This is a genomic window from Salipiger sp., assembly GCF_048261495.1.
Classification (GTDB): Bacteria; Pseudomonadota; Alphaproteobacteria; order Rhodobacterales; family Rhodobacteraceae; genus Salipiger.
The window spans coordinates 218743-273961 of sequence record NZ_JBLXFX010000007.1 but is presented as its reverse complement, the minus strand read 5'-3'; the positions used below and the strand labels follow the sequence as shown (position 1 = coordinate 273961).

The following is a 55219-nucleotide window of genomic DNA, read 5'->3' as shown; positions in this document are numbered from 1 at the left end:
CGCCATGTCCTCCTGGCTGGACGCCTCCGACAGGCCATCGATGGTCGGATCGGCGCGGGCGGAGACCATAAGTGCGGTGGTTAGCGGGGCCACCAACACGCGCAGGCCGGGCAAGAGGTCCAGCCATTCGGGCCGGTTCGACAGATTCAGGCGGATCATGATCAGTATCCCGTGACGGTGTTGACGAGGACGGCGGTGCACATGCGGGCGGGGCTGGTGGCCTTGGCGGCCTGCCAGTCGAAGGTTGCCTGGATACCCTGGGGTCCGGGGATCTCGATCCGCGGGACCGGCAGGTAGACGGCATGGGCGGTGAAGGCGAAACTGGCACTGGCCCCGAGGCTGTAGGCGAACTCGAGCTCGCAGGGCGTGCCGTCGATGGCTTGTGTCACCAGCGCAGAGTCTGCGAAACGGACCTCGATCCGACCGGTCAGCGCCGCCATGCCCGGATCGGCGCCCTCGATCTTGCCGTCGTTGCGGATGGTCTCGATCCGGTCGAGGCCATTGGCATAGGTGATCTCGGCCGAGACGACGTTGCCCAAGCTGACGCCGTTGCGCTTCACCACCCCGTTGAAATGGCCGAAGCGCTGCAGGCCCAGCGCCGTCGGTGTTCCAGCCGCGGTGGCGGCTGCGATGGCTTCGCCTTGGGCTATAAGCCGGGCGGTCGCGGTCAGAAAGTCCGACCGGTTCATCTGCCAGCTGAGCTGGTCCATGACGCAACCCGCATATATCGCGAACCGCGGCACTTCGGGCATGGCTACTTCAATAGCCATGCTCGGCAGTGTCCAGTTCCCTGACTGGAAGGTGTGGGTCTTGGGCGTGGTCCCGGTCGTGGTCGGTGCGCCGAAGGCCGCCTTCAGCCAGAAGCCGAAGGCCTCCACATCGATCGGCACCACCACCTCACCATCGGCGGTGACGGCGTCCTTGATCGGGGCCAGGGGATCGCGGCCGTAGCCCAGAAGTTCGCTGTTCAGGAGCGGCTGTTCCGCGCCGAGCGTGGTGCGGGCGAAGGGCATCAGCCGATAGCCGCTGGCGGGCGGGGTGCCGTAGACGGTTTCGAACGCAAGCGCCATCTGCGCCCGCGCGCCGTGAGCGCGTGCCATGTGGGTCTCCTTGGATGTGGGGAATTAGGCGAGGGGACTGGTGGTGGAGTAATGCAGGACGACGGTGATCACCGCCGCCTTCAGGGCCGCCGCGCCCTCGACGGGCAGATCGACCGTGGCCGGGGCCTCCGGTTCGACCCAGTCGCAGAGGCCGCCGAGCGTCCGGTCAGCCTCCAGCACCGCAGCGATGGCCGCGATCAGCTCGTCGAAGGCGCTGGCCCGGCCGGTGCCCGCCTGGACGACGACCTCCAGCTCGGCCCGGTGTTGGTAGTGATAGCGCAGCGGTGACAGCGTCACTTCCGGCTCGCCCGGCTGACCGTCGCGCAGGATGATCAGGCCCGCTATCGGGATCCGCTCGGGCAGCACCTCGTCACGCAGGGTGAGGGCGGCAAGCGACTGCAGCCGCGCATGCAGCGCGGTGAGGACGGCTTCGCGTGTGGTGGGCATACTTTCTCACAAGTGTCCGCACCCTGTTGACGGGCGTGGGTGCATCGGGTAATTTCACAGGTGTTCGCACCTTGTGGAGATTCGCGATGGTTTCCGAAAATACGACCCGGGTTTCATTCCGCCTGAAGATCGATATTCACGATCTGATCCAGAAGCTGTCGGCCGATGCAGGCATCGATCCATCTGCGTTCATGCAGCGTGCCCTTGAGCGGGCGGTATATCCTCACCTTTCCGCGGAGCGGCAAAAAGAATTGGACGATACCGAAGCGCTCTATTCGGTCGCACAGCAGAAAGCTCGTGAGGTTTTCAATTCCGGCCGGTTCGATGAACACTTCACGCTGACGGTGTTCGGCGAGTTGATGGCCGATCCGGTCTCTCGAGCGCTTTATGAGGAGGTCATTGGTGCTCCCGCCTTGACCGATGGCGCGCCCAAGAAGACTCCGCTGAACATGTATCTCGGCTGGTACATCAAGAACGCCATCGACGCGGAACCGTTGCTGGACGATTCCGGGAAGCCACGTCGAGCGTTCGTCAAGGACCAGCCCATCAAGAGCTACACGCTCTTGAAGTTGGGGACCTCCACCTCGCCACGCATTGCGCGGAGTTGACCCATGGCCGACCACAAGAAAGTCCTCGCATCGATTGCCGTTGCCACCGATCCGGCAAAACTTCGGACCCTTCGAGAAAACGCACAGCGGCTGGGCGTCCCCGAGGTCGAAGAGGCGGCATTCAGGCGGTTGGTCGAAATCCTGCCCGAAGAGGCACCCGGCAGCATCGAGCATGACTTCTGGAAGACGATCCACGCCTTCGAAGAAATCCTGCGAGATGAACGCGGTAAGACAGTCAGGCTTTCGCGCACCCGACAGAAGATCGACCGGGTTGGTGTGATGCGGACATTGATCGATTTTGCAGTCAGCAAGGCACCAACGGACGGTTTCAACATGCTGATCGAGCGAGGATTGCCGGAGCTAACCGGAGAAGCGCTCGTTCTCAAGCACGCGAGCCACTTCGAACCTGCGGTGTTGGAAGCAGCGAGGTCCAGATTGGAAGGAGCCGGGGTTGATACATCGAGGCTGTGGACCCAAAGCTGAAGCCTTGGCCATCGACGGGACTTAGAGCCTTTCCCAACCCGCCACGATCCGCCCCGGCTCCTCGTCGATAGCCCGCTCCGCATCCCGCGCCAGATCCAGCCTCTTGCGAAGCTTGACCTGCGGCACGAGGAGGAAGATCGGTACGGTTGTCAGCCCGCGACCGGTCTTTGCTCGCGATGCAACGGCGCGGCCCTTGTTGTTAAGCCGCCCCTCCGCCACCAGCAGGCTCGGGCCCCGGCGCCGGTAAATGAACCGCAGCCGCAGTCCCGTGCGACGTTCCCATTCGCCGGGGGTGATGCGGCCGCCGCGGGTGGATTTGCCTGCGGCCTGGGTGGGGATGGCCAGCCAGAAGCCGTTGCGCGACCGGATCAGCGGTCCTGTATCATGCGCGCCGACGATCACCGGGGCGTTGGACCACACCAGCGCCGCGGCGTTCAGGCTTTCGCCGCCCTTGGGATAGGTCGCGAGGCGGATCGAGTTGCCGAGCCGGGTGCCGAGCCCCGCGCCGTTGATCTGGCCGCGCCAGGCGGATTTGAGGCCCGCGCCCGCCTCGCGCATGGCGGTGGTAATGGCCTTTTCACCCGCGGCGATTTCCGCCTGCATCAGGGCGGCGAGGTCGGGGCTGATTTCCAGCTTCAGCTTCATGCAGGCCTCAGGTCCAGCGTCCAGATCAGCCGTTCGCGGTCGCGCAGCGGCTCTCCCTGGATGACATGGCTGTCCGCGCCGATGACGATCACGTCGCCCGGCCGTGGGGCGGGCAAGTCGGCGACGCGCACGTCGACCACCGTCGTGTCGCTGACGAACCGACCCGCGCCGAAGTCGGTCACGCGATCCGGGGCGCGGAGGATGATGCGGATGGGGCGCTCTTCGGAGCTGGTGGCCGAGATCCAGAGGGCCGGGGCCGCCATAGTAGCATGGTTGAAGATGCGGCCCATGGCGGCGGCAAAGACGGACACGGCTGCGTCCGTCAGTTCGACGTGTGCAGACGGATCGCCAGCCGGGGCCGCTTGTTGACCGGAAGGATCGAGGCCTCGGTCATGACGTCGATCCAGCGGCCCTTTTCGTCCAGGTGCTGGCGGGCGTAGAGCGGCAGGCCGATGGTGTTGGCGGTTTCCAGGAGGTTCGCCGGGCCGCCATAGGTGGTGAATGTGTCCATCGTGCCCAAGGGGAAGGCGATGCCCTCGTTCGCAGGGACCAGCCGTTCGGTGGCCTTGGTGGAGAGGGTGACGGTACCGGAGTATTCCTCGAAGAGGATGCCGCCGAAGGGGAAGTTCCGCCGCACATCCTCGCGCAGCGGCTGGGCGCCGGTCGAGGCGTAGAACTTGTACGCCTCTTCCGTCTTCGGATGGGCGATCAGCTTGTCGAAGAATTCCCGGCTGACGAGGGCATGGACCGAGGTCATCGCCTCGCCCAAGAGGTTGTCCTCGATGGCGCGCAGCACCTCGCGGACCTTGCCCTGCACGTTCGTGCCCGCGGTGCCGAGGACGAAGTCGACCGAGATCTGCGCCAGGCCGAATTCGGTGAAGTAGTTGTAGAGGGTGGTCCCGGCGCCGTCCTTCACGATGCCGCGGAGTGCGTTCATCTCCATGTATTCCCGCGTCTGGGCATGCTTGCGGCGCATCAGGAGGAGCTTGCGGTTCATCACCTCGACGAGGGGGTCGGCTGCGTCGAAGGCGCCCAGCGCGGGGGCACCTTGGATATCGGCGGGCAGGACCACGTCGTCATGCGGAATCCACGGCAGGGCGAAGGATCGCATGGACCGGCCCTCGCGCGTGCCGACGGTGGCCGGGCCGCCGAGGGGAACGGAGGGCAGGAGGCTCAGGACGCCCTCGTACTGCTCGATGATGACCGAGCGCTGGCTGACCCCTTCGAAGCGGAAGAGGCCGACCTGGGCAAGTCGGGTGTAGAGGTTGGGCAGGATGTTGATGGCCTGCGTCATCTCGGCCAGCGAGTAACCGCCAGCGTCGAAGGGATTACGGACGATGGTCATGGTGGGGCTCCGGGGGAATGAGGGGGATCAGACGCCGTCGCGGGCGATGATGCCGACGGCGGCCAGCTGGGTGATCTTGGCGGCGATCTTGGCCGCGTCGTTGACGGTGGCCTCGTAGGCGAGGGCGGCGCACGAGACGATGGCGGGGCCGCGAGTGACCACGATGCCAACGGCGTCTGCCAGCGCGGCGTTCACTGGGTAGAGCAGCACGGCGACGGCCGTTTGCGAACCGTCGGCACCGGTCGCGGGCAAGAGGGTGTATTTGCCGCTGGCGGTGATGCGCCCCAGGACGGACCCTGCGGGATAGGACAGGCCCAGCTGCAGGGTGATCGCCTCGCGGGTGTAGTTCGGGTTGACCTCGTATTTGAGGACATCGCCCATGCTGGGCGGTTCCGTCAGGACGGGCATGGTTCAGTCTCCAGGATTATGGTGAGTGGGGGCGCCCGATCCGGGCGGTGCGCGTCAGCGCGAGGCGGCGGCCGACTTCTTCGCGGCCGCCACGATGGGGCTTTCCTTCGCGCCCGCCGCCGGGGCGGTGGCGATGATGCCCGCGGCATCGCTGCGGGCAGCGAGATCGGCCAGCACCTTGGCGCGCAGTGCTTCCGGCTTCACGCCCTTTGCCACGGCATCCGCGGCGTCGATCTGGATGCCAAGGCGCGCGGCCTGTGCGCAGACCTGAGCGACCTCGGCCGCCTCGGCCCGGATGGCTTCGGGCGACATCGCGGCCGCCGTCTGCGGCGGTGCGATTGCCGCGGGCGTGGCCAGTTCCGGCGGCGCGCTAGCGGCAGGCGCGGGCGCAGGCTGCGCATGGTCTTCGGGGGCGGTGGTCATCATCGGGCCCTTTCCTCTGGGGTTGGATTTGAGGCTGGTTGTGCCGCGGGGTGCGGCGGCGAAAGCGCGGAAGGCGGTGACCGGATCGGCCACCTCGTCGGCAAGACCGGCGAAGACGGCCGCCTCGCCGCGGAAGACGGCGGCCTCGGTGCCCAGCGCCCGTAGGGTGTCGAGGCGTCGGCCGCGCCCTTCGGCGACAGTTTCGGCGAAGAGCTGGCGCAGGTCTTCCAACTCGCCCGCGATCCGGTCGCGGACGGCCTCGGGAAGCGGCTGGTAAGGGTTCGCATCGACCTTGCGCGCGCCAGCGTGGATCAGTGTGACGGCGATGCCCTTCTGATCGAGCGCCCCGCTCATGTCGCTGTGCATCGCCACGACACCGATGCTGCCGACCGCGCCGGTGCGCGGCAGAATGATCCGGTCGGCCTGGGAGGCCAGCGCATAGGCGGCCGAAAGGGCGTGATCGGCGACGAAGGCATGGACCGGCTTCTGCGCCCGCGCGGCGCGGAGGCGATCCGCCAGATCGAATGCCCCCGCGACTTCGCCGCCGAAGCTGTCGATGTCGAGGGCAATGCCACGAATGGCGGGGTCGGCCAGCGCCGACTGAAGCTGCGCCGCGATCCCCTCGTAGGAGGTCAGACCGGAGGATTGCCCGATCCACGCCCCGCGATGGACCAGCGTGCCCGCGATCTCGATGACGGCGATCCCGTCCACGGCGGCGAAGGGCAGGCCACCGTTTCGCGCCTGGCGGTTGGTCAGGTCGTCGCCGAAGAGAGAGGCGCGGGCAGGGAGGTTGGCGGTGGCCTGATCCTCGGGATCCACAGCCATACCCTCGACCGCGATTTCCCTTCCGGTGATCCGTGGGCCAAGCCCGGTCAGGAAGGCCAGCGCCTTGGCGGGATCAACCATAAGAGGCGTGTTGAAGACGCGCTGGGCGATCTGGGTGTGGTGCATCATCCCTCCTCCGCGGGCCGGGGTTCCCGGTCCTCGCCGTCGTCATTCGCTCGCTGGTCTTCTTCGTCAGGTTCGGTTTCGCCGCCCTGATCCTCGCTGCTGACACCGGCCGCCTTCGCTGGTGATCCCGGCCGCCGGAAGTCGAGGCCCAGTGCGGCCTCGCGTTTGCGTTCGGCGGCGATTTCCCGGTCGACCTGCTCGGCGTCGTAGCCGCGCTCGGCGATGGCCTGCGTGCGGGATTTCAGGCCTGCTTCGATCTGCAGGATCTCGGCCGCGGCATCCTTGGCCGGGTCGATCCAGTCCCATTTCGTGGGGAGCCAGTCGCTGGCGAGGTACGCGCGCCGGTCGCTGGCATATCCCGGCAGGTCGATGGCGCCCGCCAGCACGGCCATGTCCATCCAGCGCGTCCAGACTGTGCGGCAGAGCTGATAGACCATGACCGAATGCTGGAAGGCCGAGATGCGGCGGCGGAAATCGACGAGCGCGATCCGGGTGTTGGAGAAGTTCCCCTTCGCTGTGTCACCGGTCAGATAGCCATAGGGTACGCCCAGCGCCGCGCCGATCTGCAACAGCGTGCGGTACTGGAAGGGTTCGTAGGTGCTGCCCGAGTCCGGGGTTGACGGTGTGGTGACGTCTTCGCCGGGGTCCAACCGCACCACCTGGCCCGGTTCGACCTCGAGATCGTCCTCGGCTGGATCAAGGGCCGTTTCTGGCGCAGGCGACGTGATGAACATGGCGAACATCGCCGCGGTCTTTTTTCGTTCGAGTTCCGCATCGTCGTAGAGGTCGAGGGTGAAGAGCTTCACCACTGCCGCCGCGAAACGCGACACGCCGCGCAATTGACCCGCCTCGACCGGGTCGAGGATGTGGATCACCTCGGACGCGGGCACGCGCACCGTTTCCCCGGCCAGCCCCGGATCGGTCATGTCGCCCGGGTGGCGGCGCAGGAAATGGTAGGCGACGCGCCGCCCGATGCCGTCGAACTCGATGCCCTGCCGGATCGATCCCGCACCGGGCAGGACGCGGGTCATGTCCTGGGGCAGCATCTCCGAGGGCAGCATCTGCAGCTGCATCGGCACCGTCAAACCATCTTCGGGACGCCGCGTGCGGATGCGCAGGAAGACCTCGCCTGCCAGAAACACCTCGCGTGCGGCGCGGCGCTGAAGGCCGAAGAAATCGGTCAGACCCTCGGCATCGGCCTCGTCCGTCCAAGCGAGCCAGAGCTTCTGCAATTCCTCCTTCTTTGCGGCATCGGCGATCTTCGACGAGGGCTTGATGCCGTCGCCGACGACATGGTTCGCGAAGGCGTCGACCGCGTTGGCCGCGTAGCCGTTGTTCCGGACCAGCCAGCGGGCGCGGGCGGTGATCGTCTCGCCCGAGGCGGCGATCAGCGTGTTCACATGCGCGCGGGTGGCGCGGAAGCCGCGCATGCGGCGGTGCGACTGCGCCGCGTCGAACCCGCCGATGATGCTGCCGAGACGTGCCCGGAAGGCGTCGAGCACCATCGTCACAGCCCCTTGCTGGCCACGGTGCCCCAGCGGCGGCGACGCGGCGTGGCAGAGGTGGTGGCGATCCGCCCCTCCAGATCCCGGATTGCCGCCGCCAGTTCGGCGTCCGACCCATAGGTCACGGTCTTGCCGTCGTAACTAACGCTACGCAGCCCGGCGAAGCGGGCTTCCTGCAGCGCGGTCAGCAGGGCCTGCATGCGTTCCAGGTCCATCAGTCCCTCATGAAGTTCGGGGTGTAGGCCCGCCGTTTCCGGCGCGGTGTGGTCAGGGTTCCGGCCTTGGGCTGGGCCGGGTCGGGTGGTGCGACGTCAGTCGGGACGGCTGCTGGCATGCGCGTTTCCACGCCCGCCTGCGCCTCGAGCCGCCGCCAGGTCGCCTCGTCCCACCGGTCGGCACCGAGGATCCAAGCCGCGGCGCGGGCGTAGACCCGGCAGTCCAGCGCCTCGTTCCGTTCGCGCATCTTCTGCCACTCCTGATGGGCATAGCCGCGCTTGTTGCGGATCGTGACCAGCTGTTCGGCCACCAGCTGCTTCAGCCATTCGGTGTCCGCCCAGCCGGGCAGGTGGATCGTGCCGGGAGCGTCGAGCACTCCGGTGGCGCGGTCCTCATCCGACGGGCGCTCGATCCGCAGGAACCGGTAGGTCTCTGCCTTGAAGGTCGCCGTTGCCACCGACCAGAGCCGCGCGCCGCGGCGCAGGCGTTTCCCGCCGATGGTGGCATCGACATAGGTCGGGCCAGACACGGGTGCCGCCCGGTTGAACCCTTCGAGGCCCTTAAGTGGCGCCACCTGTTCGAACCCGACCTTGCGCGACCAGCCATAGACCGCCGCGGCTTCGTAACCGGTGTCGATGCCCAGCCGCGCCACGGTCATAAAGGCACCGTTGGCATGCTGCCATGACCGCCCGAGCAGGGCGGTCAGCTTGTCCCAGGCTGCCGGATCGTCGGGGCCGCCCGGAATGACGATGTGATCAACAAGCCAGGACTCGAGGCCCCGGCCCCAGGCCCAGATATCGACTTCGATCCGGTCCCTCTGGACGTCTGCCCCGGCGGTCAGGAACAGCCCCGCCATCGGCACCGTACCCGGCTTCCAAGCCTCGCGCCGATCCGCCAGCCGCTGCCATTCCGGGGCGTCGCCCGACTCGACCCATGTCTCGCCCAGAAGCGTGTTGCGCGCGGCGCGCAGCGTCTCGTCCGACCCTTGGGCCGCCAGCCATTCCCGCGCAACGTCGGACCAGCTTTTCCAGCCCAAGGGCGAGTAGAGCGCCGAGAGGTGGAAGCCGATGGCTTTCGGATCCCTGGAAACAGCTGTTGCCCGCCATTCGCCGCGGGCCAGCATTTCGGTCTTGTGGTGCTCGGCGATGGCCCGTTCGCAGCCCTCACAGTGATAGGCGGCGGTTTCCGGCTTCCCCTTTGCCCAGCGCAGCCGGTCGAACTGCAGCCATTGCATCGTCCCGCAATGCGGGCAGGGCACGAAGTAACGCCTCTGGTCCGATGCCTCAAATTCCCGCTCGATCCGGGACAGCCCCCGGATCGTCGGGGTCGAGACCATGAACACCTTGCGCCGGTGCGAGAAGGTGGTCGTTCTCGCCTCGGCCAGTGTGACCGGATCGCCTTCTTCGTCGGCCGAGGACGGATAGGCATCGACCTCGTCCAGAAACACATAGCGCGCGGGCATCGACCGCAGGCCGGTGGCGGAATTGGCCCCGGTGAGCACCAGGATGCCGCCGGGAAACTCCTTCGACAGCATCGAGTTGCCCGCATCGCGCGACCGGGCCGGGTTCACCCGCTCGCGCAGCGCCGGGCTGTCCGCGATGAGGGGATCAAGACGGCCCCGCGAGGTACGCTTCGCCAGTTCCAGGCTTGGCAGCACCGCCAGCATCGGCCCCGGCGCGTGATGGATGACGAAGCCGATCCAGTTGTTGCCCGCTTCCGTGGCCCCGACCTGCGCCGCCTTCATGAAGGTGATGCGCTGCGCCGGATGGCCGGGCGACAGTGCATCCATGATCTCGCGCAGATAGGGCGCGCGGGCGGTGCGGTACCGCCCCGGCTCGGCCGCGCCCCGCGACGACAGCCAGCGATGCTGATCCGCCCATTCCGACACCGTCAGGTTCGGGTCGGGGCGTAGGCCCTGTCGCCAGACCCGGAGCAGGTCCTCGGCGCCGTCGAAGCCGAGGTCGAGACCCGCGGTCAGATCGTTGTCATCGTCCTCATCATGCAAGCGAGACCCTGAGGTCGGCGAGGGCGTCGAGCTGTTCGCGGACATGGGCTTCCAGCACCCTCTGCATGATCGCGGTCTCGATCGTCACCGATGCCCCGGATTGCCGTTCCACCTCCGCCATGATCTGCGCCGCCATCAGCGCGGCCACCCGTCCGGGCCAGGTGACCCAGACATCCCGTTCCTGCCGCGCCAGGCGAAACACCAGCGTTTCCGCCCGGGCACGGTCGACCACCGTGCCCTTCTTCTTCTGGACCGCGATCTGCTTGTCCTGCGCGGCATAGACTGCCAGCAGCGTGCGCGCCTTGATGTAGGACGAGGTCTCGCCCGCACTGCTGGCCAGCCCATCCCCACCCAAGGACCGGCGCTGCTGGTCCGGGTCTGTCATCTCCACCCGTCGCACATCCGAGGCCGCGGCATTGATCGACCCGTCGTCATAGACCACCAGCCGCCCGTTCTTCCGCGCCTTCTGCACCCCGCCGCGGGACAGGCCGGAATGGGCCGCATACTCGTGTTCACTCATGCCTTTCATGGCGTAGATAGTCCGATCAAGCTTATGATATCGCTTGGTATTTAGTTGAGTAGAGGGCGCGATAGAGCGAGTCTGATCGCGAGGAAACGATGCAACTCAGCGAAGGACGCCCCGCCATGACCACCCGCCGCGCCGCCGACAATTCCAAAGCCCTCGACGCCTTCATCGCCGCCAAGACCGAGATTGACACGATGCTGGAGCGCCTGAAGGCGTTCAGCGACGACCACTTCGAGACCCACCCCGACGAGATCAACTGGGGGCATGTCGGCACGCTGAAGCACTACACGGGCCTGCTGCGCCAGATCACCGACAGCGCCTTCAAGGAGGGTGAGCACGCCGCCTGACGCGCCCACACGGCGCGACGGCCGCCCCGTCCGGAGGACGGGGCTTGCCTCCGTAGAAGGCGCGCACAGTGCGCGCCCACAGCCACGGAGGCCCCGATGACCACCCCGTCCGACACACAATCCCTGATCCTGTCCCGCGCCGCGACCCGGCCCGGCAATCTCGCCCTGCCGCTGCCCGAAGGGCTGGTCGGCGCCGCCGCCAAGATGGTCGTCGGCAAGATGATCGCCCGAGGCTGGCTCGAGGAGGTCGAGGCCAACCTGCGCCGCAGCGAGCCGATGTGGCGCGAGACTGGCGACGGCCACGGCACCACGCTGATCGTTACCGAGGCCGGGCTGGAGGCCATCGGGATCGAGCCGGTGGTGGCCAGCGCTGTCGCCAGTGCGCGAAAGGCGAAGCCGAAACCGGTGCAGATGCCCGACGACACCGATGCCGCGAAGCCAGTCGCGATCCGCGCTGGCACCAAGCAGGCGCAGATCATCGCCATGCTCCAGCGCCCCGATGGCGCAACGGTCGCGGAGATGGTCGAGGCCACCGGATGGCTGGCGCATACCGTCCGCGGCTGCATCTCTGGCGCCCTGAAAAAGAAGCTGGGTCTGCCCATCGCCGCCGAGAAGGTCGAAGGCAGGGGGACGGTGTATAGGCTGCCCAGCTGAGCCTTCAATGAATGCCACACTGCGACGCCGCCCCACCCGGGTGGCGGTCCTTCGTTGCCATGACCGAAGTTTATTGTTGCCCGCCAAGCATTTCTTCTGAGCTACCCCCCGAAATTCGGACACTGACATAAGCTACGATTTGCAGTCTGCTGATCTTCGACGAGAAGGAGATCAGAGATGTCGAAACGGAAGCAGCACGCGCCTGAGTTCAAGGCGAAGGTCGCGCTGGAAGCCCTGAAAGGCGAGGAGACGGCTGCCGAACTGGCAAGCCGGTTCGGGGTGCATCCGACGATGATCCATCAATGGAAGCGAGCCCTGCTCGAAGGCGCCTCCGGTGTGTTCGAACGCGGGGGCCGCAAGAAGCCGGAGATTGACGAGGAGCAGGTGAAGGAGCTCCACGCCAAGATCGGGGAGCTGGCGGTGGCCAACTCTTTTTTGGAACGAAAGCTGAAGCCCTGGGGCGGGAAGTGAGGCGCGGCATGATCGAGCCTGACCACCTGGATCTGTCGATCGGCCAGCAGTGCAAGTTGCTGTCGATCGCGCGTTCGTCTTTCTACTACACGCCCAAGGGCGAGACCGAACAGAACCTCGGCCTGATGCGGCGGATCGACGAGCAGTTCTTGGAGACGCCGTTCTTCGGTGTCCGGCAAATGACCTGGCACCTGCGCAACGACGGCCACCTAGTGAACGAGAAGCGCATCCGGCGGCTGATGCGCCTGATGGGGCTAGTGCCGATTTACCAGAAGCCCAACACGAGCAGGCCGACGAAGGGCCACAAGACCTATCCCTACCTGCTCAGAGGTCTACGGGTGGAACGCCCGAACCAGGTCTGGTGCTCGGATATCACCTACCTGCCCATGCGGCGCGGGTTCCTATACCTCGTGGCGATCATGGACTGGCATACCCGCAAGGTCCTGTCCTGGCGGATCTCGAACACGCTGGAGGCCGACTTCTGTGTCGAGGCGCTGAACGAGGCCATCCACAAGTTCGGCCCGCCAGAGATAATGAATACGGATCAGGGATCCCAGTTCACGTCCTTTGCCTGGACGGATCGGCTCCGCCGGTCCAGCGTGCGCATATCGATGGATGGGAAGGGCCGTTTCCTCGACAATATCTTCATCGAGAGGCTGTGGCGCACCCTGAAATACGAGTGCGTTTACCTGCATGCCTGGGAGACCGGATCGGAGACGAAAGCGGCGATCCGGAAATGGATGACCTTCTACAACCACCAGCGCCCGCATTCAGCCTTGGGCGGCCAGCCCCCGGCGCTGGTCTACTGGCAGAGAAATGATATCAACCAACCCGATCAGCAGGTGCAACGAGTAGCTTAATTTACGCCAGATCCTGTCCAAGAGATGGGGAGTAGCTCATTACTTAGTTATTCCGATCCACGAGGATCAGAGCGAGCCAGTTCTCAGAAATACGTCGGTGATGTCGTAGGCGTTAAAAAGCAGGTCGAACCTGAACTTCTTAGGTTTTTCGCCGGTTTCAGACGGTCCAAGGCCGGATGACAGGCACCTTCCTGCAATCAAAATTACCGAAAAGGCCGCTCCCGAAAGGGAAGCGGCCCTTTTGTCGTCCAGCGTGGAAAGACGAGAAAGGCACGCTCCCGCCAGATCTCAGCCCAGACACCGGTCCAGGCAAGCCAGCCAGTTGTCTTGCGCGAGTTTGGCGATCAGGGCGTCGTCGTATCCGTGCGCTGCCATCGCCTCGAACAGGCGCGGGACGCCGGTGACATCTCCGATCCCGTCGGGCAGTACGCAACCGTCGAAATCCGAACCGAGGCCGACGTGATCTTCGCCAAGTTCGGCGATCAGGTGGTCAAGGTGCCGCAATATCACGTCCCATCCGGTCGTGGTGGAGGCGCGGCCGTCGGCATTCAGATAGAAGCTCGCAAAGTTGAGGCCGACCATGCCGTTCCGTTCGCGAATCATGTGGAGCTGCCGGTCGGTCAGGTTCCTAGGCGTTTCGCACAGGGCGTGAACGTTGGAGTGCGTCGCGACGAGCGGCGCGGTCGAGAACCGGGCAACATCGTCGAACCCCTTTTCGTTGAGATGCGACAAGTCGATCATCACACCCAGCTCATCGCAGAGGCGGACGAGGTCGCGGCCCTTCCCGGTCAGGCCGGGGCCGATATCCGGTGAGCCGGGGAAGGACATTGGGACCCCGTGTCCGAAGATCGTTTCCCGGCTCCAGACAAGGCCGAGCGACCGCAGCCCCATCTCGTGAAACAGGTAGAGCGCGTCAAGGTCGGGCCCGATGGCCTCGGCTCCTTCCAGGTGCATGACGCCCGCGATGCGGCCCGATTCCATGGCATCACGTATCTCGGGAGTCGATCGGCACAGGCGGAAATCCTGCGGTGCCGCGCGTTCCATCCAGTGCAACAATCCCGCCATGGTCAGCGCGTCAGGCTGCGCCTCGGAGTGGGTCATCAAGGGCGGCATGGGCATGGCATACGGGGGATTTGCCATCGCGGTCCGGAAGCCGGGCGCCGGTCCGGACCGGCGGGGCGGCACGAAGATCGCGAAAAGCCCGCCTGCAAAACCGGCCTGTTTCATGCGGGCGAGATCCATGTGGCCGGCGCCCGTTTGTCCGGTCCAGGTCTCTTCGCGCGGGTCAGGGGATTTCATCAGCCGCAGCAGGAAATCGTTGTGGCCGTCGAAGAAGGGGATCGGGGCGGTCATCGTTCGGGATCCTTTTCCGCAAGGTCGGCCAAGCGGCGTTCATATCAAGCAGAATCGCGGGCTGGCGGGTCCTCGGCGGGAGCACCTGCCGCCGAAATGACCGCTCCCGCCGAGAAGGAGGCGCGGCCGAAAGGCTTATCCGCCCGGCTGTTCGGCGCCGCTGCGCAGGAGTTTGCGGTAGCGTGCGAGACTGCCTTCGAGATGGGCCTTCATCGCCGCTTCGGCGAGATCCTGATCGCCGTCCACGATCGCCTCGACGATGCGGGCATGTTCGGCGACGATATCCGGATTGGGGCGATAGGCGCGGGGGGCGCCGTCGTGCCGTTCCAGTTCGACCCTGGGGACGATCCCGGTGCGGATCAGTGCCAGAAATTCGGGGAAACGCTTGTTCTGGGTGGCCTGGGCAATCTCGTAGTGGAACGAGAAATCCGCCTCGCGCGTGTCGCCGCCATTCTCGAAGGCGGCGGCGACATTGGCATTGGCCTTGAGGATGGCGTCGATCTGCTGGGCGGAGCGGCGGACCGCGGCCAGCCCCGCGGCCCGGATTTCGAAGGCCGAGCGCAGTTCGAACAGCTCGATCACCGCCGAGAGCCGGTCGAGGTCGAGATCGGCGAAGGGCTGGGACTGCCGGGCTTTCGCGGGGTCGAGCGCAAAGACGCCCGAGCCCTTGCGCGCCTCGACAAGGCCTTCGGAGCGGAGCAGGGCGAAGGCTTCGCGCACCGCCGTCCGGCTGATCGAATAGGTCCGGGTGAGTTCGGATTCGCTGGGCAGCCGGTCCCCGGGGCGGAATCGCCCGATGTTGATGTCACGCCGCAGGTCGTCTGCGATCAACGCGGCCCGGGTTCGGGCCGGGCTGGGCTCGGCGGGGGTGCGGGCGGGGGCATTCACATCTGTCATTGCGGCGGGTTCCAACCATTCCTGTAATACAGATATTCCGCCGCGCCTGCGTTGGGAAGCCCGGCTTCGGCTTTTCCGACGAGAAAACAGCATTGCGGCGCGCAGTGCGGTTGACGGCCCGCAAAACCTATCATACGATCCTGTTATACAGATTTTGGAATCTCCGGGCCGCGCGCCGGGGGAGGAGGAGCCACCGTGATCATCACCGACGTGTCCGCCTGCGTCTTCCGGCACAAGACCCGCCGCCATTCCGACAGCGCGGGCCACGCCCATCCGGGGCCCGAGCACACCGTGTTGCAGGCCATGCTGACCATCCGCACCGAGGACGGTCACGCGGGCCACAGCTTTTGTCCGCCCGAGGTCGTCCGCCCCCACGTCATCGACAAGTTCGTCAGGAAGGTGCTGATCGGGCAGGATCATCGCGACCGCGAGCGCCTCTGGCAGGACCTTGCCCATTGGCAGCGCGGCTCGGCGGCGCAGCTGACCGACCGCACGCTGGCCGTGGTCGATTGCGCGCTCTGGGATCTTGCCGGGCGCACCCTGGGCCAGCCGGTTCACAAGCTGATCGGCGCCTATCGCGACAAGGTGCCGGCCTATGGGTCGGTCATGTGCGGCGACGAGATCGAGGGCGGCCTGGCGACCCCGGAGGATTACGGCCGCTTCGCCGAGAAGTTGGTCGCGCGCGGCTACAAGGGGATCAAGCTGCACACCTGGATGCCGCCGGTGAGCTGGGCGCCGGATGTGAAGATGGACCTCAGGGCCTGCGCCGCCGTGCGCGAGGCCGTGGGCCCGGACATCCGCCTTATGATCGACGCCTTCCACTGGTATTCCCGCACCGATGCGCTGGCGCTCGGGCGCGGGCTGGAAAAGCTGGACTTCGACTGGATCGAGGAGCCGCTCGACGAGCAGTCGATGTCTTCCTACAAGTGGCTGTCCGACAACCTCGACATTCCCGTGATCGGCCCCGAAAGCGCCGCCGGCAAGCACTGGCACAGGGCGGAATGGATCCGTTCCGGCGCCTGCGACATCCTGCGGACCGGGGTCAATGACGTCGGCGGCATCACCCCCGCGCTGAAGACGATGCACCTGGCCGAAAGCTTCGGCATGGAGTGCGAGGTGCACGGCAACACCGCGATGAACCTGCACGTGGTCGCGGCGGCGAAGAACTGCCGCTGGTACGAACGCGGCCTGCTGCATCCGTTCCTCGAATACGACGACGGCCTCGACTACCTCAGGCAGCTTTCCGATCCGATGGATGCGGACGGCTTCGTCCACGTGCCCGACCGTCCCGGCCTCGGCGAGGACATCGACTTCGAGCATATCGAGAACAACCGCGAAGCCTGACGCGGGCGGGAGACCCGCTTCGGCCTTTGCATCCAACCCCATGAAACCCTCGGGAGGAACCATGAAACGATTTCTAGCAACCGTGGCCATCGGGGCGCTGCTCGTCTCCGCAGCCCCCGGCCAGCGCGGCGCGCTGGCGGAAACGCCCGCCGACCAACTGGTCGTCGCATTCAACATGAGCAACGTGCTGACGATGGACCCCGCCGCGATCACCGGCGGCGAGACGGTGCAGATCCTCAACAACGTCTACGACTCGCTGGTCTCGCTCAACCCCGAGACGCTGGCGCTGGAACCGCGCCTTGCCGAAAGCTGGGAGATCGCGCCGGACAACATGTCGGTGACCTTCCACCTGCGCAAGGATGTCACCTTTGCCTCCGGCAATCCCCTGACCGCCGAGGACGTGGCCTATTCCCTGAAACGCCTGCTCAAGCTGAGCCAGGCGCAGGCCTCGATGCTGACCAGCCGCGGCTTTGACGCGGAACAGGCCGATGCGCAGTTCGTGGCCAAGGACGAGCACACCTTCGTGCTGACGCTTCCCGCGCCGGACGATCCCAAGCTCATCATGATGGTGCTGGCCGAGGCCGGGCGGGGCTCGATCCTCGACAGCAAGCTGGTGCAGGAGAACGAGACCGACGGCGACATGGGCGCGGCCTTTCTCACCAACAATTCCGCCGGTTCGGGCGCCTATACGCTGAACAACTGGCGGGCCAACGAATACGTCATCCTGACCCGCAACGATGCGTTCTGGGGCGATGCGCCCGAGATGAAGCGGGTGCTGATGCGCCACCTTCCGGAAAGCCAGACCCAGCGGCTCGGGCTCGAACAGGGCGACATCGACGTCGGTTTCTCGCTTGCCGCGCCGGATCTGCGCGGGCTCGAGAAGAACGAGCAGATCACGGTTGAATCGGTGCCGAGCGCCGGCTTCTACTATCTTGCGGTGTCGATGAAGGACGAACGCTATGCCGATCCCAAGGTGCGCGAGGCGCTGCGTTACCTGATCGACTATGACGGCATCAACGGTGCCATCATGCCCTATTTCGGCGTGAAGCGTCAGCAGCCGATCAACTCCTACGTCTTCGCGGCGCTACCCGATCCGGGCTATGCGCTGGACGTGGAAAAGGCCAAGGCGCTGCTTGCCGAGGCGGGCTATCCGGACGGGTTCGAGACGACGCTGCGGGTGATTTCCACCCAGGAATTCCTCGACTCCGCCACCGCGATCCAGGCGACGCTGGCGCAGGCAGGCATCAAGGCCGAGATCATCACCGGCGACGGCGGCCAGATCTACGGCGCGATGCGCGAACGGTCCTTCGAACTGCTCGTCGGTCGCGGCGGCGGCGGCCAGCAGCCGCACCCGGACAGCAACCTGCGCGCCATGGCCTACAATCCCGACAATTCGGACGAGGCCAAGCTCACCAACTACCAGAACTGGCGCACGTCCTTCTTCGACGAGGCATTGAACGGGATGATCGAGTCGGCGCTGGTCGAGCCCGACGCCGACAAGCAGGCCACGATGTACGAGGACATCCAGCGCAAGATGGAAGAGCTGGTGATGTCGATCCAACCCTTCTCGGAGCGGGTGGTGACGGCGGCCTACCAGAGCGACGTGCATGGAGTCGTGGTCGATCCCTGGACCTCGCGGTTCGAGGATGTGACCAAGGAACGCTGACGACGTCCTCCCTGTCAGCGTGGCGCGTCCCCGAGCGGGGCGCGCCGTTTCACGTCAGGGACCTGCGCAGGAAGGCGACGGCCTCGTCCAGCGTTTCCGGCGGGCAGGTGTGGGCGTGGTCGTGCAGGGCGGTATCGGGCGCGGGTGCGCCGGCGGCCGCGCAGATCTCCGCGATCCGGGTCCAGGCCGCCGTCACGGCGTCCTCGGGCATGTGCCGGTCGCCCCGTCCCGAGCGGAAGAACAGCGCCTTCCCGGCGGCGAGACCGGCAAGGTCGGGGAAATCGGCGCGGGCGGTGACCCCCGGATGCAGGAAGTGAAAGGCGGACTGCCCCTTGAGCAACGGCGCGCCGGGCCGCATCAGCGCCGCGCGCCCGGCCATCCAGCTGATCGAGGCGGTGGCGCGGACATGCGGGCTGAGCGCGGCCACCTGCCAGGCGCGGAAGCCGCCGAAGGAAAATCCGAAGGCGCCGATGCGCGCGGCGTCGATCCCCGGCTGCGCGGCCAGCCAGGCCGCGGCCTGCACGTCCTCGCCCGCGGTCAGCCCGGCAAGGCTCCACCCCAGCCCGAGCGCATTGGCCGCGAGCGCCTGCTGGCCGTCGTAATCGCCCGCCCGCCGCCCGCCCCAGCCCGGTGCATCGAGGCAGAGCACAGCAAATCCCGCGTTCAGATAGGTGGCGGCGGGGGCCCGCCCGCCGTAGTGCCGCGCCTGACCGGCGCGCGCCTCGTCGAGGTCGAAAAGCTTGCGCCAGCCGATCTCGAACGCGCCGCCGTGGTCGTGCAGCAGCAGCACCGCCGGATGCGGTCCCGCACCCGCCGGGCGGACAAGGCAGCCCTCGGCCACCGCGCCGGTGGCAAAGCGCAGCCTGACCGCATCCCCGGTCACCTCGCCGTCGGGAAGACCCTCGCACGGCGGCAGACCGGCGCGCCAGCAACGCTCCAGCGCATCGCGCCATTCGGCATGTGTACCGCCGTGCTGCCCGAACGACAGATCGAGGCGCATCGCGGAGCGGCGCGCCTCGAGGAAGTCGGGCAGGGGGAGGGGATCAGAGGGCGCGCTCATAGTCGAGCGATGCTCCGATCAGCTCCCTCGCATAGGGCTGGGTCGCGCCGTTTCCCGGGATCGCCTCACGCGGGAGGACCTCGACCAGCCGCCCCGCCTGCATCACCGCGAAGCGGTCGCACATGTGATCCACCACGGCGAGGTCATGGCTCACCATGATATAGGTAAAGCCGTGCTCCTCCCGCAGGCGCGCCAGCAGGTTCAGGATCTCGGCCTGCACCGAGACATCGAGCGCCGAGGTCGGTTCGTCCAGCAGCAGCACGTCCGGTTCCAGGATCAGCGCGCGGGCGATGGCGACCCGCTGGCGTTGCCCGCCGGAAAGCTGGTGCGGGTAGCGGTCGAGGAACTCCACCGGCAGACCGACGTCGACCAGGGCGCGCGCCATGCGCTCTTCGCGGTCGCCGAGTCCGTTGACGATCAGCGGCTCGGCCAGGGTGCTGCGCACCGAATGACGGGGGTGCAGCGATCCGTAGGGGTCCTGGAACACCATCTGCAGGGTGCGGCAGCGTTCGGGCACCGACATGGCGCGCACGCTGGTGCCGCCGATCGTCACGTCTCCCGTCCACATGGACAGCAGCATCGAGGCACAGCGCAGGATCGTGGACTTGCCGGACCCGCTTTCCCCCACCAGCCCGAAACATTCGCCGGGGGCGACGTCGAAGGTGATGTCGGTCAGGATGCGGGCCTCGCCCAGCGTGATGCCGAGCGCCGAAACATTGACGGATTTCATCGGGCTGTCTCCACCGGCTGACTCCATTCCGGGCGGCGTTGCAGGACCGGCAGCGGCGCGCGCGGCCCGCCGATCCGGGGCTGAGCGGCAAGCAGCCCCCGCGAATAGGGATGCTGCGCCTTGTCGAGGTCGCAGGCCCTGAGGGATTCGACCACCTGGCCAGCATACATGATGAGAACCCGGTCGCAGAAATTCCGCACGAGGTTCAGGTCGTGGGAAATCATGATCAGCCCGATGCCCTTGTCGCGCACCAGCCCGTCGAGGATGCCCAGCACCTGCAGGCGCACCGTCACGTCCAGCGCCGAGGTCGGCTCGTCCGCGATCACCAGCCCGGGGTCGGTCAGCAGCATCATGGCGATCATGATGCGCTGGCCCATGCCGCCGGAAACCTCGTGAGGATAAAGCGCATAGACCCGTTCGGGATCGCGAATCTGCACCGCCTCCAGCATGTCGATCGCCCGGGCGCGCGCTTCCTTCCGGGAGCATTTCACATGGGTGAGATAGGCCTCGGCGATCTGGTCGCCGCAGCGCCGGATCGGGTTGAGCGAGAATTTCGGGTCCTGGAGGATCATCGTCATCTGCCGCCCGCGCACCTTCAGCATCTGGCGTTCGCTGGCGCGCAGCAGGTCGATGTCGCGAAAGGTCATGCGGTCGGCGGTGATCTCGGCGGTCGGCAGCAGGCGCAGCAGCGCACGCCCGACCGTCGACTTGCCGGACCCGCTTTCCCCGACGATGCCGAGCCTTTCGCGCCCGAGGGTGAAGGAGACGTTGCGCACGGCGGGCGCGGGCGCCCCGCGGTAGTGGATCGACAGGTTCTCGACCTGGAGGACGGGGGAGGGTTCGGTCATCACGTCACTTCCGGTTCATCTGCTTGGGATCGAGCGCGTCGCGCAGCCCGTCTCCCAGAAGGTTGAAGGCCAGGCTGACGCAGAGGATCGCGAGGCCGGGAAAGGTCACCGTCCACCAGCTGTCGATCATGTAGCGCCGCCCGGTGGCGATCATCGCGCCCCACTCCGGCAGCGGCGGCTGTGCCCCGAGACCGAGAAAGCCGAGGCCCGCGGCGGTCAGGATCACCGTCGCCATGTTCAGCGTCAGGCGGATCAGCACCGAGGGCATGCACATCGGCACGATGGAGCGCCAGATGATCCGCCGCGACGAAGCGCCCTGCAGCCGGGCCGCCGCGATGTAGTCGGCGGAGCGGAAGGTCAGGGTCTCGGCCCTTGCCAGCCGGGCGATGGGCGGCCAGGCGGTGAGCGAAATGGCGATGATCGCATTGTTCAGACTCGGCCCGAGCGCGGCGACAAAGGCCAGCGACAGGATGAGCGAGGGGAAGGACAGGAAGATGTCGGTCACCCGCATCAGCACCGTGTCCGCCCAGCCGCCGTAGTAGCCCGACACCGTGCCGACCAGAAGTCCGATCGGCCCCACGATGACCGACACCAGCGTGATGAAGGTCAGCGTGATGCGCGAGCCGTAGAGGATGCGGCTGTAGATGTCGCGCCCGAGCTCGTCGGTGCCGAAGAAATGCGCCGCGCTCGGTGCCTGCAGCGCGTTCCGGAGATCCTGCACGTAGGGATCGTGGGTGGCCAGAACCGGCGCCAGCAGCGCCCCGGCCAGCAGCACGGCCAGCACGGCGACCCCGAAGGCGGAGGTCGGGTTGCGCAGCAGGAAGGTCAGGATGTTCCGGGCCACGATGAGCGACTGAGGAACCCGTGCGGATTTCCGTCGGTCTGGTGTCCGTGAAGCGGTTGTCATGGTCATCGGGTCCTCGGGTCGAACACGCGGTAAAGCAGGTCGGAGATCAGGTTGAGCGTGATGAAGATCACCCCCACGATCAGCACGCAGGTCATCACGGCGTTCATGTCGCCGATCAGCAGGTTGCTGGTGAGATACTGGCCGAAGCCGGGCCAGGCGAAGACGGTCTCGATCAGCACCGCGCCTTCGAGCAGCGCGCCGTAGGCCAGCGCGACGATGGTCACCAGCTGCACCCGGATGTTTCCGAAGGCGTGGCGCCAGATGGTCTGGCGGTTGGACAGCCCCTTGACCCGTGCGGTGGTGATGTATTCCTGGTTGATCTGGTCGAGCATGAAGCTCCGCGTCATCCGCGTGATATAGGCGGACGAGCTGTAGCCCAGCAGCGAGGCGGGCAGGATGATGTGGTTCACGGCGCTGCGGAAGATGTCCCATTCGCCGGCCAGCGCGCTGTCGATCAGCAGGAAACCTGTCGTTTCGGGCACCATGCCGATGTAGAACTGCTCCATCCGACCGGAGCCGCCGACCCATCCCAGCTTGGCGTAGAAGATCAGCAGCGCGATCATCGCGGTCCAGAAGATCGGCATGGAATGCCCGGTCAGGCTGAGGACGCGGATGACGTGGTCGGGCCAGCGGTCCTTGTTCACCGCGGCCAGCACGCCCATGCTCACCCCCAGCGTCGCGCCGATCACGATGGCGAAGGTCGCCAGTTCGATGGTCGCGGGCAGCACGTAGAGAATATCGTCGAGCACCGGCTTGCCGGTCCGGATCGAGGTGCCGAAGTCGAGCGTGGCGACATCGCGCAGGTAGAACAGGAACTGCTGCCACACCGGCCGGTCGAGCCCGAGTTGCCGGAACACGTGGTCATAGACCTCGCGGGTGGCGTCCTCTCCGACGATGGCGCGCACCGGATCGACGGGCATCACCCGCCCGATGATGAACGTCAGGATCAGCAGGCCGATCAGCGTGACGCCGATCGTCCCCGCCTGTCCCGCAAATCCCGCAAGTCTTCGTCGTGCCGGCCGTGCCATGCAAGCTCCCCCCTCCTGTGATGCCGGGGACTCGGCCCGGGCATTGTCTGACAAATCTGTTATACAGGATGGCGATTGTCAAGGAGATTACCGTTTCCGTCCTCGTCACCCTTCAAACCGGGTGCGCATCGGGGGAATCCGGCGTCCCGCCGAGGTGCGTTCCCATCAGACCTCGTGCAGCGCCGCGGCGAGTTGCATGGCGAAGCGGGCCGAGGCGACGGGCAGGGTGCGCCCTCGCAACTGGCCGAGGATGAGGCTCCCCGCCGCGACATCCTTTTCCGACAGCGGCCGGAACACCAGATCGCCGTCCGACGGAATCTTCAGCCCGATGGGGATCTGGAAGCCGACGGCGCGTTCGTGGATGACGTAATGCCGGATCAGTTCGAAGCTTTCGGTTTCGAGAATCGGCGTCAGGTTGCGTCCCAGCCGCCGCGCCGCGAAGTCGAGAAGATGGCGCACGCCGTATTTCGCATCGGGCGCGACGCTCGGGGCGTCGAGGCACTCCCACAGACGCAACTCCGGCCTGGCGGCCAGCGGGTCGTCCTTGCGCAGGATGGCGTGGACGCGCTGGGGCACCAGCTCCAGCACCTCGAAATCGACCAGGTAGACCGGCTCGAACACCAGGGCGAGGTCGGAATCGTAGCTGGCCAGTTCCTGTTCGGCCTGCGCACGGTCGCGGACCTTGACGGTAAAGTTCACGCCGGGGTGCAGGGCGCGGTAGCGGGCGATCTGCTCGGGCAGGAAATAGGGCAAGAGAGCCTGCGAACAGGCGATCCGCACATGGCCGCGCCGCTCTCCCGACAGATCGGCCACCTGGCTCTGCACGCGGGCAAAGTCGGAGCGGGTCATCCGGTAGTGGTGCAGCAGCATCTCGCCCGCCGGATTGAGCCGCACCCCGCCGGGAATCCTCTCGAAGATCGGCGAGCCGAAATCCGTCTCGAACCCGCGGATGCGCCGGTTCAGCGCCGAGGCGGTGAGGTTCATGTCCTCCGCCGCCTTGCGCATGGAACCGGTGCGGGCCACCGCCTCGATCAGCGCAAAGGTCTGAAAATGCTTCATGTTGCTCCTGTCCCGAACCGTGGTGCAAAAAATGCACCGGGTATGTGAAATCATAGCACTTTGAGCAACACCCGAGATACACCAACCTGACGGGGACCTCGCCACATCAGCAGGAAGAGCCCCCGAAATGACCACGACACGTCGCAATTTCCTCAAGACCGGCGCCGCCGCCACGGCCCTGCCGTTCATCCACGCCTTTCCCGCCGCGGCGGCCGGGCGCGATACCCTCGTCGCGGTGACGGCGCAGACGATCAACTCGCTCGACCTGCACAGGACGGGCACCAACCGCGCCAGCTACGCGGTGGCGATCAACTGCTACGACCGGCTGGTCACCTTCGGGACCAAGGACGCGCCGGGCGGCGGGCTGAGCTACGACTACTCCGAGATCCGCCCGGAACTGGCCGAAAGCTGGGAGATTTCCGAAGACGGCATGACCCTGACCTTCACCCTGAAGGAGGCGACCTTCCAGGACGGCAGCCCGGTGACGGCGGAGGACGTGAAATGGTCCTTCGACCGCGCGGTGTCGGTCGGCGGCTTCCCGACCGTGCAGATGAAGGCGGGCGGGCTGGAACGGCCCGACCAGTTCGAAGCGCTCGACGCCCGCACCTTCGTGGTCAGGCTCGACCGGCCGTCGAAACTGTCGCTGCCCGATCTTGCCGTGCCGGTGCCCTTCATCATCAACGCGACCCTCGCCAAGGCCCATGCCACGCCGGACGACCCCTGGGCGATGGAGTACCTGCACAAGACCACCATCGGCTCCGGCGCCTACAGGGTGACGCGCTGGGACCCCGGTCAGCAGGTGGTCTACGAACGCAACGACACCTGGGTCGGCGGGCCGGTTCCCTCCTATGCGCGGGTCATCATGCGCGAGGTGCCGTCCTCGGCCACCCAGCGCGCGCTGGTCGAGCGGGGCGATGTGCAGATCGCCTTCGACATTCCCGACAAGGACGCAGCCGAGCTCGCGGACAAGCTGACCGTGCATTCCACCCCGGTCGAGAACTGCATTCACGCGCTCTGCCTCAACACCGGGTTCGAGCCGTTCCGCGATCCGAACGTGCGCAAGGCGATCGCCTCGATCGTGCCCTACGAGGCGATCTTCAACGCGGCGGCCTACGGTCGCGGTGCGCCGCTCTGGGGCGGGCCGGCCGAGATCACCGACACCGCCTGGCCGCGCCGGTCGCCCTATGACACCGACCTTGCGACGGCGCAGGCCTTCATGGCGGCATCGGGCTATCCCGAGGGGTTCGAGACCACGCTGTCGATCGCGACCGACCTCGCGTCCTGGATGGAACCGGCGGCGCTGCTGATCCAGGAAGCGGTCGCGCGGATCGGGATTACCGTCGACGTGGACAAGATCCCCGGCGCGAACTGGCGCACCGCGGCACTGGTCGAAAAGCGGCTGCCGATGCACCTGGAAAATTTCGGCGGATGGCTCAACACGCCGGACTACTATTTCTTCTGGGCCTATCAGAAGGACCATCTGTTCAACTCGTCGAACTACTACGACGAAGAGGTCGAGACGCTCACCGACGAGACGCTGCACATGGCGATGGACGATCCGGACTATGCGCCCAAGATCCGGCGCATGTTCGAGATCGCCTTCGAGGACCTGCCGCGCATCCCGCTCTACCAGCCGGCGCTGAACGTGGCGGTGAACGGCGCGTCGGGCTACGAGTTCTGGTTCCATCGCCAGCTCGACATCCGCAGCCTCGGCCCGACCGGAGCCTGAGCGATGGGCACGCGCGGGACCGCCGTCGGACTTCGCATCGCCCAGGCCGTCCCCGTGCTTTTCGGGGTGGTCCTGATCTCCTTCATCCTCACCCGGGCCCTTCCCGGAGACCCGGCGGCGCAGTTCGCCGGGGCCATGGCGACCCCGGACTCCATCGAGGAGGTGCGCCGCGCGCTCGGACTCGACCAGCCGCTGATCCGGCAGTTCTGGCTCTACCTCGGGCAGCTCGCGCAGGGCGATCTCGGGCAATCGGTCTCGACCGGGCAACCGGTGATCGCGGAACTGGCCAAGAGGCTGCCGGCCTCGCTCGAACTGACGTTCTTCGCGCTGATCCTCTCCTGCGGGGTGGCGATACCGCTCGGGGTTCTGGCGGCGACCCGGCCGGGAAGCTGGGTCGACCAGCTCTGCCGGCTGCTGGTGACCGCCGGGGTAAGCCTGCCGACCTTCTTCACCGGCATCCTGCTGGTCTACGTGTTCTACTACCTGCTCGGCATCGCGCCCTCGCCGCTGGGACGGCTCGATTTCGTCTATCTCGACCCGCCGCACGTGACCGGCTTCTTCCTGATCGACGCGGCCCTCGCGGGGGACGCAGAGACCTGGTTCGGTGCGCTGAAACAGCTGATCCTGCCGGGCCTCACCCTCGCGCTGTTCACACTTGCGCCGATCGCGCGGATGACCCGTGCCGCCATGCTCTCGGCGCTTTCGGCGGATTACGTGCGCACCGCGAGGGCGGCGGGGCTGGCGCCGCGCAAGGTGCTCTACGGCTATGCCTTCCGCAACGCGCTGCTGCCGGTGGTCACGACGCTGGGCATGGTCTTTTCCTTCGTGCTGGGCGCCAACGTGCTGGTGGAAAAGGTCTTTGCCTGGCCGGGCATCGGATCCTACGCGGTCGAGGCCCTGGTCGTCTCCGACTACGCGGCGGTGCAGGGCTTCGTGCTCTCCATGGCGCTGCTCTTCGTTCTGCTCAACCTCGTGATCGACCTCACCTACTCGGTGATAGATCCGCGCTTCGGGACCTCCGCCAAATGACCGAGTTGTCACTGGAAACCACCCCCGCTCCGGCCCCGGCGTCCTCGGGGATGCTGCGCCATGTCCTCTGGGTGCTGCGCGAGAACCCCGTCACCGGGCTGTCCTTCGCGATGTTCGCGGCGCTGCTCGTCTCGGCGGTGATCGGGCCGTCCATCGTGCCCTACGACCCGCTTGCGACCGACGCCACGGCGACGCTGCAGCCCCCTTCGGCGGCGCATTGGTTCGGCACCGACAACCTGGGGCGCGACGTGTTCTCGCGGGTGGTCGTGGCGACCCGGCTCGACCTGGTGATCTCGGTCGCCGCCGTGGCGCTCAGCTTCGTCTTCGGATCCGTGCTGGGGGCGGTCGCGGGCTATCGCGGCGGCTGGACCGACACGGTGCTGAGCCGGGTGCTCGACACCATCATGGCGTTCCCGCTGTTCGTGCTCGCCATGGGGATCGTCGCGGCGCTGGGCAATTCGGTCGCCAACATCATCTACGCCACGGCGATCATCAACATCCCCTTCTATGCGCGCCTGGTGCGGGCCGAGGTCAACATCCGCCGCGACGCGGGCTTCACCCTTGCCGCGAAGCTCGCCGGAAATTCCGACACCCGGGTGCTGGTGATGCACATCTTTCCCAATGCCCTGCCACCGATGATGGTGCAGGTCTCGCTCAACCTCGGCTGGGCGATCCTCAACGCGGCGGGGCTGTCGTTCATCGGCCTCGGGGTCCGTCCGCCCACCCCGGAATGGGGGATCATGGTGGCGGAGGGGGCCAACTACATCGTCTCCGGCGAATGGTGGCTCGCGGTCTTTCCCGGGCTCTGGCTGATGCTCGCCGTCTTCACCTTCAACCTCATGGGCGACGGTCTGCGCGACATCGTCGACCCCCGCCGGAGGACCTGAGCCATGCTGTCGATCAAGGATCTGCGCGTCGCCTTCAAGACCCGCAAGGGCGAGGTCGCCGCGGTCAAGGGCATCTCCTTCGAACTGGCCCGTGGCGAACGCCTCGGCATCGTCGGAGAGAGCGGGTCGGGCAAATCCGTCACCTCCTACGCGCTGATGCGCATTCTCGATGCCAACGGGCGGATCAAGGCGGGGGAGGCGGTCTATTCCGGCATCGACCTGCGGCGCGCGGCGGAACGCGACATGCGCGATCTGCGCGGGCGCGAGATCTCGATGATCTTCCAGAACCCCCGCGCCGCGCTGAACCCGATCCGCAAGGTCGGTCTCCAGATCGAGGACGTGCTGCGCCAGCACGCCCGGGCGACCCGACAGGATGCGCGGCAAAAGGCCATCGCCGCGCTCGAGGCGGTCAAGATCCGCGACGCCGAGGCGCGCCATGATGCCTATCCCTTCGAACTGTCCGGCGGCATGTGCCAGAGGGTGGTCTGCGCCATCGCGCTGGCCTGCGATCCCAAGCTGTTGATCATGGACGAGCCGACGACCGGCCTCGACATCACCACGCAGAAGGCGGTGATGGACCTCGTGGACGGGCTGGTCACGGAGCGGGGCATGTCCTCCATCCTCATCACCCACGACCTCGGGCTCGCGTCGGAATACTGCGACCGGATCGTGGTGATGAAGGACGGGCAGATCGTCGAGGAAGGCCGCCCCGGCGAGCTGCTCGGCGCGCCGCGTCATCCCTACACCCGCAAGCTGGTGGATGCGACGCCCCGGCGCGGGGTCGGCCTGCGCGACCTCCTCCCGGTGGAGGAGCGCCGTCCGCTCGCACCCCGCACCGTGGGCGCGGCGCCGCTCTACGAGGTGCGCAACCTCACCAAGACCTACCAGGGCAAATCCGGGCCGGTCCACGCGGTGCGCGACATCTCCTTCACCATCCGCGAAGGGCAGTCGGTCGGGCTGGTCGGGGAATCCGGCTGCGGCAAGTCCACCACCTCGGCGATGCTGGTGCGCCTGCTCGATCCGAGCGCGGGGCAACTGCTGTTCCGGGGCGAGGACCTGGCCGAGATGCCCGCGGCCGGCTTTGCCCGCAACCCGCTGCGCGGCAGGATCCAGATGGTGTTCCAGGACGCGACCGACAGCCTCAACCCGCGCCACACCGCGCGCCAGTCCATCGCCGAGCCGCTGAAGCGCATGACCGGCCTGAAGGACCGGGCGCTTGCCGCGCGGGTCGAGGAGCTTGCCCGGCTGACCGGCCTGCCGGATCATCTGCTGGACCGCTTTCCGCACCAGCTTTCCGGCGGTCAGAAGGCCCGCGTCGGCATCGCCCGCGCCATCGCGCCCGATCCGGAATTCCTGATCCTCGACGAACCGACCGCCGCGCTCGACGTGTCGATCCAGGCGGTGGTGCTGAACCTGCTGGCCGACCTGCGCGCCCGCCTCGGCATGAGCTACCTCTTCGTGTCGCACGATCTCAACGTGGTGCGCCTTCTCTGCGACGAGGTGATCGTGATGAAGGGGGGCGTGATCGTCGACGCGGGCCCGGTCGAGCGGGTGATGGACAGCCCGGCGCATCCCTACACCCGCGAACTGCTGAGTGCGGCCCCGCAAGCCCCGATCCCCACCGTCGCGGCCTGAGCGCCCGACCCGACGACCGACGACCCGTCACGACCCCGAAGGACCGAACATGACCGACGACCTGCCCTTCACCCTGCCGGCGCTGCGCGCCGCGCTGGATGCCGGAATGACCCCCGAGGCGCTGATCGCGCTGGCCTTTGCCCGGCTCGACGCCCTGGGGGATCCGGGAATCCTGATCCACGACGCCCGCGAGGCCGCGCTTGCGGCGGCCCGTGCGCTCGGCCCGCGCGACGGCCGCCCGCTCTGGGGCGTGCCCTTCGTGGTCAAGGACAATATCGACGTGGCCGGAATGCCGACCACCGCCGCCTGTCCGGATTTCTCGTACCTGGCCGACCGCGATGCCTTCGTGGTCGGTCGGCTGCACGCGGCGGGGGCGATCTGTCTCGGCAAGGCGAACCTCGACCAGTTCGCCACCGGCCTCGTCGGCGTGCGCAGCCCCTATCCCGCGCCGCGCAACGCGCTCGACCCGCTGATGGTGCCGGGGGGGTCGTCCTCGGGCTCGGCGGTGGCGGTGGCGCAGGGCATCGCGGCGTTTTCGCTGGGCACGGACACGGCGGGGTCGGGGCGCGTCCCGGCGGCGCTGAACGCCATCGTCGGGCTGAAGCCGACCCTCGGGGCGCTGTCCTCGACCGGGATGGTGCCGGCCTGCCGGACGCTCGACACGATCTCGATCTTCGCCCTGACCACCCGCGATGCCTTCGAGGTGCTCTCGGTCGCGCAGGCCGAGGACCCGGAGGACGCCTATTCCCGCGCCTTGCCCGCGCCGCTGCCGGCGCCCGTGCCACCCCGGCTGCGGATCGCGGTGCCGTCGCGCGACACGCTCGTCACCGACAAAGACAGCGTGCAGGCCGCCAGTTTCCAAGCCACCCTGACGCGTCTGCGCACGACGGGGGCCGAGATCGTGGAGATGGATTTCGCCCCCTTCCACGAGGTCGCCCGCCTGCTCTACGAAGGCGCCTGGGTCGCCGAACGCACCGCCGCGCTGGGCGCGCGCCTGACGGACCGGCCCGACACCCTGCACCCGGTCACCCGGCAGATCGTCTCCGCCGGGCTCGGCCTGTCGGCGGTCGATGCCTTTCGCGGCCAATACCGGCTTGCCGCGCTGCGCAGGGTCTGCGCCGAGCGGATGGCGGGGATCGACCTGCTCTGCGTGCCGACCATGCCGCGCTTCGTCTCGCTGGCCGAGATCGCCGAGGATCCGGTCGGCCCGAACTCGCTGCTCGGCACCTACACGAATTTCGTCAACCTGCTCGACATGAGCGGCCTTGCCGTGCCCTGCGGGCTGCGTCCGGACGGGCGCCCGGCGGGGGTGACCTTTCTCGGACGGGCGGGGGCGGATGCGCTGCTGGCCGCGACGGCGATGCTGGTCGAGGACGGCCCGATGGGCGCGACGGGCTGGACCCGCCCGCCGCTTCCGGCGCTCTCCGGCGTGGCCGGGGCCGACGAACTGGCGGTCTTCGTCTGCGGGGCGCATATGTCGGGCATGGCGCTGAACGGGGAGCTGGTGTCGCTCGGCGCGCGGTTCCTCAGGGGCTGCCTGACCGCGCCCCGATACAGGCTGCACGCGCTGGCGGGCGGACCGCCGCCGCGTCCGGGTCTCAGCCGGGAGGCGCGGGGGGGGCGGTCGATCGCGGGCGAACTCTGGGCGCTGCCGCTCGCGGCGGTGGGCCGGTTCCTGTCGGGCATTCCCGCGCCGCTCGGCCTCGGGACCGTGGAACTGGACGACGGCAGCGCGGTGACCGGCTTCATCTGCGAAGGCATCGGGGTCGAAACCGGGCGCGATGTGTCGGAGCACGGCGACTGGCGCAGCTACCTTGCCCATACCGCCGCGCGCCCGGCAAAGGAGGAGGCGGCCGGCGCAACCTGAATCGGCGCCCCGGCCCCTGCGGCGGGCGAAGGCGCCGGTCGCGGCGCGGGGCAGGGGGGCGGCGCGGCGACCTGCGCCCCCGGCACATCACCTTCGGCAAAAATGTCGCGCTTCGGGCAGAATGGGTTTGAACCCCCCGCGGGTTTGGCGGTTTCATGTCCGCGCACCGGCCGCAGCCCAAGGCGCACCGGGCGCAACGATCCGAACTGCCCGAAAGGTCTTGCATGTTTACCAGACGCACGATGATCGCATCGCTCGCCACCCTGGCCGCGCCCGCGATCGCCCGTCCCGCCTTTGCAGCATCCGGCGACTGGGACGCCTGGGATGCGCAGGTGACGCCGGCGGATTTCGACCTCGAAACCAGCAACCCCTGGGGGCTGCATCCGCGCTTTCTCCCGGTCCGGGTCAGCGCCAACGAGGGGCTGAAGCCCGGCGACATCCACGTGGATGCGGTCGCGCGCTATCTCTACCACATCCAGGGTGACGGCACGGCGATGCGCTACGGCGTGGCGATCGGGCGCGACGGCCTGTACGAACCCGGCGTCTACACGATCAAGCGCAAGGCCAAGTGGCCGCTCTGGGTGCCCACCGGCGCGATGATCAAGCGCGAGCCGGAGAAATATGCCCATTGGGAAGCCGGGATGCCTCCCGGTCCGGACAACGCGCTGGGCTCGCGGGCGCTCTATCTCTACGTCGGCAACCGGGATTCCTACCTGCGCATCCACGGCACGCCTGCGCCGCGCTCCATCGGCACGCGCGCCAGTTCCGGCTGCGTGCGCATGGTGATGCCGCATATCAACGTGCTCTACGACGAGGTCGAGACCGGCGTCACCGCCTATCTCTACCCGACCGACGGCGGGATGCTCTAGGGCATCCCCGCGGTCTAGCCCTGCGGCCTCGCGCAGATCGGGCTGCCGTTGTCGGTGCGCAGCGGCAGTTCGACGGTCTCGACCGGGCCGCGATGGGTGTACCAGTAGCAGCCGTCCTTGGATCTGTAGCGCGCCGTGGTCAGGTCCTGAAAGGGAGCGGCGATCGAGGACACCGACTCCGGGACGGTCACGATGCCCGTCCCGCCCGCCTCGCCATCGGCGGGGACGGGTTCACAGGCGGCAAGACCCAGCAGCAACAGGGGCCCCGTGAGAAGAACCAGGGGTTTGGTCATCAGGCAATCACTCCGGTTTGTCGGCCTTTCGCGGACGGTTGCATCCCCGGACGCGGGCCGCAAGCCTTCCGCGACCGCCCGGGGCCGAGTGCTGCACAGGTGCCGCACAGCAGCCGCACCCTGGCGCGAACCGAGCGCGGCGCGCCTGCGGGAAAAATCCGCATCCTGCCCGTCAACGGAATGAAATCGTTACAAGACCGACGCGGAACTGTCATGCGGCTCCTCTAGGGAACCAGCTCAAATCCCCCCGGCCACCGCGGGTGCGCCGGGCAAACCGAGTGGAGACTGAGTTGACCATGACATCCCGATCCCGCCTGACGCTTTCCGTGGCCGCGCTTGCCGTGACCGCCACCGGCGCCCTTGCAGAGCCTTCGCAGGAGCTTATCGACGCGGCCAAGGCCGAGGGAATGCTGACCACCATCGCCTTGCCCCACAGCTGGTGCGGCTACGGGGAGGTCATCCAGGGCTTCAAGGACAAGTACGGCATCGAGGTCAACGAACTGAACCCGAACGCCGGCTCCGCCGATGAACTCGAAGCGGTGAAGGCCAACAAGGGCAACACCGGCCCGCAGGCGCCCGACGTTCTCGACGTGGGCCTGTCCTTCGGTCCCGCCGCCAAGGCCGAGGGCCTGCTCCAGGCCTACAAGGTCTCGACCTGGGACAGCATCCCGGCCGACGCCAAGGATGACGAGGGCTACTGGTACGGCGACTACTACGGCGTGCTGGCCTTCGGCGTGAACGAGGACATCTTTCCCGACGCACCCGCGAGCTTCGCCGACCTGAAGGACGGCGCCTTTTCCAACGCGGTCGCGCTGCAGGGCGATCCGCGCACCGGCAACTCGGTGATGATGGCGGTCTATGCCGCCGGCATCGCCGAAGGCGGCGAGGCGGGCGCCGATGCGCTGAACAAGGGCATCGCCTTTTTCAAGGGTCTCAAGGAGGGCGGCAACTACGTGCCGGTCAACGGCAATGCCCAGAACCTTGCCCAGGGTACCACGCCGATCTATTTCGATTGGGATTACAACCTGTTGGCCATGCGCGACAAGCTGGACGGCAACCCGCCGGTGTCGGTCGTGGTGCCGGGCGACAGCGTCGTCGCCGGCGTCTACGTTCAGGCGATCTCGGCCTATGCGCCGCATCCCAACGCCGCGAAGCTCTGGATGGAATACCTCTATTCCGACGAGGGTCAGCTCGGCTGGCTGGCGGGCTACTGCCACCCGATCCGCTTCAACGACATGGCAGAGCGCGGCGTGATCCCGCAGGACATGCTGGACAACCTGCCGCCGGCGGAAAACTACGCCAAGGCGATCTTTCCGACCCTCGACCAGCAGTCCGAGGCCAAGCAGGCCGTCGCCGACAACTGGGCAACGGAAATGGGCGTGCAGTAAGCACCTCCGCCCGACACGGAGGGATGGCGGCCAGCGGGCCGCCATTCGCTTTTTCCGACGATCGCCGCCGCGAAGGAGACCCCCTTGGCCGATCAGAGCCACCAAGCCGCCGCCCTTCCGCTGCCCGCGCGCGCACCGCGCCGCGTGAACCTGAACTGGCTGGGCGTCGCGCCGTTCCTGCTGTTCACGCTGCTGTTCCTGATCTTTCCGATCTTCTACCTGGTCGACGGCGCGTTCCGGACCCCCGAGGGGGCCTTCACGCTGGACAACATGATCGCGCTGACGGGCCCGGACATCTGGCCGAGCTACTGGCTGTCGATCCGGCTCAGCTTCACCTCGGCGCTGCTCGGGGCGCTGTTCGGCTCGCTGCTGGCCTGGGCGATCCATCTCGGCGGGTTGCCGGGGTGGGTCAAGCGGGCCTTCCTGACCTTTGCGGGGGTGGCGTCCAACTTTGCCGGGGTGCCGCTGGCCTTTGCCTTCATCGCGACGCTGGGGCGGCTGGGGCTGGTGACGCTGATCCTGCGCGATGTCTTCGGGCTCCACATCTACGCGCAGGGGTTCAACCTGTTCTCGTTCTGGGGGCTGGCGATCACCTATCTCTATTTCCAGCTTCCGCTGATGATGCTGATGATGATGCCCGCGATGGAGGGGCTGCGCAGCGAATGGCGCGAGGCCGCCGAAAGCCTCGGAGCCTCGGCGGGCCAGTTCTGGCGCATGGTGGCGTTGCCGGTGCTGACGCCCTCGGTGCTCGGATGTTTCCTGCTGCTCTTCGCCAATGCCTTCGGAACGCTGGCCACGGTCTACGCGCTGACCTCGGCGAATTTCCCGGTGGTGCCCATCGTGCTGTTCCAGCAGATCCGGGGCAATGTCCTCTACAATCCGAACCTCGGCTATGCCCTGGCCTTCGGCATGGTCATCATCATGGCCTTTTCCAACACCTTCTATTTCCTGCTGCGCAACCGCGCGGAACGGTGGCGCAGATGACCCGCTTTCCCTACCTTGCCACGGCGGTCGCCGTCGTCTCGGCGGCCTTCTTCCTGGTGCCGCTGGCCGCGACGATCAACTTCTCGCTGCGGATGAAGCGCGGAGAGATCACCCTCGATGCCTACCGCTGGCTGTTCCGCGACGACACCTTCGTGTCCGTGCTCGGCTTTTCCGCCGCGGCCTCGCTTGCCGCGATCGTGCTGGGCGCGGTGCTGGTGGTGCCCACCGCCTACTGGGTGCGGCTGAAACTGCCCGCGATGCGCCCGGTGACGGAATTCCTGTCGCTGATGCCGCTCATCATCCCGCCGGTGGTGCTGGTCTTCGGCTACGTGCGGATCTACGGCACCTCGTCCGTCCTGCCGCTGACCATGAGCGAGGCGGGCACCAACCTCCTGCTCGTCATCGGCTATACCGTGCTGTCGCTGCCCTACATGTACCGGGCGGTCGACAACGGCATGGCGGCCATCGACATCACCACGCTGACCGAAGCCGCCGAAAGTCTCGGCGCGTCGCGCCTGCGCACCATCGCCACGGTGATCTTTCCCAACGTGCGCTCGGCCATCGTGTCCGGCGCCTTTCTGACCTTCTCGATCTCGCTCGGCGAATTCGTCATCACCTCGCTGCTGAACCGCCCGGCCTTCGGACCCTACCTGGTGCAGATGGGACAGGACTACGCCTATCAGCCCGCGGCGCTGGCCATCATGGCCTTCGCCTTCACCTGGGCCTGCATGGCGCTGATGGACTTCTTCGCCACGCGCAAGCCCGGACAGGGCATCCTTCCCTTCATCCGGAGAAAGACCGCATGAGCTTCCTGCATCTCGACGGCATCACCAAGACCTTCGGCACCACGACCGTGGTGAAGGGGTTCGACTTTTCGGTGGGGCAGGGCGAATTCGTCTCCTTCCTCGGGCCGTCCGGCTGCGGCAAGACCACGGTTCTGCGGATGATCGCGGGGTTCGAGACCGCCACCTCCGGGCGCATCCGCGTCGACGGAGAGGACGTGACCGCGCTTCCCGCCAACAAGCGGCGCATCGGCATGGTGTTCCAGGCCTACGCGCTGTTCCCCAACATGACGGTGCGCGAGAACGTGGCCTTCGGTCTCAGGATCGCGGGCCTTCCCGCGCGCGAGGTCGAACACCGGGTTGACGACATGCTGGCGCTGATCAAGCTGGACCACCTCGGCGACCGCTACCCCTACCAGATGTCCGGCGGCCAGCAGCAGCGGGTGGCACTGGCCCGCGCGCTGGCGCCGCGTCCCAAGCTGCTGCTGCTGGACGAACCGCTTTCGGCGCTGGACGCCAAGATCCGCGTCGCCCTGCGCGACGACATCCGCACCATCCAGCGCGAACTGGGGATCACCACGGTCTTCGTCACCCACGACCAGGAAGAGGCGCTGTCGATCTCCGACCGGGTGGTGGTGATGTACGAGGGGCGCGCCGACCAGATCGGCACCCCGGCCGAGATCTACAACCACCCGGAAACACGCTTCGTCGCGGGTTTTGTCGGCCATCTCAACACCTTCGAGGCCGCCAAGGCCGACGATGCCCACGTGGCCTTTGCCGGACGGCGCCTGCCGACCCACCGCCCGCTGTCGGGCCTGCAGAGCGGGGCGCCCGTCACCGTCGCCCTGCGTCCGGAGGCACTGGCGCTGCAGCGGCGCAGCGACACCGATGTGCCGATCTCGGGGCGGGTGCTCGATGTCAGCTTTCTCGGCTCGGTGATCCGCGCCAAGGTCGAGGTGCAGGGCAGGCCGGTCTCGTTCGACATGTTCAACCAGGCCGGGGCCGTCATGCCCCCGGTCGGTCAGACGACCGACCTGTGGTTCTCCGGTTCCGACCTCCTCGTCCTTCCCGAATAAGGCTTCGCCATGCAGTTGACCGCGTTTTCCGCCCCCGGACGGTTCCGGAGAGGCAATCTCCATACCCATTCCGATCTCTCCGACGGCGTGCTGACCCCGCAGGAGGTCTGCCGCCGCTACAAGGCCGAGGGCTATGACTTCATCGCCCTGACGGACCACATGATCGGCCTCTACGGCTATCCCGTCGCCGACACGCTTCCGTTTCGCGACGCCGGGTTCACCACGCTTCTCGGGGCGGAGCTGCACTCCGGCGCGATGGAGAACGGCGAGCTGTGGCACATCCTCGCCGTCGGGTTGCCCGCGGACTTCGCCCCGGCCGATGCGCCGGGTTTCGTGCCGGTGGCGGGGCAGGAAAGCGGGCCCGCGCTTGCCGCCCGTGCCGTCGCGGCGGGGGCCTTCGTCGCCATCGCCCATCCCCAGTGGTCCGGCATGACGCTGGCCGATGCGCGCTCGATCACGGCGGCCCACGCGGTCGAGATCTACAACCACGGCTGCGCGACCGGCTGCGACAGGGCGGACGGGTTCCATGTCGCCGACCTGCTGCTGTCCGAAGGGCGCGAGCTGTCGCTGATCGCCACCGATGACGCGCATTTCACCGAACCGGACCATTTCGGCGGCTGGGTCATGGTCAAGGCCGAGGAAAACACGCCCGAGGCGCTGCTCGCCGCGCTGAAGGCCGGGGCCTTCTATGCCTCCACCGGGCCGGAGCTGCGCGACGTCCGGATCGCGGACGGGGCGGTGCATGTCGAAAGCTCTGCCGTCTCCACGGTCATCGTCCAGGGCCACGGCTGCGCGGCAAAGGCCATCCACGGAGACTCCATGACCCGCGCCACCATGCCGCTCGACCGGTTTGCCCGGAGCCCGTGGATTCGCGTGACGGTGATCGACCGCGCCGGCAAGCGCGCCTGGTCGAACCCGGTGCGCGGCCACATGACCGCCTGACGCCGGAAACCCGCCGGGGGCGTTGTCCTGTCTCGGCAGGGGGCGGGCGGGCCCCGGCTGGCCCTCGCGCAGGCGTGAGCGAAATAATTCCGTGCCGCGCTGCGGCGGGTAGCGGGAAACCGCTCAATACGTATGCCCGCCGAATGACCCGGTGCGCCTCTGCCCGGAACGGGTCTAGGTGACTCGCAAAACAAGGGTGCGGACGAATCGCACCGCGAGACGAGAGCAGGAGCACGGGTCAGTGCCGACAGACACAGCAGACGGCCGTGGCGGAGGCGCCCCGGTGACGGTCCAGCCGTTCCGTATCCGCGGACGGTTCATCACCGCCATTGCGCTTCAGCCGGAAGGCGACCGGCTGGATGCGGCGTTTTACGATGCGCTCGACGAACAATTGCAGCGCGCGCCGCAGCTTCTGGTGGATGCGCCGCTGATCCTCGACCTGGGGCTGGTCCCGAGGCTGGTCGACGCGGAGGCGCTGGGCGCCCTCGTCGACGAACTGCGCGCGCGCAATCTCCAGGTCTTCGGAGTTCAGAACGTCTCGGGCCTGCAGCGCAGCGCCTGTGCCGGCCTCGGGCTGATCCCGGTGACGATCGGGCGCGACACCTCGGTCGAGAACGCGGGCAAGAGCCGCCGCAAGGTCGACCGGCTGCTGCCCCCCGACAACCGGCTCATCACGGAAACCGTGCGCTCGGGGCAGGTGATCGTCGCGGAGCGGGGGGATCTGACGGTGGTCGGCTCGGTCTCGTCGGGGGCGGAGCTGGTCGCCTCGGGCAGCATCCACGTCTACGGCACCCTGCGCGGGCGGGCCATCGCGGGCGTGCACGGCGACGAGACCGCCCGCATCTTCTGCCAGCGGCAGGAGGCGGAACTGCTGGCCATCGCGGGGATCTACCGCACCAGCGAAAGCATCGGGGACGACCTGCGCCGGCAAAGCCTGCAGGTGTTCCTGAAGGACGACGGATTGCATTTGGAGGCGCTCGGATGACGACGCAGATGACAGAGAAGGCGCCGCTGGGGAAGATCATCGTGATCACCTCGGGCAAGGGCGGGGTCGGCAAGACCACCTCGGCGGCGGCGATTTCCGCCGGGCTGGCCAAGCTCGGCCACAAGACGGTGGTGATCGACTTCGACGTGGGCCTGCGCAACCTCGACATGATCATGGGATGCGAACGCCGGGTGGTGTTCGACTTCATCAACGTGATCCAGGGCGATGCCCGGCTGAAACAGGCGCTGATCAAGGACAAGCGGCTCGATACGCTCTACATCCTGCCGACCTCGCAGACCCGCGACAAGGATGCGCTGACCCGCGAGGGCGTCGAAGCCGTGCTGAACGAGCTGCGCGGGGAGTTCGACTACATCATCTGCGACAGCCCGGCCGGGATCGAGCGGGGCGCGCAGCTTGCGATGTATTTCGCCGACGAGGCGGTGGTCGTGACCAATCCCGAGGTTTCCTCGGTGCGCGACAGCGACCGCGTGCTCGGGCTGCTGGCGAGCAAGACCAAACGGGCCGAGAGCGGCAGCGAAGATCCGGTGAAGGCCCGCGTCCTGCTCACCCGCCACGACCAGACCCGCATCGACAAGGGCGAGATGATGACGGTCGAGGACGTGCTCGAGATCCTCGCCGTGCCGCTGCTCGGGATCATCCCGGAAAGCCAGGCGGTGCTGCGCGCCTCGAACGTCGGCACGCCGGTGATCCTCGACGAGCCGTCGAGCGCCGGCATGGCCTACGAGGACACGGTCGCGCGCCTGACCGGCAAGGAGGTCGCCATGCGGATCGGGGACGACCGGCGCCCCGGCCTGTTCCGCCGCCTGTTCGGGCGGTCGGCATGAGCCTGTTCGGTTTCTCCCTCAAACCCCGCCGCGCCCGGACGGCCAGCACCGCCAAGGACCGCCTACAGCTCCTGCTCGCGCATGAACGCGCGGCGGGCGGCGGCGCGGCGGACTTCCTGCCGATGCTTCAGAAGGACCTTCTGGAAGTGATCCGCAAGTATGTCACCGTCGCCGACGAGGATGTCGACATCCGCGTGCAGCGCGACGATGCGGTGTCGAGCCTCGAAATCAATATCGAGATGCCCTCCACGCCGGAGCGGCGGCGCGGCGGGTGATCCCGCGGGCGACTCCGGCGGGCCGTCCGCCTAGGCCCTGATCCAGTCCTCGGCAAAGCGCAGGCTCTCGGCCCCGACGTGATGGCTCAGCCGGGACAATTCGGCCTCCAGCCCGGAGACGAAACCCTTGCCCGCCCGCACGCCCGGTTCCGGCCAGAAGGCGCGCACCGCGATCGCGGTGCCGTCGCGCCTGGCGTCGAGCCGGCCGACCAGGCGGTCGCCGCGCATGATCGGAAAGACATAGTAGCCATAGCGCCGCTTGGCCTCCGGCACGAAGATCTCGATCCGGTAGTGAAAGCCGAACAGCCGCTCGGCGCGGGCCCGGTCGCGCAGCGCCGGATCGAACGGGCTCAGCAACCGGATGCGCGAGGACGGTTCGGGCAGCGAGGCGGCCGAATCCATCAGCGCCTCGGTGGTAAGGCTGCGGCGGAGCGAGCCGTCGGCAAGTTCCACGTCGACCTCGATCAGCGCGCCGCTTTCCAGCGCCGCCGCGCACCAGGCCTTGGCCTCGTCCCGCGTCACGATGTCGAAAAAGGCCGCCAGCTCCCCGCTCGTCGCAAAGCCGAGGCGGGCAAGGGCGTCCGACATGGCCCGGTCTATGATCTGCTCGTCGTCGAGATGGGCGTTGCGCAGCGCTTCGGGGATCACCCGCTCCCGCAGGTCGTAGTACTTGCGAAATCCCTGGCGGTTGCAGACGGCAAGCCGCCCGGACCGCCAGAGGAATTCCAGCGCGGTCTTGGACGGGTGCCAGTCCCACCAGCCCGACGCGCCCTTCTTGTCCTGCCCGCCCACATCCAGCGAACAGGCGGCGCCGTGGTCGGAAATGTGCCGCAGAACGGTGTCGAGTTCCGCGTGCCAGCCGTCGCGGCGCAGCGCGGGCCAGCGCGCCTGCATATGGGCCTCGTCGCGGCGGAACTTCAGCCGCCAGGCCGGGTAGGACGGCATCGGGATCACCGCCGCGTCGTGGGTCCAGTGTTCGAAGGCCGTACGGCGCCGCGCCACCAGATCCTCGAGCGCGCGGGGCCGGTAGCGGCCGCGCCGCGACCACAGGATGAGGTCATGCGCCCGTGCCAGCGTGTTGACGCTGTCGAGCTGCACGAAGCCGAGCGCGTCCAGCACCTGTTCGAGGTCTTCGGTCCGGCCGGGACCGGCCCCCGGTTGCAGCAGCAGGTGCTTGTGCAGGAACAGTCGGCGGGCGGTCTGGTTGTCGAGTACGGGATGCGGCATCGGGCCAACATACCGCTCCGCGCGGCCGCCGAAAGCCCCATTCGCACGACGCGCCGGTCGCCTCAGCCGACCTGCGTGCGCCCGCGCCGGTCGCCCCGGAGCGAGGCATAGAGCACATGCGTGCGCCAGCGCCCGTTGATCTGGAGATAACTTTGCGCGACGCCCTCGTACTTGAAACCGGAGCGTTCGAGCAGCCCGCGCGAGGCGACGTTCTCCGGCAGGCAGGCGGCTTCGATCCGGCTCAGGTCCATGCGTTCGAAAGCATGGTGCACGACCCCGGCGATGGCCTCGGCCATGTAGCCCTGGCGGGCGTGGACCAGCCCCGTCCAGTAGCCGAGCGTTCCCGACTGGGCAGGACCGCGCCGGATGTTGTCGAGGGTGATCGCGCCCACCAGCATCTCGTCGTCGCGGCGGAACAGGAACAGCGGTATCGCAGTGCCCCCGGAAATCGAGCGGTTGGCCCAGTAGACGCGGTTGGTGAAGGCGCGGCGGGACAGGTGGTCGGGCGCCCAGGACGGCTCCCAGGGCATGAGGTAGTCGCGGCTCTCGCGGCGCAGCGACACCCATGCGTTGAAATCGCCATGCACCGGCGGGCGCAGGGTCAGACGTTCCGTCTCCAGACGCAGCTTCCGCCGCCGACCCAGCATCAGGCCACCCGGCGCGCCTGCAGGCTTGCGAGGTCCGGCGCGCCGCTGACCGGCCCGTAAAGCGCCAGCGCCGCGGGCGATTGCGCCGCGATGGTCTCGGCAAAGAGGCGCACGTCCCCGGTGGTGACGTTGTCGATCTTGGCCACCGCATCCTCGATCGGGGGAACCTCGCCCCAGATCTGCACCATGCGCGCCATGCGTTCGGCGCGCGACGACGGGCTTTCCAGACCCATCAGCAGGCCGGCCTTCATCTGCGCCCGGGCGCGGGCGACCTCTTCGGGGGTCATGTCCGATGCGGCGCGCTTCATCTCGTCGATGGTCAGCCCGGCCAGTTCGGCGACTTCCTCGCCCGAGGTTCCGGCATAGATCGTGGTCAGGCCGGTATCCTCGTAGGCGCCGTTCTGCGCGAAGATCGTGTAGCAGAGGCCGCGCTTTTCGCGGATCTCCTGGAACAGCCGGGACGACATGCCGCCGCCGAGCGCGATGGCATAGATCTGCGCGGTGTAGAAGGCGGGATCGCGATAGCCCGGACCTTCGAAGGCCAGCGCGAAATGCGCCTGTTCGAGCTTCTTCTCGCGGCGGATCTCGCCTCCGACAAAGCGGGCGGGGTCGGCCGACAGCGCGTCGCGCGGTTTCAGACCGCCGAACAGCGCCTCGGCCTGCTCGACAAGCGTCGCGTGGTCGATCGCACCGGCGGCGGAGAGGATCATCTGGTCCGGGCCGTAATGCTCGCGCACGAAATCCGAAAGATCCTCGCGGCCGAAGCGCCGGATGTTGGCCGACTCGCCGAGGATCGTGCGCCCGAGCGCCTGGTCCGCATAGGCCTTTTCCTGGAGCCAGTCGAAGATCACGTCGTCCGGCGTGTCGAGCGCCTGGCCGATCTCCTGGAGGATCACGTGACGCTCGGTCTCGATCTCCTTGCCGTCGAACACCGGGTTGAGCAGGATGTCCGAGATCACGTCCAGCGCCAGCCGGGTGTCGTTCTCCAGCACCCGCGCGTAGTAGGCGGTGACCTCGCGCGAGGTATAGGCGTTGATGTAGCCGCCCACGTCCTCGATCGCCTCGGCGATCTGCAGGGCGGTGCGGGTCCGGGTGCCCTTGAACGCCATGTGTTCGAGGAAATGCGCGATGCCGTTCTGTTCGAGCCGCTCGTTGCGCCCGCCGGCCGTGACCCAGACGCCGAGAGCGGCCGATTTCATCGAGGGCATGCGTTCGGAGACGATGCGCAGCCCGTTCTTGAGGGTGGTGAGTTCGACGGTCACTGTGCGATGCGCTCCCGGATCAGGGTTTCAAGGGCGCCAAGGTCGTTGGCGACGCGGGTCACGCGTTCGTCACGGTCGAACAGGTCGGCCATGCGTTCGGGAAGCGGCGGGCGGATGCCGCTGGCCTGCTCCACCGCATCCGGGAATTTCGCCGGATGGGCGGTGGCAAGGGTGATCATCGGGGTTTCCGTCGAACGGTGCTCTTCGGCCACCTTCACGCCGATGGCGGAATGCGGGCAGAGCAGTTCGCCCATGCCGGCATTCGCCGCGGCGATGGTCCGCAGCGTTTCCTCTTCCGAGGCGCGGCCGCTTTCGAAATGCTCGCGCAGGGCCTGGAGTGCGCCCTGCGAGACGTGAAATCCGCCGCCCTTCAGCTCGTCCATCAGCTGCGCCACGGCGGCCCCGTCGCGCCCGTAGGCATCGAACAGCGCGCGCTCGAAGTTGGAACTGACCTGGATGTCCATGGAGGGCGAGATCGAGGGGTGAACCTCCGACATCCGGTAGTCGCCCGAGGACAGGCAGCGGTGCAGGATGTCGTTCTGGTTCGTCGCCACCACCAGCCGGTCGATGGGCAGGCCCATCTTCTTTGCGATGTAGCCGGCGAAGATGTCGCCGAAATTGCCCGTCGGCACGGTAAAGCTGACAGGGCGGTCCGGCGCGCCGAGCGACACGGCGGAGGTGAAGTAGTAGACCACCTGCGCCAGCACCCGTGCCCAGTTGATCGAATTCACCCCGGCAAGGCGCACCTCGTCGCGGAAGGCGAAGTCGTTGAACATGTCCTTGAGCCGCGCCTGGCAATCGTCGAAATGCCCGTCCATCGCCAGCGCGTGCACGTTGCTTTCGGTCGGCGTGGTCATCTGGCGGCGCTGCACCTCGGAAACGCGGCCATGCGGGAAGAGGATGAAGACATCCACCGCGTCCAGCCCCTTGAACGCCTCGATCGCGGCGCTTCCGGTGTCGCCCGAGGTCGCGCCGACGATGGTCACGCGCTCTCCGCGCCGGGTCAGGGCCTCTTCGAAGAGCTGCCCGATGAGCTGCATGGCGAAGTCCTTGAACGCCAGCGTCGGCCCGTGGAACAGCTCCAGCAGGAAATGGTTCGGCGCCAGCTGCACCAGCGGCGCGCGGGCGCCGTGGCCGAACCCGGCATAGGCCTTGGCGATCAGGTCGCCGAAGGTCTCGTCGGTGAAGCCGTCGCCGACGAAGGGGCGCATGATGCGAAAGGCGGTTTCCTCGTAGCTGAGACCGTTCAGCGCGCGGATGTCGGCGGGGCCGAGGCTCGGCACGGTTTCGGGAACGTAGAGGCCGCCGTCGCGGGCAAGCCCCGAGAGCATTGCCTCTTCAAAGCTCAGCGCGGGGGCCTGCCCGCGGGTCGAGATGTAGCGCATGTCTCAGGCGTCCTTTGTCGTCAGTTGCCGCCGGATGTAGTAGGCGGTCATGCCCAGCCAGACAACCGCCAGCGAAAACCAGGTGATGGCGTATTGCAGGTGATCGTTCGGAATGCCGCCGGTGTCCACGGGAAGCGGGGTGATTTCGGCGTCGGGCGGGGTGATCTTGCGGGCGACCACCAGCAGCGGTTCGGTCTGCAGCGCCTCGGACATCGCGCCGATGTCGCGGGCGAACCAGATGTTGCCGGCGGTGTCGTTTTCCGGGGTCGATGTGTTGCGGTCGTCGGGCCAGTGCAGATTTCCGACGACCTCGGCCGCGCCGGTGGCGGGGAGGTGATCCTTGTTCCCGTCGCGCAGGAATCCCCGGTCGAGCAGGACGACCCGCCCGTCCGCGGTGCGGAAGGGCGACACGATCAGGTAGCCCGCGCCGACCTGCTTGCGGCTGACCAGCACGCGCAGCGCGCCGGGCAGGATCTCTCCGCTCAGCGCGACGGGCTGGTAGCGTTGTTCGGAGGGCGAGATCATCACCGGCAACGGCTGCGGGTCGCCGTGGATATGCGCCTCGATCTCGGCCAGCACGCCTTCTTTCCAGGCAAGGCGCTGCACCTGCCAGGTGCCGAGTCCCACGAGGATGCCGGCGCCGATCAGGCCGAAGAGAAGGGGGGCGAGGATGCGGGTCACGTGCGTGTCGGGGTCCGGTCTTGCTCGCGCGTTTCACCTCAGCGCGCCGGTCCGCTTTATCGCGGCAGGGTGGGGCGGTTCAAGGCGGGAATGTTCGGCAGCGGCGATGCCGCGGTGCGCATCCCCGTCCCGGACAAGGAAAAACGCCCGCCGGACCGGCGAGCGCTTCCTGCTTTCGGAACGGTGGGCGTTCCGGCAGCGGTGTCAGCCGCCCCAGACGTAGACGGCGGCGAAGAGAAAGAGCCACACCACGTCGACGAAGTGCCAGTACCATGCGGCGGCTTCGAAGCCGATGTGCTTGGTCGGGGTGAACTCTCCGTTCAGCAGGCGCAGCAGGCAGACGAAGAGGAAGATCGTCCCGATCAGCACGTGCGCGCCGTGGAAGCCCGTCGCCATGAAGAAGTTGGCGCCGTAGATGTTGCCGGAGAAGCCGAAGGCCGCGTGGCTGTATTCGTAGGCCTGGAAGAAGGTGAACAGCGCGCCGAGCACGATGGCGAGGATCAGGCCCCACTTCATGTCCTGGCGGTTGTTCTCGTGCACCAGGGCGTGGTGCGCCCAGGTGGCCGCCATGCCCGAGCAGAGCAGGATCATCGTGTTGATGAGCGGCAGGTGCCAGGGGTCGAAGGTCTCGATCCCGACGGGCGGCCAGGGGCCGTCGACGGCGGGGGATTGCGGACCCATCGGGTAGAGCGCGTGTTTGAAGAACGACCAGAACCAGGCGAAGAAGAACATCACCTCGGACATGATGAACAGGATGAAGCCGTATTTCAGGCCCAGCTGCACCACCGGGGTGTGGTCGCCCTCATGGCTTTCCTTGATCACTTCCGACCACCAGCCGAACATGACGTAGAGAACGCCAACGAGGCCGATGAGGAAGATCCAGGGGGTGATCCCCTTCATCCACAGAACTGCCCCGAAGAGCATGACGAAGCCGGAAGCCGCGCCGATCAAAGGCCAGATGGATGGGGCCAAGATGTGGTAGTCGTGTTCTTTTGCGTGCGCCATCTCGTTTCCCTCGTTGGATAGGCGTTCAGTTCACGGAACTTGCGTCCGCATTCTCGGCTTTGAGCGCGGCCTGCACGTCTTCGGGCAGGTCGATCTCGTAGAAAGTATAGCTGAGCGTGATGTGTTTGGTGAACTTCGCATCCGGATCGTTGACGATCTCGGGGTCGACATAGAAGCTCACCGGCATTTCCACCCGTTCGCCCGGCATCAGCACCTGCTCGGTGAAGCAGAAGCATTCGATCTTGTCGAAATAGGCGCCGGCCTCGTAGGGGTAGACGTTGTAGGCCGCCTGACCGGCGATCGGGCGGTCGGTGGGGTTGTAGGCCTCGTAGAAGGCCAGGCCCTCTTCGCCGATCTTCAGCGTCATCTCGGTCTGCATGGGCTTGAAGACCCAGGGGAAATCCCGGTTGACCGAGCCGTCGAAACGGATCTTCATCTCGCGGTCGAGGATCTCTCCCGCGGGGCCCTCGGCGATGTTGGTCGTGCCGCCGAAGCCGGTCACCCGGCAGAACCAGTTGTAGAAGGGCACCGACGCCCAGGCCATGGCGCCCATGAAGACGACCACGCCGACCAGAGTCAGAACCGTGTTGCGGTTTCCGTTACTGGCCATTTTCGACCTTTGCCCCCGCGAGGGCGGCCGCGTAGTCGCCCTGCGTGACCTTGACGACGGTCAGGCCGAAGATGATGACGATGAAGGCCGCAAGCACCAGCCCGACACCGGCGTTCCGGCCCTGGCGGCGTTTGTGCAGTTCGTGGATTCTCGCGATGCTCATGCCCAGCCTCCCATGCCGAAGCGGTCAAGCCCGGCCTCGATCAGGATCGCGCCGAAATGCGCGAAGAGATAGAGCAACGAAAGTTTGAAGAATTTCCGTTCGACCCTGAAATTGTCGGCCTCCGAGGCGGCCTCGTCGCGGCGGAAGATCGCCCAGGCGCCCTTGAGGAACAGCGCGTTCAGCACCACCGCCACGGCCAGGTAGACCGGGCCGCCGACCGAGGTGAAGCCGGTGCCGATGGCCAGCGCCGCCAGCAGTATCGTGTAGACCAGGATATGCACGCGGGTGGCACGGCGGCCGTGGGTCACGGTCAGCATCGGCACGCCCGCATCGTCGTAATCCGAGCGCATGAACAGCGCCAGCGCCCAGAAATGGGGCGGCGTCCACATGAAGGTCAGGCAGAACATCAGCACGGCCTCGACGCTGACCGATCCGGTCGCGGCGGCCCAGCCGATCATCGGGGGGAAGGCGCCCGCCGCACCGCCGATGACGATGTTCTGCGGGGTCAGGCGCTTGAGCCACATGGTGTAGATCACCACGTAGAAGAAGATCGTGAAGGCCAGGAGGCCGCCGGCCAGCCAGTTGGTGGCCAGTCCGAGGAAGACGCAGGAGAAGGCGGACAGCGCGAGGCCGATGGCCATCGCCTCGCCCGGTGCGACCCGGCCCGAGGGAATGGGGCGCCGTGCGGTGCGCTTCATCACCGCGTCGATATCCGCATCCCACCACATGTTGAGCGCGCCCGAGGCGCCACCGCCCACGGCGATGAACAGAATGGCGCAGAAGCCGATGAAGGGATGGACCGGGGTCGGTGCGGCCAGAAGGCCGACGAAGGCGGTGAAGACCACCAGCGTCATCACGCGCGGCTTCAGCAGGGCGAAATAATCGCCGAACTGCGCTTCGCCGTGCTGTACCTTGGCGTTTGTGCTGAGGTCTGTCATCGCGGTGTCTTCGGTCCTGAAAAGTCGGACGCGCACCCCGTCGTCGCGGGGTGCGCGGGTATCAAGGTCGCTCAGGAGTTGGCGAGGAACTGTTCGACGGGCACGTAGCCGCCTTCTTCCTGCGCCGCGGCGAGCCAGGCGTCATAGGCTTCCTGGCTGACCACCTTCACGGTGATCGGCATGTAGGCGTGGCTGATGCCGCAGAGTTCGGAGCACTGGCCGAAGTAGATGCCTTCGTCCTTGGCGTTGAACCAGAGTTCGGCGATCCGGCCGGGGACGGCGTCCTGTTTCACGCCGAAGGCGGGGATGGTCCAGGAGTGGATCACGTCCGCGCCCGTCACCTGCATCACGACGGTCTTGCCCGCGGGCACGATGATCGCGGTGTCGGTGGCGAGCAGCCATTCGTCCTTGGAATAGCCGGCGTCGATCAGTTGCTGTTCCACGTCCGCGGTCAGGCGGTTGTCGCCGCCCGTCGCGGGGGACCCGATGAGGTAGCCGTCATAGGCAATGTCCGTGCCCACGTATTCGTAGCCCCAGTACCACTGGTAGCCGGTCACCTTGATGACCACGTCGCCCTCGGGGATTTCCTGCTGCTTGAACAGCACCGGCAGGGAGAAGGCGCCGATGAACACCAGGATCAGCACCGGGATCAGCGTCCAGGCCACTTCGACGGGGGTGTTGTGGGTGAAGGAGGAGGGAGTGGGGTTCGTGCCGCGCTTGAAACGCACCAGCGCATAGGCCAGCAGGCCGATCACGAAGAGGCAGATCACCGTGATGATGATCAGAAGCATTCCGTCGAGCCAGTGAATGTCCGAGGCAAGCTCGGTCGCGGCATGCTGGAAGCCAATGCCACCCTGGTGCGGCTTGCCGATGATCTCCAGGTCCTGCGCCAGCGCGGGGGCGGCAAGCAGGCCGGACGCGAGGCCCGTCAGCATCGAAATCTTACGCATGTGTCACCTGATCCGGTTGTCTTTCTTGTTGTTGCGAGAGAGGGTCACGGACCGGACAAGCGTCCGGCGCGGCTCCTCCCCATACGGGTTCCGTACTTAAAAAACACAAACCGCGCACCAAATAAAGCTGAACGCTTGCGGCAAAACGGCGCTTTTTCTTGATCTAGATCAAATGACATGAGGAACACAATGAGCGATCTGCCCTTCCGCCCCTTTGAGACATCGCTCGATCCGGACGTGTCCCTTGCCCTGCTGCGCGAGGCGCTGGCCGGTGCGGAGGACGGAGAATTGTTCCTCGAACGCCGCCGCTCCGAGGCGCTGGTGCTGGATGACGGTCGAATCAGGACGGCGAGCTACGATGCCTCCGAGGGATTCGGTCTGCGCGCGGTGAAGGGCGAGGCGGCGGGCTATGCCCATTCCTCCGAGCTGTCCGAATCCGCCATCCGCCGCGCGACCGGCACCGTGCGCCTCGCCGTCGGCGAGGGCGGCGGGGTGATGGCGCCTCCGCCGCAGGGGACCAACGTCAAGCTCTATACCGATGCCGACCCGATCGCCGGCCATGCCTTTCCCGTGAAGGTCGAGACCCTGCGCGAGATGGACGCCTTTGCCCGCGATCTCGACCCGCGGGTGGTGCAGGTGACGGCGACCATCGCCGCCTCGCTGCAGGAGGTCGCGATCCTGCGCCCCGAGGGCACGCTCGTCACCGACGTGCGGCCGATGACCCGCGTCACCGTCTCGCTGATCGTCGAGGAGAACGGCCGCCGCGAGAGCGGCAGCGCCTCGGGCGGGGGGCGGGTGACGCTGGACGGGCTGCTCGAACCGCAGGACTGGCAGGGCAAGGCGCGCGAGGCGCTGCGCGTGGCGCTGGTGAACCTGCGTGCCGAAGCCGCGCCCGCCGGGGTCATGGACATCGTGCTCGGGCCGGGCTGGCCCGGTATCCTGCTGCACGAGGCGATCGGCCACGGGCTCGAGGGCGATTTCAACCGCAAGGGCTCGTCGGCCTTTGCCGGGCTGATGGGGCAGCAGATCGCGGCCCGGGGGGTCACGGTGCTGGACGACGGCACGATCCCGGACCGGCGCGGCTCGATCTCGGTGGATGACGAGGGCACGCCCTCGGCCAAGAACGTGCTGATCGAGGACGGCGTGCTGGTCGGCTACATGCAGGACCGCCAGAATGCCCGGCTGATGGGGGTCGCGCCCACCGGCAACGGGCGGCGGGAAAGCTATGCCCACATCCCGATGCCGCGCATGACCAATACCTACATGCTGGGTGGCTCGGTCGCGCCGGGGGACATCGTTGCCGATCTGAAGGACGGGATCTGGGCGGTCGGGTTCGGCGGCGGACAGGTGGACATCACCAACGGCAAGTTCGTGTTTTCCTGCACCGAGGCCTACCGGGTGAAGAACGGCGTCGTGGGCGCTCCGGTCAAGGGCGCCACGCTGATCGGCGACGGCGCGACGGCGCTGAAGCAGATCCGGGCACTGGGCAATGACATGGCGCTAGACCCCGGCATGGGGAACTGCGGCAAGCAGGGGCAGTGGGTGCCGGTCGGCGTGGGCCAGCCCACGGTGATGATCGGCGGACTGACCGTCGGCGGCTCGGCGTGACCCGCCCGGCCCGGAGGCGCGATTCTCCGGGCCGGGCCTCCTCCCGGCGCCGGCGCGCGCCGTGGGAGGTGCTCCGACCTCCCCCGAAATAGCGGGGTGCGGGGGCGGGGCTGCCGCGGCGCGGCATCGTCAGGCGCGCAATTTATCGTGTTATTGCAGCGAGATGTCAGATTTTCGCCGACCCCCCGTCCATGGTTTACCTCCGGTTAACTATCCTTGTCCTAAACATATTCCTGCAAGATGACGGGGCCAGGGATGACCGAGGACAGCTACAGCTACTCTTCCACTCACCCCCCACTCCCACCCACCACGGAAGACCATCGGTTTGACTGGCTTCGTCTCTTGCGCTCGCGCCGCGTCGGGATCTCGACCTTCTGGCGCCTCCTCTCCGAACATGGCACCGCTGCCGCCGCGCTCGCGGCTCTTCCTGACATCGCCGCATCCGCCGGGGTGTCGGGCTATCAGGTCTGCCCAAAAGGCGTGATCCATGCCGAACTGAAGGCCGCCCGCGCCGGAAGGGCGCGGATGATCTGCCGGGGGGAGGCCGCCTATCCCGCGCAACTTTCCGAGATTTCCGATCCGCCGCCGATCCTCTGGGTCACCGGCGATCCGCGCGCGCTGGCGCGGCCCATGGTGGCGCTTGTGGGCGCGCGCAACGCCTCCTCGCTCGGCACCCGCATGGCCAAGAGCCTTGCCCGCGGGTTGGGAGAGGCGGGCTACCTCGTCGTTTCGGGCCTCGCGCGCGGGATCGACACCGTCGCGCATCAGGCCGCGCTCGACACCGGGACGGCGGCGGTGCTCGCCGGCGGGGTCGATGTTCTCTATCCTTCGGAAAACACCCTGCTGGCCGAAGAGATGTGCCGCAAGGGCGGAGCGCTGATCTCGGAGATGCCGATGGGCATGCAGCCGCTCGCGCGTCATTTCCCGGCGCGCAACCGCATCGTGTCGGGGCTGTCCTCGGCCGTCGTGGTGGTCGAGGCGGCGGCGAAATCCGGCTCTCTCATCACCGCGCGCTGCGCGCTCGACCAGGGGCGCGACGTGCTGGCCGTGCCGGGGCACCCGCTCGACGCGCGGGCGGGGGGATGCAACATCCTCATCCGCGACGGTGCCCGTCTGGTACGCGATGCCGACGATGTGATCGAGGCGATCGGCCCCCTCGCCGCGCCCGCCGCCGCCGCCCCTCAGGCCGAACTGCCGCTCGACCCTCCGGCCGTCCCCGCGGCCCCCCCGCAGCGGCGCACGCTGGCGGAAACGGCGGCGCTCCACAGCCGCATCCTTGCCCGGCTCGGCCCTTCGCCCATTGCCGAAGACCAACTGATCCGCGACCTCGCCTGCCCGTCGGGAGAGGTGGCGCCCGTCCTCACCGATCTGGAGATGGAGGGCCGCGTCCGGCGCCGCCCCGGCGGACTGCTCACGCTGGTTCCCTGAGAGGCTCCGGCGCGCGCTGCCCGTGGTCACATTGACATTTCCCCCTTGCGCCCCACATGTTGCGCCGCCATACGGCGCCCGGTGCGCCAGAACCTAGCGCCCTGCGCAAGATCAAACGAGGTCCCGTCTAAATGCCAGTTGTTGTTGTCGAATCCCCGGCCAAGGCCAAGACGATCAACAAGTATCTGGGATCCGACTACACCGTTCTGGCAAGCTACGGCCACGTGCGCGACCTTCCGCCCAAGGACGGATCGGTCGACACCGACGACGATTTCGCCATGACCTGGGAAATCGGCGCCGACTCGCGCAAGCATGTGGCGGCCATCGCCGAGGCCCTGAAGACCGACAACGCGCTGATCCTCGCGACCGACCCCGACCGCGAGGGCGAGGCGATCTCGTGGCACCTCAAGGAGGCGCTGACCAAGCGGCGTTCGATCCGCAAGGACACGCCGGTCAGCCGCGTGACCTTCAACGCCATCACCAAGGCCGCCGTCACCGAGGCGATGGCCAACCCGCGCGACATCGACGCGCCGCTGGTCGAGGCCTACCTGGCCCGCCGCGCGCTCGACTACCTGGTGGGGTTCAACCTGTCTCCGGTGCTGTGGCGCAAGCTGCCCGGCGCGCGCAGCGCGGGGCGGGTGCAGTCGGTCTGCCTGCGTCTCATCGTCGAGCGCGAGATGGAGATCGAGGCCTTCCGCCCCCGTGAATACTGGCAGGTCAAGGCCCTGCTGACCACGCCGCGCGGCCAGGAATACGAGGCGCGGCTCACCGTGCTGGCGGGCAAGAAGCTCGAACGCTACGACATCGAGAACGCCACCCAGGCCGAGCTTGCCGTGCAGGCCGTCACCTCGCGCAAGCTGAAGGTGGCGAGCGTCGAGGCCAAGCCCTCGACCCGCAACCCGGCGGCGCCCTTCATGACCTCGACCCTCCAGCAGGAGGCGAGCCGCAAGTTCGGCATGGGCGCGCGGGTCTGCATGAGCGCGGCGCAGCGGCTCTATGAAGCCGGTCACATCACCTACATGCGGACCGACGGCATCGACATGGCGCCCGAGGCCGTGACCGCCTGCCGCGAGGCCATCGCCGACCGCTTCGGCAAGGAATACGTCCCCGGCAGCCCGCGCATCTACAAGAACAAGGCGAAGAACGCGCAGGAAGCCCACGAATGCGTGCGGCCGACCGACATGACCAAGGACGCGGCGAGCCTGAAGCTGCGCGAGGACGATCAGCGCAAGCTCTACGATCTGATCTGGAAGCGGACGCTGGCCTGCCAGATGGAAGCCGCCCGACTCGAACGCACCACGGTCGAGATCGCCAGCGACGACGGTCAGGTCGGCCTGCGCGCGACCGGGCAGGTCGTGCTGTTCGACGGGTTCCTCAAGATCTACGAGGAAGGCCGCGACGACGTCGCCGACGATGACGACAACCGCCTGCCGCAGATCATGCAGGGCGACCCGGCGGCCTTTGCCGGCTCCGGCCTGCGGGCGCAGTTCGACAAGGCGGCGGAACGCTCCGACGAGGTGGTCGAGACGGGCGCCGCGCCCGGCGGCATGCAGAAGCACCCGGCGGCGGTCCTGTCGGGCAACGGCGCGGTGCTGGCCACGCAGAGCCACACCCAGCCGCCGCCCCGCTACACCGAGGCGACGCTGGTCAAGAAGATGGAGGAGCTCGGCATCGGGCGCCCCTCGACCTATGCCAGCGTCATCACCACGATCCAGGACCGCGAATATGTCCGCAAGGAACAGAACCGCCTGATTCCCGAGGACAAGGGCCGGATCGTCACGATCTTCCTGCTGAATTTCTTCCGCAAGTACGTCGGCTACGATTTCACCGCCGAGCTCGAGAACGAGCTCGACGAGGTTTCGGCCGGGGACATGGACTACAAGGCCGTGCTGGCGAAGTTCTGGCGCGATTTCTCGGCGGCGATCTCGGAAACCTCCGAACTGCGCATCGCCGAGGTGCTCGACGTGCTCGACGAGGCGCTGGCCCCGCAGCTCTACCCCCCGCGCGAGGATGGCTCCGATCCCCGGATCTGCCCGCTTTGCGGCAATGGCAGCCTGCATCTCAAGACCTCGCGGTCCGGCGGCTTCGTGGGCTGTTCGAACTATCCCGAATGCCGCTACACGCGTCCCATCGGCGGCGATGCGGCCGAGGGTCAGGACCGGGTCCTGGGCGAGGACGAGAACGGCGAGGAGATCAGCCTGCGCACCGGCCGCTTCGGCCCCTACGTCCAGCGCGGCGAGGTCAGCGAAGAGAACAAGAAGCCCGACCGCGCCAGCCTTCCGAAGGGCTGGCAGGCCGACGAGATGACGCTGGAAAAGGCGCTGGTCCTGCTCAGCCTGCCGCGCCTGATCGGCGATCACCCCGAGGGCGGCGCGATCTCGTCGAATTTCGGACGCTTCGGGCCCTACCTGATGCACCAGCTTCCGGACGAGGCGAAGCCGGTCTATGCCAACCTCAAGGACCCGGCGGACGTGTTCGAGATCGGCATGAACCGCGCGGTGGAACTGCTGGCCGAGAAGCGTGCCAACCCCGGCGGACGGGGCAGGGCGGCCGCCAAGGCGCTGCGCGAGATGGGCGATCATCCCGACGGCGGCAAGATCTCCGTCATGGACGGGCGCTACGGCCCCTACGTGAAATGGGAAAAGGTCAACGCGACCCTGCCCAAGGACACGGAGCCGGCCGATCTCACGATGGAGCAGGCGCTGGCGCTGATCGCCGAGAAGGCGACGAAGGGCGGCAAGAAGAAGGCGGCTCCGAAAAAGGCCGCCGCCAAGAAGCCCGCTGCCAAGAAACCCGCCGCCAAGAAGCCCGCGGCGAAGAAGGCCACCGCGAAGAAGACGGCGCCGGACGACGGCGAGAGCTGATCCGTCCGGCTGCGCGGCGCCGGCTGCGGGCGCCCCGCGCGCCCGGCCGGCGGGCTTCCGCCCGGGATGCGTTGCACCGCTGCACAAATATCGAATTTCAAGAATACGTGATTGGAATGTCGCCGCGGTCTCGCTCAGGTTGCGGCCGAATCCGATGACAGGAGATCTTCCATGACCGACACCAGAATGACCCGACGCGGGCTGATCGGCGCCGCGGGCGCCGCCCTGACGCTGCCGCTGATTCCCGCCCGGGCGCGGGCGACGGTCAACCGCAACAACATCTCCAGCTTCGTCAGCCAGGAATGGCAGGACCATTTCGAGAATGTCGACGTGGTGACGCTGGTCGCGGACACCGGTTCGCGCGCCCTGCATTACTGGTCGGTCGGTGCGGCGGATTACCGGGTCTATCCGACCTCGGTGCCCAAGACCGACGAGCTGACCAAGCGCGGCTATACCGAGATCGTGCGCAAGAAGGTCGGCCCGACCTGGACCCCGACCGCCTCTCAGATGGAGCGTTTCCCCGACTGGCATCCGGTCGAGGGCGGCGCCCCGGACAATCCGCTGGGCACCCACGCGATGTACCTGAGCTGGCCCGCCTACATCATCCACGGCACCCACGACACCCGCAAGATCGGCCGGCCCAGCTCGGACGGGTGCATCGGCCTCTACAACGAGAAGATCGCGGAACTTTTCGAACTCTGCCCGATCGGCACGCAGGTGCGCGTCATCTGACCCGCGCCGCGAGGCCGGGACGAAGAGGGCGGCTCCCGCAGGGGGCCGCCTTCGTTGACTCTGATGCAGCGGCGCGGCACAACCAAGGGAACGATCTGTCCCAGGGAGAGCTTGATGAAGAAAGTGTACGGTTCGGCGGCGGAGGCACTCGACGGTCTCCTGCACGACGGAATGCTCATTGCGGCTGGGGGGTTCGGCCTGTGCGGCATCCCCGAGCTGCTGATCGACGCCATCGTCGAGAGCAAGG

57 protein-coding genes (2 of these 57 running past the window's edge) are annotated in these 55219 nt (G+C 67.3%); 26 read left to right on the top strand and 31 right to left on the bottom strand.

Annotated elements, in window-relative coordinates; genetic code table 11:
* The 3 genes in view from ACN0RJ_RS16035 to ACN0RJ_RS16025 are tightly spaced (at most 24 nt apart) and all read right to left on the bottom strand, a layout consistent with a single transcriptional unit that may run on beyond the window.
* Positions 1-159, bottom strand: partial view of a hypothetical protein gene (locus ACN0RJ_RS16035; protein ID WP_417724885.1) — the 5' end (the start) only. The gene continues 279 nt to the left of window position 1, outside the view; 159 of the gene's 438 nt are visible here — the first part of the coding sequence; its start codon is at positions 157-159; its stop codon lies off the left edge, out of view.
* 2 nt (positions 160-161) lie between these two features.
* The gene (locus tag ACN0RJ_RS16030) at positions 162-1100 is read right to left on the bottom strand and encodes a phage tail tube protein (RefSeq protein ID WP_417724884.1); all 939 of its coding nucleotides are present in this window, start codon (positions 1098-1100) and stop codon (positions 162-164) included.
* A 24-nt stretch (positions 1101-1124) separates the two neighbouring features.
* Positions 1125-1547, bottom strand: a complete 423-nt coding sequence (locus ACN0RJ_RS16025) for an acyl-CoA transferase (RefSeq protein ID WP_417724883.1) — start codon at positions 1545-1547, stop codon at positions 1125-1127.
* 86 nt (positions 1548-1633) lie between these two features.
* On the opposite strand from ACN0RJ_RS16025, the gene ACN0RJ_RS16020 reads away from it, so the two are divergent.
* Both ACN0RJ_RS16020 and ACN0RJ_RS16015 read left to right on the top strand, forming a co-directional pair.
* Entirely contained in the window at positions 1634-2155 is a 522-nt protein-coding gene (locus tag ACN0RJ_RS16020; protein ID WP_417724882.1) for a hypothetical protein, read from the top strand.
* A 3-nt stretch (positions 2156-2158) separates the two neighbouring features.
* Positions 2159-2638, top strand: coding sequence for a hypothetical protein (locus tag ACN0RJ_RS16015; protein WP_417724881.1), 480 nt, complete (start codon positions 2159-2161; stop codon positions 2636-2638).
* Between the two features lie 21 nt (positions 2639-2659).
* On the opposite strand, the gene ACN0RJ_RS16010 is transcribed toward ACN0RJ_RS16015, so the two are convergent.
* Genes ACN0RJ_RS16010 through ACN0RJ_RS15970 form a run of 9 tightly spaced genes read right to left on the bottom strand, consistent with a single transcriptional unit; the run spans position 2660 to position 10665 of the window.
* On the bottom strand, positions 2660-3283 hold the full coding sequence (locus ACN0RJ_RS16010) for a DUF6441 family protein (RefSeq protein WP_417724880.1): 624 nt from the start codon (positions 3281-3283) through the stop codon (positions 2660-2662).
* Positions 3280-3594 carry a head-tail joining protein gene (locus ACN0RJ_RS16005; protein ID WP_417724879.1) on the bottom strand — a complete coding sequence of 105 codons (315 nt, stop codon included), beginning with the start codon at positions 3592-3594 and terminating at the stop codon, positions 3280-3282. Before ACN0RJ_RS16005 ends, ACN0RJ_RS16010 begins: the two co-directional genes overlap by 4 nt.
* 11 nt (positions 3595-3605) lie before the next feature.
* Complete coding sequence (locus tag ACN0RJ_RS16000) at positions 3606-4628, bottom strand: major capsid protein (RefSeq protein ID WP_417724878.1); 1023 nt, start codon at positions 4626-4628, stop codon at positions 3606-3608.
* Positions 4629-4655: 27 nt separating this feature from the next.
* Entirely contained in the window at positions 4656-5036 is a 381-nt protein-coding gene (locus tag ACN0RJ_RS15995; RefSeq protein WP_417724877.1) for a head decoration protein, read from the bottom strand.
* 54 nt (positions 5037-5090) lie between these two features.
* Positions 5091-6410, bottom strand: a complete 1320-nt coding sequence (locus ACN0RJ_RS15990) for a S49 family peptidase (RefSeq protein ID WP_417724906.1) — start codon at positions 6408-6410, stop codon at positions 5091-5093.
* Positions 6410-7915 carry a phage portal protein gene (locus ACN0RJ_RS15985; protein WP_417724876.1) on the bottom strand — a complete coding sequence of 502 codons (1506 nt, stop codon included), beginning with the start codon at positions 7913-7915 and terminating at the stop codon, positions 6410-6412. The genes ACN0RJ_RS15990 and ACN0RJ_RS15985 overlap by 1 nt, the downstream gene beginning before the upstream one ends.
* 2 nt (positions 7916-7917) lie before the next feature.
* Positions 7918-8130 carry a phage head-tail joining protein gene (locus tag ACN0RJ_RS15980; RefSeq protein ID WP_417724875.1) on the bottom strand — a complete coding sequence of 71 codons (213 nt, stop codon included), beginning with the start codon at positions 8128-8130 and terminating at the stop codon, positions 7918-7920.
* Complete coding sequence (locus tag ACN0RJ_RS15975; protein ID WP_417724874.1) at positions 8130-10181, bottom strand: phage terminase large subunit family protein; 2052 nt, start codon at positions 10179-10181, stop codon at positions 8130-8132. Before ACN0RJ_RS15975 ends, ACN0RJ_RS15980 begins: the two co-directional genes overlap by 1 nt.
* Positions 10129-10665, bottom strand: coding sequence for a hypothetical protein (locus ACN0RJ_RS15970; RefSeq protein WP_417724873.1), 537 nt, complete (start codon positions 10663-10665; stop codon positions 10129-10131). Before ACN0RJ_RS15970 ends, ACN0RJ_RS15975 begins: the two co-directional genes overlap by 53 nt.
* Positions 10666-10781: 116 nt before the next feature.
* Between ACN0RJ_RS15970 and ACN0RJ_RS15965 the strand changes: the two genes are divergently transcribed.
* From ACN0RJ_RS15965 to ACN0RJ_RS15955, 3 genes are all read left to right on the top strand, one after another.
* Entirely contained in the window at positions 10782-11009 is a 228-nt protein-coding gene (locus tag ACN0RJ_RS15965; protein ID WP_417724905.1) for a hypothetical protein, read from the top strand.
* A gap of 96 nt (positions 11010-11105) precedes the next feature.
* Positions 11106-11663, top strand: coding sequence for a DUF3489 domain-containing protein (locus ACN0RJ_RS15960; RefSeq protein ID WP_417724872.1), 558 nt, complete (start codon positions 11106-11108; stop codon positions 11661-11663).
* A 177-nt stretch (positions 11664-11840) separates the two neighbouring features.
* Positions 11841-12994, top strand: a protein-coding gene (locus ACN0RJ_RS15955) for an IS3 family transposase (protein WP_417723142.1) whose coding sequence is annotated in 2 segments (ribosomal slippage) — positions 11841-12093 and positions 12093-12994 — 1155 coding nt in all. Because the reading frame shifts where the segments join, the coding sequence is not laid out codon by codon here.
* 288 nt (positions 12995-13282) lie between these two features.
* On the opposite strand, the gene ACN0RJ_RS15950 is transcribed toward ACN0RJ_RS15955, so the two are convergent.
* Both ACN0RJ_RS15950 and ACN0RJ_RS15945 read right to left on the bottom strand, forming a co-directional pair.
* Complete coding sequence (locus ACN0RJ_RS15950) at positions 13283-14347, bottom strand: dipeptidase (protein WP_417724871.1); 1065 nt, start codon at positions 14345-14347, stop codon at positions 13283-13285.
* Positions 14348-14482: 135 nt separating this feature from the next.
* Positions 14483-15244: a FadR/GntR family transcriptional regulator gene (locus ACN0RJ_RS15945; protein ID WP_417724870.1), complete on the bottom strand. Its 762-nt coding sequence runs from the start codon at positions 15242-15244 to the stop codon at positions 14483-14485.
* A 195-nt stretch (positions 15245-15439) separates the two neighbouring features.
* Between ACN0RJ_RS15945 and ACN0RJ_RS15940 the strand changes: the two genes are divergently transcribed.
* Both ACN0RJ_RS15940 and ACN0RJ_RS15935 read left to right on the top strand, forming a co-directional pair.
* Positions 15440-16588: a mandelate racemase family protein gene (locus tag ACN0RJ_RS15940; protein ID WP_417719807.1), complete on the top strand. Its 1149-nt coding sequence runs from the start codon at positions 15440-15442 to the stop codon at positions 16586-16588.
* A gap of 61 nt (positions 16589-16649) precedes the next feature.
* Positions 16650-18254 carry an ABC transporter substrate-binding protein gene (locus ACN0RJ_RS15935; RefSeq protein WP_417724869.1) on the top strand — a complete coding sequence of 535 codons (1605 nt, stop codon included), beginning with the start codon at positions 16650-16652 and terminating at the stop codon, positions 18252-18254.
* Positions 18255-18303: 49 nt separating this feature from the next.
* Here ACN0RJ_RS15935 and ACN0RJ_RS15930 read toward each other — a convergent pair whose 3' ends face one another.
* The 6 genes from ACN0RJ_RS15930 to ACN0RJ_RS15905 form a co-directional block, all read right to left on the bottom strand.
* Positions 18304-19314 carry a CocE/NonD family hydrolase gene (locus ACN0RJ_RS15930; RefSeq protein ID WP_417724868.1) on the bottom strand — a complete coding sequence of 337 codons (1011 nt, stop codon included), beginning with the start codon at positions 19312-19314 and terminating at the stop codon, positions 18304-18306.
* Positions 19298-20044 carry an ABC transporter ATP-binding protein gene (locus ACN0RJ_RS15925; protein WP_417724867.1) on the bottom strand — a complete coding sequence of 249 codons (747 nt, stop codon included), beginning with the start codon at positions 20042-20044 and terminating at the stop codon, positions 19298-19300. Before ACN0RJ_RS15925 ends, ACN0RJ_RS15930 begins: the two co-directional genes overlap by 17 nt.
* Positions 20041-20892, bottom strand: coding sequence for an ABC transporter ATP-binding protein (locus ACN0RJ_RS15920; RefSeq protein ID WP_417719803.1), 852 nt, complete (start codon positions 20890-20892; stop codon positions 20041-20043). The genes ACN0RJ_RS15925 and ACN0RJ_RS15920 overlap by 4 nt, the downstream gene beginning before the upstream one ends.
* A gap of 4 nt (positions 20893-20896) precedes the next feature.
* Positions 20897-21805: an ABC transporter permease gene (locus tag ACN0RJ_RS15915; protein WP_417724866.1), complete on the bottom strand. Its 909-nt coding sequence runs from the start codon at positions 21803-21805 to the stop codon at positions 20897-20899.
* Entirely contained in the window at positions 21802-22827 is a 1026-nt protein-coding gene (locus ACN0RJ_RS15910; protein ID WP_417719801.1) for an ABC transporter permease, read from the bottom strand. The genes ACN0RJ_RS15915 and ACN0RJ_RS15910 overlap by 4 nt, the downstream gene beginning before the upstream one ends.
* A gap of 165 nt (positions 22828-22992) precedes the next feature.
* Entirely contained in the window at positions 22993-23886 is an 894-nt protein-coding gene (locus ACN0RJ_RS15905) for a LysR family transcriptional regulator (protein ID WP_417719800.1), read from the bottom strand.
* A gap of 127 nt (positions 23887-24013) precedes the next feature.
* Between ACN0RJ_RS15905 and ACN0RJ_RS15900 the strand changes: the two genes are divergently transcribed.
* The 6 genes from ACN0RJ_RS15900 (at position 24014) to ACN0RJ_RS15875 (ending at position 31902) form a co-directional block, all read left to right on the top strand.
* A complete protein-coding gene (locus ACN0RJ_RS15900; protein WP_417724865.1) occupies positions 24014-25615 on the top strand; it encodes an ABC transporter substrate-binding protein in 1602 nt (533 codons plus the stop codon).
* Between the two features lie 3 nt (positions 25616-25618).
* Entirely contained in the window at positions 25619-26644 is a 1026-nt protein-coding gene (locus ACN0RJ_RS15895; protein WP_417724864.1) for an ABC transporter permease, read from the top strand.
* Positions 26641-27531 (top strand): ABC transporter permease, encoded by an 891-nt coding sequence (locus ACN0RJ_RS15890; RefSeq protein ID WP_417719797.1) that lies wholly within the window; start codon positions 26641-26643, stop codon positions 27529-27531. The genes ACN0RJ_RS15895 and ACN0RJ_RS15890 overlap by 4 nt, the downstream gene beginning before the upstream one ends.
* A gap of 3 nt (positions 27532-27534) precedes the next feature.
* Positions 27535-29166 carry a dipeptide ABC transporter ATP-binding protein gene (locus ACN0RJ_RS15885; protein WP_417724863.1) on the top strand — a complete coding sequence of 544 codons (1632 nt, stop codon included), beginning with the start codon at positions 27535-27537 and terminating at the stop codon, positions 29164-29166.
* A gap of 49 nt (positions 29167-29215) precedes the next feature.
* Entirely contained in the window at positions 29216-31033 is a 1818-nt protein-coding gene (gene atzF / locus ACN0RJ_RS15880; protein WP_417724862.1) for an allophanate hydrolase, read from the top strand.
* A gap of 224 nt (positions 31034-31257) precedes the next feature.
* Positions 31258-31902, top strand: a complete 645-nt coding sequence (locus tag ACN0RJ_RS15875) for a L,D-transpeptidase (RefSeq protein ID WP_417719794.1) — start codon at positions 31258-31260, stop codon at positions 31900-31902.
* A gap of 14 nt (positions 31903-31916) precedes the next feature.
* Here the strand turns inward: ACN0RJ_RS15875 and ACN0RJ_RS15870 are convergent, their stop codons facing one another.
* Positions 31917-32195, bottom strand: coding sequence for a hypothetical protein (locus tag ACN0RJ_RS15870; protein ID WP_417719793.1), 279 nt, complete (start codon positions 32193-32195; stop codon positions 31917-31919).
* Between the two features lie 296 nt (positions 32196-32491).
* Between ACN0RJ_RS15870 and ACN0RJ_RS15865 the strand changes: the two genes are divergently transcribed.
* The 8 genes from ACN0RJ_RS15865 (at position 32492) to minE (ending at position 39472) form a co-directional block, all read left to right on the top strand.
* Positions 32492-33583: an ABC transporter substrate-binding protein gene (locus ACN0RJ_RS15865; protein WP_417724861.1), complete on the top strand. Its 1092-nt coding sequence runs from the start codon at positions 32492-32494 to the stop codon at positions 33581-33583.
* A gap of 84 nt (positions 33584-33667) precedes the next feature.
* On the top strand, positions 33668-34567 hold the full coding sequence (locus ACN0RJ_RS15860) for an ABC transporter permease (protein ID WP_417724860.1): 900 nt from the start codon (positions 33668-33670) through the stop codon (positions 34565-34567).
* Entirely contained in the window at positions 34564-35373 is an 810-nt protein-coding gene (locus ACN0RJ_RS15855) for an ABC transporter permease (RefSeq protein ID WP_417719790.1), read from the top strand. The genes ACN0RJ_RS15860 and ACN0RJ_RS15855 overlap by 4 nt, the downstream gene beginning before the upstream one ends.
* On the top strand, positions 35370-36425 hold the full coding sequence (locus ACN0RJ_RS15850; RefSeq protein ID WP_417719789.1) for an ABC transporter ATP-binding protein: 1056 nt from the start codon (positions 35370-35372) through the stop codon (positions 36423-36425). The genes ACN0RJ_RS15855 and ACN0RJ_RS15850 overlap by 4 nt, the downstream gene beginning before the upstream one ends.
* Positions 36426-36434: 9 nt before the next feature.
* Positions 36435-37367 carry a PHP domain-containing protein gene (locus tag ACN0RJ_RS15845; RefSeq protein WP_417724859.1) on the top strand — a complete coding sequence of 311 codons (933 nt, stop codon included), beginning with the start codon at positions 36435-36437 and terminating at the stop codon, positions 37365-37367.
* Between the two features lie 241 nt (positions 37368-37608).
* Positions 37609-38352: a septum site-determining protein MinC gene (minC, locus tag ACN0RJ_RS15840; RefSeq protein ID WP_417724858.1), complete on the top strand. Its 744-nt coding sequence runs from the start codon at positions 37609-37611 to the stop codon at positions 38350-38352.
* Positions 38353-38378: 26 nt separating this feature from the next.
* Positions 38379-39197, top strand: coding sequence for a septum site-determining protein MinD (gene minD, locus ACN0RJ_RS15835; RefSeq protein ID WP_417719813.1), 819 nt, complete (start codon positions 38379-38381; stop codon positions 39195-39197).
* A complete protein-coding gene (gene minE / locus ACN0RJ_RS15830) occupies positions 39194-39472 on the top strand; it encodes a cell division topological specificity factor MinE (RefSeq protein WP_417719786.1) in 279 nt (92 codons plus the stop codon). Before minD ends, minE begins: the two co-directional genes overlap by 4 nt.
* Positions 39473-39502: 30 nt before the next feature.
* Here minE and ACN0RJ_RS15825 read toward each other — a convergent pair whose 3' ends face one another.
* The 10 genes from ACN0RJ_RS15825 to coxB form a co-directional block, all read right to left on the bottom strand.
* The gene (locus ACN0RJ_RS15825) at positions 39503-40699 is read right to left on the bottom strand and encodes a winged helix-turn-helix domain-containing protein (protein ID WP_417724857.1); all 1197 of its coding nucleotides are present in this window, start codon (positions 40697-40699) and stop codon (positions 39503-39505) included.
* Positions 40700-40761: 62 nt separating this feature from the next.
* The gene (locus tag ACN0RJ_RS15820) at positions 40762-41346 is read right to left on the bottom strand and encodes a GNAT family N-acetyltransferase (protein ID WP_417719784.1); all 585 of its coding nucleotides are present in this window, start codon (positions 41344-41346) and stop codon (positions 40762-40764) included.
* Positions 41346-42608 (bottom strand): M16 family metallopeptidase, encoded by a 1263-nt coding sequence (locus ACN0RJ_RS15815; RefSeq protein ID WP_417724856.1) that lies wholly within the window; start codon positions 42606-42608, stop codon positions 41346-41348. The genes ACN0RJ_RS15820 and ACN0RJ_RS15815 overlap by 1 nt, the downstream gene beginning before the upstream one ends.
* The gene (thrC, locus tag ACN0RJ_RS15810; RefSeq protein WP_417724855.1) at positions 42605-43993 is read right to left on the bottom strand and encodes a threonine synthase; all 1389 of its coding nucleotides are present in this window, start codon (positions 43991-43993) and stop codon (positions 42605-42607) included. The genes ACN0RJ_RS15815 and thrC overlap by 4 nt, the downstream gene beginning before the upstream one ends.
* A 3-nt stretch (positions 43994-43996) precedes the next feature.
* Positions 43997-44674 (bottom strand): SURF1 family protein, encoded by a 678-nt coding sequence (locus tag ACN0RJ_RS15805; RefSeq protein ID WP_417719781.1) that lies wholly within the window; start codon positions 44672-44674, stop codon positions 43997-43999.
* Between the two features lie 204 nt (positions 44675-44878).
* Positions 44879-45679: a cytochrome c oxidase subunit 3 gene (locus tag ACN0RJ_RS15800; protein ID WP_417719780.1), complete on the bottom strand. Its 801-nt coding sequence runs from the start codon at positions 45677-45679 to the stop codon at positions 44879-44881.
* Positions 45680-45704: 25 nt separating this feature from the next.
* Positions 45705-46289, bottom strand: a complete 585-nt coding sequence (locus ACN0RJ_RS15795) for a cytochrome c oxidase assembly protein (RefSeq protein WP_417719779.1) — start codon at positions 46287-46289, stop codon at positions 45705-45707.
* Positions 46279-46452 carry a hypothetical protein gene (locus ACN0RJ_RS15790; RefSeq protein WP_417719778.1) on the bottom strand — a complete coding sequence of 58 codons (174 nt, stop codon included), beginning with the start codon at positions 46450-46452 and terminating at the stop codon, positions 46279-46281. The genes ACN0RJ_RS15795 and ACN0RJ_RS15790 overlap by 11 nt, the downstream gene beginning before the upstream one ends.
* Positions 46449-47390, bottom strand: a complete 942-nt coding sequence (cyoE, locus tag ACN0RJ_RS15785; RefSeq protein ID WP_417719777.1) for a heme o synthase — start codon at positions 47388-47390, stop codon at positions 46449-46451. Before cyoE ends, ACN0RJ_RS15790 begins: the two co-directional genes overlap by 4 nt.
* Positions 47391-47461: 71 nt before the next feature.
* Positions 47462-48340 (bottom strand): cytochrome c oxidase subunit II, encoded by an 879-nt coding sequence (coxB, locus tag ACN0RJ_RS15780; RefSeq protein WP_417719776.1) that lies wholly within the window; start codon positions 48338-48340, stop codon positions 47462-47464.
* Between the two features lie 189 nt (positions 48341-48529).
* On the opposite strand from coxB, the gene tldD reads away from it, so the two are divergent.
* The 5 genes from tldD to ACN0RJ_RS15755 all read left to right on the top strand — a co-directional run.
* Positions 48530-49948 carry a metalloprotease TldD gene (gene tldD / locus ACN0RJ_RS15775; RefSeq protein WP_417719775.1) on the top strand — a complete coding sequence of 473 codons (1419 nt, stop codon included), beginning with the start codon at positions 48530-48532 and terminating at the stop codon, positions 49946-49948.
* Positions 49949-50203: 255 nt separating this feature from the next.
* Entirely contained in the window at positions 50204-51376 is a 1173-nt protein-coding gene (gene dprA / locus ACN0RJ_RS15770) for a DNA-processing protein DprA (protein ID WP_417724904.1), read from the top strand.
* A gap of 131 nt (positions 51377-51507) precedes the next feature.
* On the top strand, positions 51508-54240 hold the full coding sequence (gene topA, locus ACN0RJ_RS15765; RefSeq protein WP_417724854.1) for a type I DNA topoisomerase: 2733 nt from the start codon (positions 51508-51510) through the stop codon (positions 54238-54240).
* A 171-nt stretch (positions 54241-54411) separates the two neighbouring features.
* On the top strand, positions 54412-54972 hold the full coding sequence (locus tag ACN0RJ_RS15760) for a L,D-transpeptidase (RefSeq protein ID WP_417719772.1): 561 nt from the start codon (positions 54412-54414) through the stop codon (positions 54970-54972).
* Positions 54973-55086: 114 nt separating this feature from the next.
* Positions 55087-55219, top strand: the start of a protein-coding gene (locus ACN0RJ_RS15755) for a CoA transferase subunit A (protein WP_417724853.1). It continues 572 nt past the right edge of the window; only the first 133 of its 705 coding nucleotides appear in the window; the start codon lies at positions 55087-55089; the stop codon falls past the right edge of the window.

Coding starts and splice junctions, on each gene's coding strand:
- atzF (WP_417724862.1), top strand. CDS start 29,216: ATGACCGACGACCTGCCCTTCACCCTGCCGGCGCTGCGCGCCGCGCTG.
- ACN0RJ_RS15965 (WP_417724905.1), top strand. CDS start 10,782: ATGACCACCCGCCGCGCCGCCGACAATTCCAAAGCCCTCGACGCCTTC.
- ACN0RJ_RS15975 (WP_417724874.1), bottom strand. CDS start 10,181: ATGTCCGCGAACAGCTCGACGCCCTCGCCGACCTCAGGGTCTCGCTTG.
- ACN0RJ_RS15875 (WP_417719794.1), top strand. CDS start 31,258: ATGTTTACCAGACGCACGATGATCGCATCGCTCGCCACCCTGGCCGCG.
- ACN0RJ_RS15855 (WP_417719790.1), top strand. CDS start 34,564: ATGACCCGCTTTCCCTACCTTGCCACGGCGGTCGCCGTCGTCTCGGCG.
- ACN0RJ_RS15935 (WP_417724869.1), top strand. CDS start 16,650: ATGAAACGATTTCTAGCAACCGTGGCCATCGGGGCGCTGCTCGTCTCC.
- ACN0RJ_RS15995 (WP_417724877.1), bottom strand. CDS start 5,036: ATGCCCGTCCTGACGGAACCGCCCAGCATGGGCGATGTCCTCAAATAC.
- topA (WP_417724854.1), top strand. CDS start 51,508: ATGCCAGTTGTTGTTGTCGAATCCCCGGCCAAGGCCAAGACGATCAAC.
- ACN0RJ_RS16010 (WP_417724880.1), bottom strand. CDS start 3,283: ATGAAGCTGAAGCTGGAAATCAGCCCCGACCTCGCCGCCCTGATGCAG.
- ACN0RJ_RS15950 (WP_417724871.1), bottom strand. CDS start 14,347: ATGACCGCCCCGATCCCCTTCTTCGACGGCCACAACGATTTCCTGCTG.
- ACN0RJ_RS15845 (WP_417724859.1), top strand. CDS start 36,435: ATGCAGTTGACCGCGTTTTCCGCCCCCGGACGGTTCCGGAGAGGCAAT.
- ACN0RJ_RS15980 (WP_417724875.1), bottom strand. CDS start 8,130: ATGGACCTGGAACGCATGCAGGCCCTGCTGACCGCGCTGCAGGAAGCC.
- ACN0RJ_RS16020 (WP_417724882.1), top strand. CDS start 1,634: ATGGTTTCCGAAAATACGACCCGGGTTTCATTCCGCCTGAAGATCGAT.
- ACN0RJ_RS16000 (WP_417724878.1), bottom strand. CDS start 4,628: ATGACCATCGTCCGTAATCCCTTCGACGCTGGCGGTTACTCGCTGGCC.
- ACN0RJ_RS15905 (WP_417719800.1), bottom strand. CDS start 23,886: ATGAAGCATTTTCAGACCTTTGCGCTGATCGAGGCGGTGGCCCGCACC.
- ACN0RJ_RS15870 (WP_417719793.1), bottom strand. CDS start 32,195: ATGACCAAACCCCTGGTTCTTCTCACGGGGCCCCTGTTGCTGCTGGGT.
- ACN0RJ_RS15945 (WP_417724870.1), bottom strand. CDS start 15,244: ATGACAGATGTGAATGCCCCCGCCCGCACCCCCGCCGAGCCCAGCCCG.
- ACN0RJ_RS15850 (WP_417719789.1), top strand. CDS start 35,370: ATGAGCTTCCTGCATCTCGACGGCATCACCAAGACCTTCGGCACCACG.
- ACN0RJ_RS15925 (WP_417724867.1), bottom strand. CDS start 20,044: ATGAAATCCGTCAATGTTTCGGCGCTCGGCATCACGCTGGGCGAGGCC.
- ACN0RJ_RS15825 (WP_417724857.1), bottom strand. CDS start 40,699: ATGCCGCATCCCGTACTCGACAACCAGACCGCCCGCCGACTGTTCCTG.
- ACN0RJ_RS15920 (WP_417719803.1), bottom strand. CDS start 20,892: ATGACCGAACCCTCCCCCGTCCTCCAGGTCGAGAACCTGTCGATCCAC.
- ACN0RJ_RS16030 (WP_417724884.1), bottom strand. CDS start 1,100: ATGGCACGCGCTCACGGCGCGCGGGCGCAGATGGCGCTTGCGTTCGAA.
- ACN0RJ_RS15900 (WP_417724865.1), top strand. CDS start 24,014: ATGACCACGACACGTCGCAATTTCCTCAAGACCGGCGCCGCCGCCACG.
- ACN0RJ_RS16025 (WP_417724883.1), bottom strand. CDS start 1,547: ATGCCCACCACACGCGAAGCCGTCCTCACCGCGCTGCATGCGCGGCTG.
- ACN0RJ_RS15820 (WP_417719784.1), bottom strand. CDS start 41,346: ATGCTGGGTCGGCGGCGGAAGCTGCGTCTGGAGACGGAACGTCTGACC.
- ACN0RJ_RS15915 (WP_417724866.1), bottom strand. CDS start 21,805: ATGACCATGACAACCGCTTCACGGACACCAGACCGACGGAAATCCGCA.
- ACN0RJ_RS15865 (WP_417724861.1), top strand. CDS start 32,492: ATGACATCCCGATCCCGCCTGACGCTTTCCGTGGCCGCGCTTGCCGTG.
- thrC (WP_417724855.1), bottom strand. CDS start 43,993: ATGCGCTACATCTCGACCCGCGGGCAGGCCCCCGCGCTGAGCTTTGAA.
- ACN0RJ_RS15760 (WP_417719772.1), top strand. CDS start 54,412: ATGACCGACACCAGAATGACCCGACGCGGGCTGATCGGCGCCGCGGGC.
- ACN0RJ_RS15990 (WP_417724906.1), bottom strand. CDS start 6,410: ATGCACCACACCCAGATCGCCCAGCGCGTCTTCAACACGCCTCTTATG.
- ACN0RJ_RS15970 (WP_417724873.1), bottom strand. CDS start 10,665: ATGAAAGGCATGAGTGAACACGAGTATGCGGCCCATTCCGGCCTGTCC.
- minE (WP_417719786.1), top strand. CDS start 39,194: ATGAGCCTGTTCGGTTTCTCCCTCAAACCCCGCCGCGCCCGGACGGCC.
- tldD (WP_417719775.1), top strand. CDS start 48,530: ATGAGCGATCTGCCCTTCCGCCCCTTTGAGACATCGCTCGATCCGGAC.
- ACN0RJ_RS15890 (WP_417719797.1), top strand. CDS start 26,641: ATGACCGAGTTGTCACTGGAAACCACCCCCGCTCCGGCCCCGGCGTCC.
- ACN0RJ_RS15885 (WP_417724863.1), top strand. CDS start 27,535: ATGCTGTCGATCAAGGATCTGCGCGTCGCCTTCAAGACCCGCAAGGGC.
- ACN0RJ_RS15930 (WP_417724868.1), bottom strand. CDS start 19,314: ATGAGCGCGCCCTCTGATCCCCTCCCCCTGCCCGACTTCCTCGAGGCG.
- ACN0RJ_RS15985 (WP_417724876.1), bottom strand. CDS start 7,915: ATGGTGCTCGACGCCTTCCGGGCACGTCTCGGCAGCATCATCGGCGGG.
- ACN0RJ_RS15790 (WP_417719778.1), bottom strand. CDS start 46,452: ATGAGCATCGCGAGAATCCACGAACTGCACAAACGCCGCCAGGGCCGG.
- coxB (WP_417719776.1), bottom strand. CDS start 48,340: ATGCGTAAGATTTCGATGCTGACGGGCCTCGCGTCCGGCCTGCTTGCC.
- dprA (WP_417724904.1), top strand. CDS start 50,204: ATGACCGAGGACAGCTACAGCTACTCTTCCACTCACCCCCCACTCCCA.
- ACN0RJ_RS15910 (WP_417719801.1), bottom strand. CDS start 22,827: ATGGCACGGCCGGCACGACGAAGACTTGCGGGATTTGCGGGACAGGCG.
- ACN0RJ_RS15795 (WP_417719779.1), bottom strand. CDS start 46,289: ATGGCCAGTAACGGAAACCGCAACACGGTTCTGACTCTGGTCGGCGTG.
- ACN0RJ_RS15895 (WP_417724864.1), top strand. CDS start 25,619: ATGGGCACGCGCGGGACCGCCGTCGGACTTCGCATCGCCCAGGCCGTC.
- ACN0RJ_RS15960 (WP_417724872.1), top strand. CDS start 11,106: ATGACCACCCCGTCCGACACACAATCCCTGATCCTGTCCCGCGCCGCG.
- cyoE (WP_417719777.1), bottom strand. CDS start 47,390: ATGACAGACCTCAGCACAAACGCCAAGGTACAGCACGGCGAAGCGCAG.
- ACN0RJ_RS16015 (WP_417724881.1), top strand. CDS start 2,159: ATGGCCGACCACAAGAAAGTCCTCGCATCGATTGCCGTTGCCACCGAT.
- ACN0RJ_RS15800 (WP_417719780.1), bottom strand. CDS start 45,679: ATGGCGCACGCAAAAGAACACGACTACCACATCTTGGCCCCATCCATC.